This is a genomic window from Arthrospira sp. PCC 8006, assembly GCF_046480465.1.
Taxonomy (GTDB): domain Bacteria; phylum Cyanobacteriota; class Cyanobacteriia; order Cyanobacteriales; family Microcoleaceae; genus Limnospira; species Limnospira platensis.
In genome coordinates, this window is the sequence record NZ_PKGG01000017.1 from 1 (window position 1) to 44468 (window position 44468).

48 protein-coding genes and 1 pseudogene are annotated in these 44468 nt (G+C 43.8%); 24 read left to right on the forward strand and 25 right to left on the reverse strand.

Annotation, left to right across the window (positions count from 1 at the left end):
• The 7 genes and pseudogenes from B9T16_RS04770 to B9T16_RS04800 all read left to right on the forward strand — a co-directional run.
• A pseudogene (locus tag B9T16_RS04770) lies at positions 1–248 on the forward strand (CapA family protein); the annotation flags it as partial.
• A gap of 74 nt (positions 249–322) precedes the next feature.
• Entirely contained in the window at positions 323–745 is a 423-nt protein-coding gene (locus tag B9T16_RS04775) for a hypothetical protein (protein ID WP_006619613.1), read from the forward strand.
• Between the two features lie 23 nt (positions 746–768).
• A complete protein-coding gene (locus B9T16_RS04780; protein WP_006619612.1) occupies positions 769–963 on the forward strand; it encodes a hypothetical protein in 195 nt (64 codons plus the stop codon).
• A 5-nt stretch (positions 964–968) separates the two neighbouring features.
• The gene (locus tag B9T16_RS04785) at positions 969–1736 is read left to right on the forward strand and encodes an HAD family hydrolase (RefSeq protein ID WP_006619611.1); all 768 of its coding nucleotides are present in this window, start codon (positions 969–971) and stop codon (positions 1734–1736) included.
• A 53-nt stretch (positions 1737–1789) separates the two neighbouring features.
• On the forward strand, positions 1790–1978 hold the full coding sequence (locus B9T16_RS04790; RefSeq protein ID WP_006619610.1) for a hypothetical protein: 189 nt from the start codon (positions 1790–1792) through the stop codon (positions 1976–1978).
• A 106-nt stretch (positions 1979–2084) separates the two neighbouring features.
• Entirely contained in the window at positions 2085–3545 is a 1461-nt protein-coding gene (locus tag B9T16_RS04795; RefSeq protein WP_006619609.1) for a methyl-accepting chemotaxis protein, read from the forward strand.
• A gap of 19 nt (positions 3546–3564) precedes the next feature.
• Positions 3565–4932, forward strand: coding sequence for an ABC transporter substrate-binding protein (locus B9T16_RS04800; protein ID WP_006619608.1), 1368 nt, complete (start codon positions 3565–3567; stop codon positions 4930–4932).
• 115 nt (positions 4933–5047) lie between these two features.
• On the opposite strand, the gene B9T16_RS04805 is transcribed toward B9T16_RS04800, so the two are convergent.
• Genes B9T16_RS04805 through B9T16_RS04815 form a run of 3 tightly spaced genes read right to left on the reverse strand, consistent with a single transcriptional unit; the run spans position 5048 to position 8852 of the window.
• Complete coding sequence (locus tag B9T16_RS04805; protein WP_006619607.1) at positions 5048–6544, reverse strand: UDP-N-acetylmuramoyl-L-alanyl-D-glutamate--2,6-diaminopimelate ligase; 1497 nt, start codon at positions 6542–6544, stop codon at positions 5048–5050.
• A gap of 45 nt (positions 6545–6589) precedes the next feature.
• Positions 6590–6865 (reverse strand): glutaredoxin family protein, encoded by a 276-nt coding sequence (locus B9T16_RS04810; protein ID WP_006619606.1) that lies wholly within the window; start codon positions 6863–6865, stop codon positions 6590–6592.
• 34 nt (positions 6866–6899) lie between these two features.
• Positions 6900–8852, reverse strand: a complete 1953-nt coding sequence (locus tag B9T16_RS04815) for an ABC transporter ATP-binding protein (RefSeq protein ID WP_006619605.1) — start codon at positions 8850–8852, stop codon at positions 6900–6902.
• Between the two features lie 140 nt (positions 8853–8992).
• On the opposite strand from B9T16_RS04815, the gene efp reads away from it, so the two are divergent.
• The 4 genes from efp to B9T16_RS04835 all read left to right on the forward strand — a co-directional run bounded on the left by efp (position 8993) and on the right by B9T16_RS04835 (position 10921).
• Complete coding sequence (gene efp, locus B9T16_RS04820) at positions 8993–9550, forward strand: elongation factor P (protein WP_006619604.1); 558 nt, start codon at positions 8993–8995, stop codon at positions 9548–9550.
• A 92-nt stretch (positions 9551–9642) separates the two neighbouring features.
• A complete protein-coding gene (gene accB, locus B9T16_RS04825) occupies positions 9643–10176 on the forward strand; it encodes an acetyl-CoA carboxylase biotin carboxyl carrier protein (protein ID WP_006619603.1) in 534 nt (177 codons plus the stop codon).
• Positions 10177–10225: 49 nt separating this feature from the next.
• A complete protein-coding gene (locus B9T16_RS04830; RefSeq protein WP_006619602.1) occupies positions 10226–10633 on the forward strand; it encodes a hypothetical protein in 408 nt (135 codons plus the stop codon).
• A gap of 120 nt (positions 10634–10753) precedes the next feature.
• Positions 10754–10921, forward strand: coding sequence for a hypothetical protein (locus B9T16_RS04835; protein WP_410244215.1), 168 nt, complete (start codon positions 10754–10756; stop codon positions 10919–10921).
• Between the two features lie 616 nt (positions 10922–11537).
• On the opposite strand, the gene B9T16_RS04840 is transcribed toward B9T16_RS04835, so the two are convergent.
• The 3 genes from B9T16_RS04840 to B9T16_RS04850 form a co-directional block, all read right to left on the reverse strand.
• The gene (locus tag B9T16_RS04840) at positions 11538–12452 is read right to left on the reverse strand and encodes an aspartoacylase (RefSeq protein WP_006617184.1); all 915 of its coding nucleotides are present in this window, start codon (positions 12450–12452) and stop codon (positions 11538–11540) included.
• A gap of 88 nt (positions 12453–12540) precedes the next feature.
• A complete protein-coding gene (locus B9T16_RS04845) occupies positions 12541–13770 on the reverse strand; it encodes a DUF1501 domain-containing protein (protein WP_410244216.1) in 1230 nt (409 codons plus the stop codon).
• Positions 13771–13966: 196 nt separating this feature from the next.
• Positions 13967–15370, reverse strand: coding sequence for a sensor histidine kinase (locus tag B9T16_RS04850; RefSeq protein ID WP_410244217.1), 1404 nt, complete (start codon positions 15368–15370; stop codon positions 13967–13969).
• Positions 15371–15763: 393 nt separating this feature from the next.
• Between B9T16_RS04850 and B9T16_RS04855 the strand changes: the two genes are divergently transcribed.
• Positions 15764–17140, forward strand: a complete 1377-nt coding sequence (locus B9T16_RS04855; RefSeq protein ID WP_410244218.1) for a nicotinate phosphoribosyltransferase — start codon at positions 15764–15766, stop codon at positions 17138–17140.
• On the forward strand, positions 17140–18081 hold the full coding sequence (locus B9T16_RS04860) for an ADP-ribosylglycohydrolase family protein (protein ID WP_410244225.1): 942 nt from the start codon (positions 17140–17142) through the stop codon (positions 18079–18081). The genes B9T16_RS04855 and B9T16_RS04860 overlap by 1 nt, the downstream gene beginning before the upstream one ends.
• Before the next feature lie 46 nt (positions 18082–18127).
• Here the strand turns inward: B9T16_RS04860 and B9T16_RS04865 are convergent, their stop codons facing one another.
• The 3 genes from B9T16_RS04865 to B9T16_RS04875 all read right to left on the reverse strand — a co-directional run bounded on the left by B9T16_RS04865 (position 18128) and on the right by B9T16_RS04875 (position 21741).
• Entirely contained in the window at positions 18128–19321 is a 1194-nt protein-coding gene (locus B9T16_RS04865; protein WP_410244219.1) for a DNA-methyltransferase, read from the reverse strand.
• Positions 19322–19431: 110 nt separating this feature from the next.
• Positions 19432–20448, reverse strand: a complete 1017-nt coding sequence (locus B9T16_RS04870) for a succinate dehydrogenase/fumarate reductase iron-sulfur subunit (protein ID WP_014277158.1) — start codon at positions 20446–20448, stop codon at positions 19432–19434.
• Positions 20449–20514: 66 nt separating this feature from the next.
• Complete coding sequence (locus B9T16_RS04875) at positions 20515–21741, reverse strand: RNA-guided endonuclease InsQ/TnpB family protein (protein ID WP_014277159.1); 1227 nt, start codon at positions 21739–21741, stop codon at positions 20515–20517.
• 60 nt (positions 21742–21801) lie between these two features.
• Here B9T16_RS04875 and tnpA point away from each other — a divergent pair, with 60 nt between their 5' ends.
• Complete coding sequence (gene tnpA, locus B9T16_RS04880) at positions 21802–22188, forward strand: IS200/IS605 family transposase (protein WP_014277160.1); 387 nt, start codon at positions 21802–21804, stop codon at positions 22186–22188.
• A gap of 35 nt (positions 22189–22223) precedes the next feature.
• Here tnpA and B9T16_RS04885 read toward each other — a convergent pair whose 3' ends face one another.
• The gene (locus B9T16_RS04885) at positions 22224–22616 is read right to left on the reverse strand and encodes a 6-pyruvoyl trahydropterin synthase family protein (protein WP_006616308.1); all 393 of its coding nucleotides are present in this window, start codon (positions 22614–22616) and stop codon (positions 22224–22226) included.
• Between the two features lie 52 nt (positions 22617–22668).
• On the opposite strand from B9T16_RS04885, the gene cobU reads away from it, so the two are divergent.
• Complete coding sequence (gene cobU, locus B9T16_RS04890; RefSeq protein WP_152088520.1) at positions 22669–23235, forward strand: bifunctional adenosylcobinamide kinase/adenosylcobinamide-phosphate guanylyltransferase; 567 nt, start codon at positions 22669–22671, stop codon at positions 23233–23235.
• Positions 23236–23238: 3 nt separating this feature from the next.
• On the opposite strand, the gene B9T16_RS04895 is transcribed toward cobU, so the two are convergent.
• From B9T16_RS04895 to B9T16_RS04905, 3 genes are all read right to left on the reverse strand, one after another.
• Entirely contained in the window at positions 23239–25299 is a 2061-nt protein-coding gene (locus B9T16_RS04895; RefSeq protein ID WP_006616306.1) for an FHA domain-containing protein, read from the reverse strand.
• Between the two features lie 36 nt (positions 25300–25335).
• Positions 25336–26874 carry an FHA domain-containing protein gene (locus B9T16_RS04900; RefSeq protein ID WP_410244220.1) on the reverse strand — a complete coding sequence of 513 codons (1539 nt, stop codon included), beginning with the start codon at positions 26872–26874 and terminating at the stop codon, positions 25336–25338.
• Positions 26875–26962: 88 nt separating this feature from the next.
• Positions 26963–28423, reverse strand: a complete 1461-nt coding sequence (locus B9T16_RS04905) for an FHA domain-containing protein (protein WP_410244221.1) — start codon at positions 28421–28423, stop codon at positions 26963–26965.
• Positions 28424–28727: 304 nt separating this feature from the next.
• Here B9T16_RS04905 and B9T16_RS04910 point away from each other — a divergent pair, with 304 nt between their 5' ends.
• The 4 genes from B9T16_RS04910 to B9T16_RS04925 are packed head-to-tail and all read left to right on the forward strand — an operon-like array spanning position 28728 to position 32580.
• Entirely contained in the window at positions 28728–29627 is a 900-nt protein-coding gene (locus B9T16_RS04910) for a hypothetical protein (RefSeq protein ID WP_006616769.1), read from the forward strand.
• An 18-nt stretch (positions 29628–29645) separates the two neighbouring features.
• The gene (locus B9T16_RS04915; RefSeq protein WP_006616768.1) at positions 29646–30644 is read left to right on the forward strand and encodes a hypothetical protein; all 999 of its coding nucleotides are present in this window, start codon (positions 29646–29648) and stop codon (positions 30642–30644) included.
• 53 nt (positions 30645–30697) lie between these two features.
• The gene (locus B9T16_RS04920; RefSeq protein ID WP_006616767.1) at positions 30698–31624 is read left to right on the forward strand and encodes a hypothetical protein; all 927 of its coding nucleotides are present in this window, start codon (positions 30698–30700) and stop codon (positions 31622–31624) included.
• Between the two features lie 59 nt (positions 31625–31683).
• Entirely contained in the window at positions 31684–32580 is an 897-nt protein-coding gene (locus tag B9T16_RS04925) for a hypothetical protein (RefSeq protein WP_006616766.1), read from the forward strand.
• 39 nt (positions 32581–32619) lie between these two features.
• On the opposite strand, the gene B9T16_RS04930 is transcribed toward B9T16_RS04925, so the two are convergent.
• Both B9T16_RS04930 and tmk read right to left on the reverse strand, forming a co-directional pair.
• Positions 32620–33627 (reverse strand): DNA polymerase III subunit delta', encoded by a 1008-nt coding sequence (locus B9T16_RS04930; protein ID WP_035736820.1) that lies wholly within the window; start codon positions 33625–33627, stop codon positions 32620–32622.
• Positions 33614–34309, reverse strand: coding sequence for a dTMP kinase (tmk, locus tag B9T16_RS04935; RefSeq protein WP_006616764.1), 696 nt, complete (start codon positions 34307–34309; stop codon positions 33614–33616). Before tmk ends, B9T16_RS04930 begins: the two co-directional genes overlap by 14 nt.
• Before the next feature lie 372 nt (positions 34310–34681).
• Here tmk and B9T16_RS04940 point away from each other — a divergent pair, with 372 nt between their 5' ends.
• Positions 34682–35029, forward strand: coding sequence for a hypothetical protein (locus B9T16_RS04940; RefSeq protein WP_006617378.1), 348 nt, complete (start codon positions 34682–34684; stop codon positions 35027–35029).
• Between the two features lie 85 nt (positions 35030–35114).
• Here the strand turns inward: B9T16_RS04940 and psbA are convergent, their stop codons facing one another.
• Together psbA and ggt are read right to left on the reverse strand one after the other, a co-directional pair.
• Positions 35115–36194, reverse strand: a complete 1080-nt coding sequence (gene psbA / locus B9T16_RS04945; protein ID WP_006617377.1) for a photosystem II q(b) protein — start codon at positions 36192–36194, stop codon at positions 35115–35117.
• 174 nt (positions 36195–36368) lie between these two features.
• Complete coding sequence (ggt, locus tag B9T16_RS04950; RefSeq protein WP_006617376.1) at positions 36369–37925, reverse strand: gamma-glutamyltransferase; 1557 nt, start codon at positions 37923–37925, stop codon at positions 36369–36371.
• 171 nt (positions 37926–38096) lie between these two features.
• Here ggt and B9T16_RS04955 point away from each other — a divergent pair, with 171 nt between their 5' ends.
• Together B9T16_RS04955 and B9T16_RS04960 are read left to right on the forward strand one after the other, a co-directional pair.
• Positions 38097–38591 carry a DUF4168 domain-containing protein gene (locus B9T16_RS04955; protein ID WP_006617375.1) on the forward strand — a complete coding sequence of 165 codons (495 nt, stop codon included), beginning with the start codon at positions 38097–38099 and terminating at the stop codon, positions 38589–38591.
• Positions 38592–38667: 76 nt separating this feature from the next.
• Entirely contained in the window at positions 38668–39156 is a 489-nt protein-coding gene (locus B9T16_RS04960) for a DUF4168 domain-containing protein (protein WP_014277167.1), read from the forward strand.
• Here the strand turns inward: B9T16_RS04960 and B9T16_RS04965 are convergent, their stop codons facing one another.
• Complete coding sequence (locus tag B9T16_RS04965; RefSeq protein ID WP_410244222.1) at positions 39157–39963, reverse strand: hypothetical protein; 807 nt, start codon at positions 39961–39963, stop codon at positions 39157–39159.
• Between the two features lie 115 nt (positions 39964–40078).
• Here B9T16_RS04965 and B9T16_RS04970 point away from each other — a divergent pair, with 115 nt between their 5' ends.
• Positions 40079–40936 carry a transporter substrate-binding domain-containing protein gene (locus B9T16_RS04970; RefSeq protein ID WP_410244223.1) on the forward strand — a complete coding sequence of 286 codons (858 nt, stop codon included), beginning with the start codon at positions 40079–40081 and terminating at the stop codon, positions 40934–40936.
• 56 nt (positions 40937–40992) lie between these two features.
• Here B9T16_RS04970 and B9T16_RS04975 read toward each other — a convergent pair whose 3' ends face one another.
• From B9T16_RS04975 to queF, 4 genes are all read right to left on the reverse strand, one after another.
• Entirely contained in the window at positions 40993–41541 is a 549-nt protein-coding gene (locus B9T16_RS04975) for a tetratricopeptide repeat protein (protein ID WP_014277170.1), read from the reverse strand.
• A gap of 90 nt (positions 41542–41631) precedes the next feature.
• Positions 41632–41988 carry a 50S ribosomal protein L20 gene (gene rplT, locus B9T16_RS04980; protein ID WP_006617370.1) on the reverse strand — a complete coding sequence of 119 codons (357 nt, stop codon included), beginning with the start codon at positions 41986–41988 and terminating at the stop codon, positions 41632–41634.
• Between the two features lie 40 nt (positions 41989–42028).
• Entirely contained in the window at positions 42029–42226 is a 198-nt protein-coding gene (gene rpmI, locus B9T16_RS04985; RefSeq protein WP_006617369.1) for a 50S ribosomal protein L35, read from the reverse strand.
• 68 nt (positions 42227–42294) lie between these two features.
• Positions 42295–42729, reverse strand: a complete 435-nt coding sequence (queF, locus tag B9T16_RS04990; protein ID WP_006617368.1) for a preQ(1) synthase — start codon at positions 42727–42729, stop codon at positions 42295–42297.
• A 149-nt stretch (positions 42730–42878) separates the two neighbouring features.
• On the opposite strand from queF, the gene B9T16_RS04995 reads away from it, so the two are divergent.
• Complete coding sequence (locus B9T16_RS04995) at positions 42879–43463, forward strand: hypothetical protein (RefSeq protein WP_035736840.1); 585 nt, start codon at positions 42879–42881, stop codon at positions 43461–43463.
• A 93-nt stretch (positions 43464–43556) separates the two neighbouring features.
• Here the strand turns inward: B9T16_RS04995 and speD are convergent, their stop codons facing one another.
• From speD to B9T16_RS05010, 3 genes are all read right to left on the reverse strand, one after another.
• Complete coding sequence (gene speD / locus B9T16_RS05000) at positions 43557–43991, reverse strand: adenosylmethionine decarboxylase (RefSeq protein ID WP_006617366.1); 435 nt, start codon at positions 43989–43991, stop codon at positions 43557–43559.
• Between the two features lie 60 nt (positions 43992–44051).
• Positions 44052–44225: a hypothetical protein gene (locus tag B9T16_RS05005; protein WP_161783022.1), complete on the reverse strand. Its 174-nt coding sequence runs from the start codon at positions 44223–44225 to the stop codon at positions 44052–44054.
• A partial coding sequence (locus tag B9T16_RS05010; protein WP_410244224.1) for a pentapeptide repeat-containing protein occupies positions 44206–44468 on the reverse strand: 263 nt, incomplete at its 5' end. The genes B9T16_RS05010 and B9T16_RS05005, both read right to left, overlap by 20 nt.

Consider the following 44468-nt stretch of genomic DNA (forward strand, 5'->3'; position numbering starts at 1 on the left):
TGGGATATTCTCTGGTTTTGGAAACTCAACTTGATGTGATGGGTAATTTTGTGGAGGGTAGAATTATTCCGGTTCATCTTGATGGCCAAGGGATTCCGTCTCTGGATAATTCTTTGCGGACTGTGGGGTTAATGCGACGTTTAACTAAAAGTGATTTTCCTGATACTCCTTTGGAAATTGATGATCAGGGTAATATTTTCGTGTCTCAACCACAACGGGAAACTTTAGGGGCGATCGCTCCTGAATAAAAGCTAAATTGCTAAAAGTTACGTTTTATATTATACTACAGTCTGGCTGTTATTTGGGGAATTTGAATAAGGCTATGAACTCGGAAAATTTGGTGGTTGAGCCCATTTATATTGTGGTGATTGCGTCTACAATATTCTCGATTATCTTGGGTCTAATTTTTAAGGATATGTTAGAATATCAGGTGGCAGTTTGGCGACAGGCTGACCGGAAAAATAGGATTAACTATAAAACTCCTAATGCTAAGGTGGCTTATGTAGCTATGTCGGTTTGTGTGTTTGTGGCTGTATCTTCGAGTTTGCTGGTGTTTATTCCGATTTACTGGTTGGCTACTGTGGGGGGGGCTATTGTGGTTTTTCCTACGGCTTTATTGATTTGGCTACAATTGGGGTCAATGCTGAATCTGTGGGAAGATAAAGGGGATGAGGCGATTGATTTGGATAGATTTTTTGAAGGCGATCGCGAAAGAATTACGGGCTCGAAAACTGACCAATCATAGTTAACATAGATACTCGGTTAAAAATGGGCAGAAAAGCTAAACTAAAACATCTGCGAAAGCAACAACAGGCTAATCCGACGGCGGACACCCAAAACCGTCCAGAAGTAGAAGCTGATCCGACTCATTTTGTGGATGAACTGAAACAACAGGGGTATGATCTGAAAGGGAGCGATCGCTGTCCAGAAATTCCTCAAAAAATTGTCAAACCGCAACTTTAGCACCAATGAGTCATCTAAAAGCAATTATTTTTGATGTGGATGGGACCCTGGCTGAAACGGAAAGGGATGGTCACAGATTAGCCTTTAATCAAACATTTGCTGAAGCGGGTTTAGATTGGTATTGGTCTATTGAATTATATGGGGAATTATTGACGGTTTCGGGGGGTAAGGAGCGTATAGATTATTATATCAAACGCTACCATCCTGATGGTCAATTCCCCAATAATTTGGATGAGTGGATTGCAGATCTTCACGAAGCTAAAACTCGCCATTATCGGGAGTTATTAGCGACGGGAGATATTCCCCTGCGTCCTGGGGTGAAGCGATTAATCACGGAGGCGCTGGGGGAGGGGGTGAGATTGGCGATCGCTACTACGAGCGCTTTTCCTAATGCGATCGCACTTTTGGAAGAAACCTTAAACCCCCATTGGTTTGAAGTAATTGCGGCCGGAGATATTGTCCCCCACAAAAAACCCGCGCCAGATATCTACAATTATGTATTAGAAAAATTGGGGTTGACCGCTAACGATTGTGTGGCGATCGAAGATTCCCGACAGGGGTTACTGGCGGCGCGAGCCATGGGGTTAACGACGATTATTACTGTAAATAATTATACAAAAAACGAAGATTTTTTAGGTGCTTCCTTGGTAATCAATCATTTGGGGGAACCGGATCTTTCCTGTGAAGCGATCGCCGGTACAGCCTTAAATAGTGGTTATGTCAGCCTAGATTTATTAAGATATATCCACCAAATATCAACAGGTGTTATATAATGGCGACCAGTTTAATCGAAATCCCCCTGGTTGCTTTGTAATTAACAAGTTCTATGTCAGATTTTCCCATTGACCCCAATCTTTATTTGTTGCTGAGTGGCCACTGTTTGATTGGAGGGGTAGCAGCGGCGATCGCCTTTCAAAAAGGTCGTCGCCTCGGTGTTTGGTTAATTTTAGGACTAATAGGAGGGACGGCGGCTTTAGTCGCATCACTACTACTGAAACCAACTAAACCTAGTTAGGTAAAAATCTATTGAATTACGGTTAGCTGTAATTCAGAAACTGAAAGTAAGGCATCGGAAATCCTCCCCAAGCATTTCATCTATTTATTAATGGGGTAATTAAGTCATGCTGAAAGGCATTTGGAGTCTATTTTCTTTCCAACAAGGTAGCCTGCGCCAAAGAATTTTTAAAGGTTATCTGATTCCGTTAATCCTATTTTTAATAGTTGCTGGCTTGGTCTATTTTATCGGTGTTCAGCCGGTGCAACAACAAGTTAAAAATGTGGATCAAATTTATGGGGAAATTGAAGAGGTTAATAATCTAGCATTTAGTATTGTAGCAATGCAGCGGGCGGCTAGGGGGTATATTTTAGGTAGGGACTCCAGAGAATTGGAGGAGTACGAAGAATGGGATACCCTCTTTTATGAACAATCGGAAAATTTGCGTAGCAGAATTCAAGAAACGGAACAGCGCCAAACATTAGATCGGATCATTGCTATTGGTGATCAGGTTAATGAGTTCGATCGCCGCTTGATTTCCTACGTGCAATTAGGGAGACCAGAAAAAGTGACTGAGGTCTTACAAAAAGCGGAAGGTCAAGCCATTACAGACCAGTTAGAACAATTGGTGAGAGGTTTTGAAGCGACCAAGCGACAGCAACTGAATAACCAACAAAATCGGCAAATTAACCTGTTAAGGTGGCTGACAATTTTAATATTTGGCAGTACAGCCATTTGTGCGGTAGTTGTCCTGAGTATTGGCTTGGGAATTTCGGCTACTATTGACCGAGAAACGGCGCAAATTTCTAAATCTTCCTTAGAAATTACTAGCGCCTTAGAAGAACAGGAACGCAGCTTAGGAGTTCAGGCGACTTCAGTTAATCAAACTACTACGACCATTGATGAGTTAAATGCGGCAGTACAGAATTCTACAGAACAGGCGAAAATTGCCACTGATGAAGCTCATCGCGCTTTGGGTTTGTCGGAAAAAGGCAGTGACGCAGTTCAACAAACTTTAGATAGAATGGAACTGCTGCGTCAAACAGTGGAAGCGATCGCTAATCGTAGCCTCGAATTAAGTGAGAAATCCCTGCAAATTAACAATATTGCTCGGTCAGTTAGTAACCTGGCTTATCAAACCAATTTACTAGCCTTAAATGCTTCTGTGGAAGCGGTGCGCGCGGGACAACAGGGGTTGGGTTTTGGGGTGGTGGCGTTAGAAATCCGTAAATTAGCCGATCGCAGTAAACAGTCAGCGGCAGAAATTAATACTCTGGTTTTGGATATTCAAAATGCCATTAACACTACGGTAAAAGTCACAGAATCAGGCAAATTAAGCGTTAGTGAAAGTGTGAAATCTGCTCACAATATGTCGAGTTCTTTTGCGGGTGTATCTCAAGCATTTCATCAGGTGTATCTCAACAATCAAACCATTGCGAGAACCGCAGAACAGCAATTGCTGGCTCTACAGCAGGTCAGCGAAGCGATGAATAGTCTTAATCAGGTGGCTCGTCAAAATGCGGACAGTATTGCCTTGTTAAGAGCCAATACTCAACGACTTAATGAATCTCTAATTAATTTACGGTAAAATTTAGGGTAAATCCATCATGAAAACTACGAATAAATCCAGTAAATCAGTTGACAAAATCCCACAAATATGCTATAAATGTGGTCGATTTCATGATGGTAATTCGGACAGTGGGGATTTATCGGTAAATCTCAGCTACGCGGTAACTAAGGGGTTAAATCATCCCCGAATGTTGTCTAAACACTCGATAAGACGGCGACAGTTTTTGTTAGGATTAGCAGGTACATCAGCTTTAGGAATTCTGAGCAATTGTGCGGCATCTCCCGACCCCAACTCTCAAGGGAATTCGTCGGGTGTTATGCTGGAAAAAACTCAGCTAAGAATTGGTTTTTTGCCGATCGCCTGTGCTACGCCTATTCTGATTTGTGAATCTTTAAACCTCTATGAAAAATATGGTTTAGATGTAGAACTTGTGAAAATGAATAACTGGGAGCAAATCCGAGAAAGTGCGATCGCCGGAGAACTTGACGCTTATCATATGCTATCCCCGATGCCGATCGCCATTAGTTTAGGGCTAGAGTCTCGTCGATTTCCCATCAGACTTGCTAGTATTGAAAACATCAATGGTAGTGCGATTACAGTAGCCATCAAACATCGAGAAAAAGTCAAAACCGCCGAAGATTTGAAAGGATTTAGGATTGCTATTCCTTTCACTCACTCAATGCACAATCTTCTACTCAGGTATTATCTAGCTAATAGCAAAGTTCACCCAGATCGGGATGTCGAATTAGTGGTTACACCGCCGCCCAATATGGTGAACAGGTTAAGAAGTGGGGAAATTGATGCTATGGTGGCTCCTGAACCTTTTAACCAAATGGCAGTTAATCAAGGTCTGGGTTTTATTCATATTTTAACTAGGGACTTGTGGCCGGGTCATCCCTGCTGTTCTTTCACTACTTCTCAGGAATGGATCGAGCGTCATCCTAACACATTTCGGGCTATAAATAAAGCGATTATTGAGGGTTCCTATTATGCGAGCCAAAGCCAGAATCGTATAGATGTAGCGCGGCGACTAGCACAGTTACAATATCTGGATGCGCCAGAAGATACTCTGCGACAGGTGATGACCGGACAGTTTGTCAACCGCTTAGGTGAATCTCTCAATATTCCCGATCGCATTGATTTTGACCCTTACCCTTGGAAAAGTTTTTCCTACTGGATTACTTCACAATTTGAGCGTTGGGGATATGTTCCCATGGGAAGCCTTAATCATGAGGCGATCGCCGCCGATATTTTTCTAACCGGACTCGCACGCCAAATGGCAAAACAATTAGGTCAGCAACCCCCTACTATCACCCTCCGATTTGAATCATTAAAATTTGATACTTTCGACCCCAGTGAACCGGAAAATTATGCCAGACAACAGATTGAGAAGTTAGGTTTTTAATAGCAACAGTATTTTATGAAAGGTGATTGTGATTATGTCGTTGGGTAGGGTGCGTCAGAACCCCTGAATAATCATGAACAGATGAGGGGGAAAGACTGACGCACCAGAAGTCAAGTTAAGAATACTTATTTTTTAAGGCATCTCGCGCTTGTTCGCGGTCATCAAAATGGACTTTTTCCGTGCCCAGAATTTGATAATCTTCGTGACCTTTCCCAGCAATTAAGACACCATCGCCGGGTTGAGCCTCGTTAATAGCGGTGCGAATAGCTTTAGCCCGATCGCCAATTACTATAGGTTTAACATGATCAGGGATTCCGGCGAGAACATCCTGCAAAATGCGGTCAGGATCTTCGGTGCGGGGATTATCGGATGTGACTACCGCTAAATCGGATAAATCCGCCGCAATTTTACCCATTTTCGGGCGTTTAGTGCGATCGCGATCGCCCCCACAGCCAAACACGCAAATCATCCGACCCGGAATAAACGGACGGGAGGCTTTCAGTAGATTTTCCAAACTATCAGGAGTATGGGCATAATCAACAATCACGGTAATATTCTGCTCTGGGGAAATCTTCACCCTTTCCATGCGACCAGGAACGCCCCCAAAGGCTGGTAGAGAGTCCACCATAGCCGACAAATCCAAACCGAGAGCTAAACCCGCCCCCAAGGCTGCCAACAGGTTAGAGAGGTTATATTGACCGACTAAGGGTAGGGAAAAGGAAGCCGAGCCCATGGGGGTATGGAGAACTCCCTGAATACCTGTGGGTTGATAAACGAGGCTATCTGCCCATATATCGGTGCTAGGGTCACTGACGCTATAACTCCAAACGCGATCGCCCCCCAACCGTGCCATCAACTTTTTACCATAGTCATCATCAGCATTAATAATCGCCTTACCCTGGAGATAATCATCACTAAATAGCAAGGCTTTCGCCTCAAAGTAATCATCCATAGTGGGATGATAGTCTAGGTGGTCCTGAGTCAAATTAGTAAATACTGCCACCTGAAACGGACAGCCCAAAACCCGGCCCTGGTGTAAGGCATGGGAACTAACTTCCATCACCCCAAACTGGCAGCCTGCGCCTACTGCGTCAGCTAATTGGTGTTGAAGTTCCACCGCAAAGGGGGTAGTATGAACCGCCACTTCTTGAAACCCCGGCCAACGGGTGTAAAGGGTTCCCAGTAACGCTGTAGGTTTGTCAACGTTGGTTAGGAGAAATTCGATCAGGTGGGTGGTGGTGGTTTTGCCATTAGTTCCGGTCACCCCTACTAATTTAAGGGTTTGGGCGGGATGGTTATAAAATGCTGTGGCTATCTCAGCGCAGGCTTTGGTCATGTCGGCGGCGGGAATGACACAGGGAATGGTATCAGAGTCTGTCTCTGGTGGGGTGTTGCTGGCGGCGGACTGGGAAACTATGGCAGCTACGGCACCGGAGGCGATCGCACTTGGCCAAAAATCCCCCCCATCAACTCTTGTTCCCGGCATTCCTAAAAACAGATCCCCCGGCTTACAGGCGTGGGAGTTAGTCGCCAAGCCTGTGATTTCCATGTCTAAGGCGGGGTGATACTCTGGGGGTAATAAGTTGGGGTTGAGTAAATCTTTGAGTTTCACGGGTCAAACTCCTCACAATTTGATGATTGTTGTCAATCTAATGTTTTAGCAATATTTTTGTAGGATTTGTTCCAACTGGTAGGCGGAAATACGGGGAGATGGTCTGGGGATGGGTTCTTCGGTCAGGCTGCGATCGCCACATTTATACAGGACTGGGACTTCATATTGATAGATTTCATACCAGTCTGGTCGGGTGGTGATGTCCCGAATTTCCAGGTCAAACTGACAGGGACTATTGCTATCTGCTTGAATTTCTTCGAGTTTCTCCTGGAGGTTTTCGCACAAATGACAGCCAGGTTTACTATAAAGTATGAGTTTCATTGATGACTAAAGTTCTGGGTTCAACCTATTATAATTAACTGGCAATTCGTTGGATATCTCCCGTGGGAATTGAGGCGATTAGTCGGCGGGTATATTCCTGTTGAGGATAGCGATAAATCTCCTCGGAGTCGCCGATTTCCTCGATTTTGCCTTGGTTCATGACTATGATGCGATCGCTCATGAATTTAACCACACTCAAATCATGGGAGATAAAGATATATGTTAGCTCAAACTCCCTTTGTAGCTCCTTCAGCAGGTTTAAAACCTGGGCTTGTACAGAAACATCCAAAGCTGACACCGACTCGTCACAGATGATAAATTTCGGGTTTAAAGCCAGAGACCTAGCAATACAAATCCGTTGTCTTTGTCCTCCCGAAAATTCGTGGGGATAGCGTCTCATAAAGTCCGGGTTAAGTCCGACTCTTTCTAATAAATAAGCAGTGCGATCGCGTCTGTGTTTATAGTTACCTACTGAGTGAATTAACAGAGGTTCCATCACCGCATCCCCAATGGTTAAACGGGGGTCAAGGGAACTAAACGGGTCTTGGAACACAATTTGCATCTCCCGCCGCACCCACTTCATTTTTTGCTGAAATTCCTGGTGCTGGCGATAGTCTTTTAAACGATTCATCCAAGAACCCGAAGGCTGATAATTCGTAATATCTTCCCCCGCAAAAATCACCCGACCGCTATAGGGGAGAATCAGTTGTAAAATCGCCCTAGATAGCGTACTTTTACCGCAGCCAGACTCTCCCACTAATCCTAATGTTTCTCCCGGGAATACATCAAAAGATACATCATTAACTGCCATAAATAGCCTTTGAGTACCTCCTAAAACCCCAGGGATTTTGAATGCTACTCGCAAATTTTCCACCGATAACAACGGGGAATCATCCGGGTTTTCTGGAACCTTGGCGACCGTCTCTAGGGTATCATAGGGGATGTTTTCTTGATGGTCAATTACCCTAATTTCTGTGCCAGTTTCCGTAGTGAAAACTTCCATAAAATCCGCAATGGTTGGAAGTTTTGCCCCCCGTCGGGTTTGTAAGGTGGGACGACAAGCCAGCAATCCCTTTGTGTAGGGATGTTGGGGGTTAGTGAACAGTTGATTAATCTGGTTTAATTCGACGATTTTACCCTGATACATGACCGCTACTGTATCGGCAATTTCCGCGATAACTCCGAAATCGTGGGTAATGAAAATCATCGACATTCCTCGGCGATCGCGTAATTCTCGCAGCAGGTCTAAAATAGTCGCTTGTACTGTTACATCTAAAGCCGTCGTCGGTTCATCAGCAATCAATAATGTCGGATTGCAGGAAATAGCCATCGCAATCATGACCCGTTGCAGTTGACCCCCAGAGAGTTCGTGAGGATAGCGATCGAGAAATGCCCTTTTTTGGTCATTTACCCGAGTTTGCCATTCCCGCTGTGAGGGTGGGTTATTAATATCATCATTCGGGGGAGTTTCTAACTGTAGTTGCTCAAGGATTTGCTCATCACTAGGTAATAGCTTCACTTCCTGCAATAAACTCGCCGCCTTCCATAATCCTTCGCGGGGGGTAATATCCTGATGCTGGCGGATAGCTTCTATCAATTGAAAACCAATCGTATAAACCGGGTTAAGGGAACTCATCGGTTCCTGAAATATCATAGAGATTTCACCGCCGCGAAATTGCTGCTTTTGCGATTCTGGTAGTTGTAGTAAATCTATCGCTGCTGTGCTATAATCTTTGCTATTAGCTTCATCCGCCTTGGGGTTTCCTGGCCAAAACCAGATTTCTCCCCCCACTTGAGATGTAGCCGGGGACAGCAACCCCATAATTGCTAAAGACGTGACAGATTTTCCTGACCCGGACTCCCCGACAATTCCTAGGGTCTGTCCGGGTTTGACCTGAAAGGAGATCTGATCGACGGCGCTTGTGGTTCTCTGGTCAGATTTAAACTGAACCTGTAGGCTTTTGACATCAAGGACAAAATCTGGCATGGTAGTGGGGAGTTTTCAGGACTTGGGGAAAATTTTTCCGATTTTAGCAGAATTGTTAAGAACTCTCACCGAATCCCATCGATAAGTACCGATTAGGGTAAAATAAATCCCGATTGTTCAGCCCAGGTGAAGATGCTCCCATGATTTCGAGTAACGATTTTCGCACAGGTGTCAGTATTGAATTAGACGGAACTGTGTGGCGGGTGGTAGAATTCCTCCACGTTAAGCCAGGAAAGGGTTCCGCCTTTGTCCGTACCAAACTAAAAAACGCACAGACGGGTAACGTCATGGAACGGACATTCCGGGCTGGGGAGACGGTTCCCCAGGCTAACCTGGAGAAAAAGACCATGCAACACACCTATAAAGATGGTGATGATTATGTGTTCATGGACATGGACACCTTCGAGGAAGCCCACCTAACTCCTGATCAGATTGGTAATGGGGTTAAATACCTGATCGAAGGTATGGAGGTTAATGTACTCTACTGGAATGACCAAGTCCTAGAGGTGGAACTTCCCAACTCCGTCAGCCTAGAAGTGACGGAAACAGATCCGGGAGTTAAAGGCGATACCGCGACGGGTGGAACGAAACCAGCTACCCTACAAACAGGCGCAACTGTGATGGTTCCTCTGTTTATTTCTGTGGGTGAGCGCATTCGCATTGATACCCGCAACGATAGTTATCAGGGTCGCGATTAATATTTCCAGTGTTAACCCAATTGCTGGGTAAGATGATGTGGGCGATCGCCCGTAATTTTAAACCATATTGTTTTTAGGGAGATATACCAACTGTGCAACTAGATCTCAACCAGCTTCGAGAACTGCTGGCTGACATCGATAAAACTAATATTTCGGAACTGACGCTCAAAAGTAGTGATTTTGAGTTGATGGTACGCAAAGGTGGCAGTTCTATCGATCGCCCGCTATCTTCTGTTGATGTCGCCCTCAGTGGTGGGTTTCCTAGTGCGGAGTTGGTGTCGCCTCCAGGGACGGTTTCTGCTGGCGATCGCTTATCAGAATCAACGGCCAGCAGCACCCAGACTACTGCCGCTACAGGAAAGGTTCCTAGTCCGGTTGACGCTAAATGGGTAGAGGTAACATCGCCCATGGTGGGAACTTTTTACCGTTCTCCGGCTCCTGATGAGCCCCCATTTGTGGATAATGGCGATCGGATCACTAGCGGTCAAACTGTCTGTATTATCGAAGCCATGAAGCTGATGAATGAAATCGAGGCGGAGGTTTCTGGTCAAATTATGGAAATTTTGGTAACCAATGGCGCACCTGTTGAATACGGACAACCCCTGATGCGGATCGACCCCGATTAATTAGTCCGGCGCGATAACATATCACTATATCAATCGGGAGAAATCAACTATGACTGAAGAAAATTTACCCAAGGACTCGGCTATTGTGGAACAAAATCAAGACAGCAGCCTAGTTCCCCAAGATGACACTACCCCCAGTCCGCCCAGTCTCGATGAACTCCAAAAGGAAACCCAGGAACTAATGGATGCTATCCGACGGCTGGCTATCTCGGAAATGCAGGCGGCGGGGGATTTCTCCAGGGAGGCTTATATTCGCTCTGTGCGTAATGCTAGGACTACTCTGGAGCGCTTCCAAGGTGTCACCAAAGAACAGATGGAAATGTCGGTGAAAACCATTGAATCGGAAGCTGAGAAAAACTGGAAAGGAGTGCTTGAGGAGATGAATGAGTGGAGTAATCGCATCTGGAAAGCGGCTCAAGCAGCTTGGGATGTATTAACTGCTCCCCGTGACTCGTAGGGTGCGTCAGAAGGATAACCTATCGGGTGAACGGCAAATTTTATTCATCTGACGCACCACCCCTACAATTAATTATGGGCGGTGGGGCGGGTTTACCAAAACCCGGGTGGGGATGGATGATTGACCGCAGAACCCGCCCCTACAATTAATTATGGGCTAATTATCGGCGGTGGGGCGGGTTTATTAAAACCCGGGTGGGGATGGATGATTGACCGCAGAACCCGCCCCTACAATTATCAATTATCGGCGGTGGGGCGGGTTTACCAAAACCCGGGTGGGGATGAATGATTGACCGCAGAACCCGCCCCTACAATTAATTATCGGCGGTGGGGCGGGTTTACCAAAACCCGGGTGGGGATGGATGATTGACGGCGGTGGGGCGGGTTTATTCAAACCCGGGTGGGGATGGATGATTGACGGCAGAACCCGCCCCTACAATTAATTATCGGCGGTGGGGCGGGTTTACCAAAACCCGGGTGGGGATGGATGATTGACCGCAGAACCCGCCCCTACAATTAATTATCGGCGGTGGGGCGGGTTTACCAAAACCCGGGTGGGGATGGATGATTGACCGCAGAACCCGCCCCTACAATTATCAATTATCGGCGGTGGGGCGGGTTTATTAAAACCCGGGTGGGGATGGATGATTGACGGCGGTGGGGCGGGTTTATTAAAACCCGGGTGGGGATGGATGATTGGCGGCAGAMGCCCCTACWACWATCAATTATGGGCTAATTATCGGCGGTGGGGCGGGTTTATTAAAACCCGGGTGGGGATGGATGATTGACGGCAGAACCCGCCCCTACAATTAATTATGGGCTAATTATCGGCGGTGGGGCGGGTTTATTAAAACCCGGGTGGGGATGGATGATTGACGGCGGAGGCGCGCCCCTACAATTATCAATTATTCGTAGATTTCGATGGTTTGGGGTTCGGTGAAAATCATGGCGATCGCTTTTTCGTAGTAGGCTGCCTCATTGATAAAAATCGGCCAGACGGGGCTTTCTCCCTGATAATAAATCGTGGTTCCGTCAAACTGTAAAAACATCGGATCGCCTGGGTTTAGCTGTTGATAATCCCTCCCCTGTAGTTGTGGGTGAATCATGGCGGCGAGTTCCCCGGTGGCGGTGCGGGGATAGTCTATCTGTTTGATATACTGATATATGGTCAGAGTGCGATCGCTCTCCATAATTTCCCCGCGATTATACTTTTCTATGTAGTCTAAAAGAGCATAAATAACCTTTTCCGCTTTCAGGAATAATGCCGCATCTAACATCCCTGGCGCAATGGGTCCGACTTCGATGGAAAATCCGTAATTACACAAAGATTTCAGGGAGGGGTTTTCCGGTTGGGATTCAGATTCTATCCAACTGTAGATATTTATTTCGGGAAAAATGCCTTTTAAATAGGCGCTAATTTGGCGATTAAAAGCATTATTTTTCACCCAAATTAAGGTTAATCCCATGTGGGCGGTGCTACTGTGTAAATCAATGATGGTATCAATAGGAGATGGGCTTTGGGGTCCCCACTGGCTGGCTATCCATTGCGATCGCTGAATTTCATAAATATCAGAATTGGTGTTTTCTAAATCGTGCGGCCCAAAAGAGCGGTTTAAATCACGATCAACATAGCGGCGGTTAATTTCCCAGGCGCGGGGATTAGCTAATAGTGTGAAAGTCTCAAAATTAGAACGCCGCAATAATTCAGGCGATCGCTCAAATTTCTTAATCAAATAAATTCCCGTCCATTCATTGCCATGAGTGCCACCCACAATGGCAACTCGTTTAATTTGATCATGATTTTCTGCTGTTAATCCCATGAGATATTATGCCCAATTAATCAATTGATGATTGATAGTTAATAAGTTAGTTGACCGGGAACAACCCACACCGGACAACCTCCATCAATTAAACAATCTCAGAAAAGTTACCAGTGGGGCGGTATCCGGGAAATACCTGCTCCAGGTGAGAAGCGCTTAACCCAAACTGAGAAGTTAAAATCGGGCTAATCACATCTCGAAAATCCGTCGTCACAGCCAGATCCCGTCCCTCGTATAACTCCGAGTCAGACAAACCTGGCCAGCGCCCATAAACGCGACCACCACGCACGGAACCACCCAAAACCCATAAAACATTACCACGTCCGTGATCAGTGCCGCCATTGCCATTTTCGCGCACTGTGCGACCAAATTCTGACATCACCACAATAGTGGTATTGCTATAAACCGAACCAAGCCTATCCACTAGCGCCACCAAGCCCTCCCCTAACCTTTCCAGACGGTTGGCCATTAACCCCCGACTTGAACCCTGGTTAACATGGGTATCCCATCCCCCAACATCGAGAAATGCTAATCTAATCTGTGGGTCACGCACTACCAAAGTGGCTAATTGTTGAGCATTCCCAGCTAAACCAGCCGGTAGAGGCGCACCATTATTAGCGGCGACCATTTCCGCCTCTAATTCCCTAATCAGTTGATCGCGGGCGCTTCTACCTTCCTGATAAGCGACGCTGAGGGGGTCATTATTGGCATATAGTCGGTCAAAGGTGGCTCGCACCTGATCGCGATCTATGGGCATTTGGCGGGAGGCATTGCGACCTAGGGAGATATTGCTAACTGGCTGAGAACCTGATAGAATGGCAGATATCGACTGACCGACACTAACCGCATCTACGGGGTTTTGTCCTGGTAACAAGCCCAGTAGGCRGYTCATCCAACCGTCGGGGGTTCTTTTATTTCCTGGTGTTCCGACTTCCATATAGTGTTGAGCCTCAAAGTGAGACCGGGTGGGGTCAGGAGAACCGCAGGCGTGAACAAAAGCTAAACTTCCTTGGTTCCATAGCGGAAGCAGGGAGTTTAGGCTGGGGTGTAAGCCAAAGTTTTGGTCTAGCTGAATTGCGCCCCCTTCCTGTTGGGGTCGGGGAATGGCGATCGCTGGTCTAGCCTGATAATAGTCGCTGTCACCATAGGGGACAACTACGTTTAATCCGTCAATTCCTCCGCGCAAAAATAGCACGATTAACCTTTTGGGGTTAGGGGTGGTGGCGACACTTCTGGCGATCCAACCGTGGCTTCCTAATGTGGCGATCGTGGCGGCGCACAGTTGAGCGCCAAAAGTTAAAAGTTGTCGTCTTCGCATATTGACCGCTTCCTATCTATCGGCTGATTAATTTGCCATACTGCTATTTTAAGTTAAGTTTTCCCGGTTGTGGGAAAATCAACCACCAGTCCGGTTAATCAGGCTATTCGGGGAATTTGCCTAGTCTTTACCGCCGATGTATGTGGGTGGGAAGACCGGCTTAGTCTGATTATATCATACTCCTAGAAATTCTATCCTAAATCAAAGGCAAGACTATCTCAAATTCGGTGCCGACTCCAGTGGTGGAAAGGAGATGCAAACAACCACTATGTTTCTCGTAAATAATTTCATGACTAATTGCGAGTCCTAAACCTGTGCCTTTTTCGGCGGATTTGGTAGTGAAAAAGTTATCAAAAATGCGGTTTTGGATTTCCTTGGGGATACCGGGGCCATTGTCGGTAATCCGAATGACAATATATTGGGTCTGTGGGGTTGGGGCGGCTTCTGATGCTTGGGTATTTTGGGAATATTCTAGGTAATTGGGGGGGGGAATTATCAGCGATCGCAATTGGGAAGGACAACTATCAGCTACATGGGTAGAAATCCAGATTTTGGCAGCATTTGGGTGATGATTAGCTGTCTCTTCTAAAGCATCTATGGCATTAGCCAAAAGATTCATAAATACCTGACTGAGCAGCCCAGAATAACCCGAAAATTTAGGTAAATTCCCATAATTTTTAATGACCTCAATCCCGACTTTTAGGCGGTTTTTTAAGATGATTAGGGTACTATCTAAACATTCATGAATATCCATTTCCCGCCTCTGTCTATTATCCATGTGGGAAAAGGTGCGTAAACTGTTGACTAGGTGGTTCAACTGTTCCGCCGAAACTTGAATACTTTTGAGCATTTGCAAGCCATCAGTTTTGAGGAATTCCCAATCAATATCTTCTTTTAACTCTTCAATAGTTGATCGGGGAGTAATTAATTCCTGTTCGTAGGCGTTAATTAACTGCATTATATCTTCATAATACTGAGTTAAACAGTGAGTATTGCCGACAATGCAACCTACAGGATTACGGATTTCGTGAGCTACTCCCGCCACCATTTTACCTAGACTCGCTAACTTTTCAGTTTGCCTTAATTGCCCCTGGGTTTGTGCTTGTAATAATTCGGTGGCTAGTTGATGAATATAAGACTGAACAATTAAGAGCTGTTGGGTATCTAACAGGCGATAATCACTGTCGGAAATTTGCACAATAATGGGTTCATAAATTTGTTCAGGCGATCGCATAATAGCCAGGCGTGCTGCATCAACTATCAGAGTATTTCCGGGAAGGATTAATAAGTCCACCTGAGAAAATTTATAGAGGGCTCGAATAGACCTAGGTAAAAACAGTTCCCGACCATAAGGACGACTGAGATACTCCAAAAAACGCCGCCGGGAAATCATACCAATAAACTGGCAATCATGGTTTAAAATAACTCCGGGTAGGGTGGGGTTAGTTTCAAACATTTTAGCCAATACCATTCCCGCTTGATCTAGATCTACTTGAAAGTCATACAGAGACAATTCTTGTAGGGTAGACTCTAAGCGCAAATGTGTATGTGAAAATACCGATGCAGACGGAGGGGTGCAATCTTCAATACAAGCGTCCATGATTAATTTTTTCAACCTAACTCATTGTGTGATAGTTAGCGGTTAACCTTCTGTAGATGCTAGTTTATATTTATTACTCTATCATGGTTTAATGCTCTGACCAGGAATTTAGCCAAAATTAACCAAATCTTAATTAATGGTTAATCTTTGGGGGGGTTCTGGGATTTATTATATGCACCGTACATTTCCCTCACCGCACAGGGGGGGTTTATTAGGTTTATTAATCTTCTGGGTGTTATATCTAATTAACAGCGGAGGCGCGCCCCTACATGATATCTGTCGCCCTCACCTCACCCCAACCCCTGTCTCAAATAGGGCGAGGGTAGTTTAGATGTACATCGCCAATTCCTATATAATTAGAAAAGACAGTATATATATCAAGGTATCTAACCCATGGACTTTGCATCAGAAGACCGTGCTATGTCTTTAAGTCCTGATGAGTATAGCTTACTAACAGACCTGTATCAATTAACAATGACAGCCTGTTATGTGGGGGAAGGAATTGAGGATAAACCCGCCAGTTTTGAACTATTCACCAGAAAGTTACCGGATAACTTTGGTTACTTAATAGCTATGGGTTTAACCCAAGCATTAGACTATTTAGAAAACCTCAAATTTAACTCATCTCAAATTGAACAACTGAAATCTTTGGGGATTTTCAGTAATGTTAATCATCGCTTTTGGTCGGTGTTAGCAGAAGGAAAATTTAGCGGTAATGTGTGGGCTGTACCGGAAGGTACGGCGGTATTTGCGAATGAACCCATCTTGCGAATTGAAGCACCTTTATGGCAAGCTCAAATTATAGAAACCTACTTGTTAAATACTATAAATTATCAAACTTTAATTGCTACGAAAGCAGCGAGAATGCGCGATGCAGCGGGACCTGATGCCAAATTATTGGAATTTGGAACTCGGCGGGCTTTTAGTCCCCAAGCATCTTTGTGGGCGGCGCGAGCAGCTTTAGGGGCGGGTTTTGATGGTACTTCTAATGTGTTGGCGGCTTTGAAATTAGGCAGAAAACCAAGGGGGACAATGGCTCATGCTTTGGTAATGGCGATCGCTGCTATTGATGAAAATGAAGATGCGGCTTTTGAGGCTTTTCACCATTATTTCCCCGGCGCACCTTTGTTAATTGATACCTATGACACGCTGAAAGCAGCACAACGATTAGCTGAACAGGTCAAAGCTGGTAAAATTCAGGTGCAGGGGGTAAGATTAGACTCAGGAGATATGGTAGAATTATCTAAGCAAGTGCGATCGCTATTACCGGAGGTGGAAATTTTTGCTAGTGGGGATATTGACGAGGTAGAAATTGCTCGTTTAAAAGGGGCTGAGGCTCCTATTAATGGCTACGGAATTGGGACTAAACTGGTGAGTGGAACTCCGGTTAATGGGGTTTATAAGCTGGTAGAAATTGATGGTATTCCGGTGATGAAAGAGTCTAGTAGTAAGGTGACTTATCCGGGACGTAAGCAAATTTATCGACTCATGGAAGGGGGTAAAATGAAAGGCGATCGCCTCTGTTTAATTGATGAAAGCGAGAGTATTAATCCATCATCTATCGGCTTATTGCAGTTGGTCATGAAAGACGGAAAACTGGTCAATCAGCCAGAGCCTTTAGCCGCCATTGCTGAACGCACCGCCGCCTCTGTCGCCAGTCTTCCCCCAGAATGTCGTAGGTTTGATTATCCGATTTTACCAACCATTGAAATTTCCGAAAAGTTGGCAAATTTGAGCCAAAATGTTAGCAAGTCAACCGAGGTAAAATGATGCAATATTCTCCGTTTTTGTCTGGTTTAATGGGAGTCTGTGTAGGCGATGCTCTGGGAGTTCCGGTAGAATTTTATAGCCGCAGTGAGTGTCAAGACAACCCGATCACAACTATGGTCGGCTATGGTACTTACAATCAACCCCCAGGAACTTGGTCTGATGATAGTTCTCTGACTTTTTGTTTGGCTGAAAGTCTCTGTAATGGCTATAATTTGCATGAGATAGCTAAGGCTTTTTGTAAGTGGATTTATGAGGGTTACTGGACACCTTATGGTAATGCGTTTGATATAGGTGGGGCTACTCGCAGGGCGATTAGTAGATTGCGTGAAGGGGTGGAACCTATAGCAGCCGGAGGAACAGATATTCGTGATAATGGTAATGGGTCATTAATGCGAATTTTACCTTTAGCTTATTGTTATAAGTCCCTGGAATTTGCGGAATTAATTAAACGGGTTCACGACTGTTCTCGGCTTACCCATGGTCATCTGCGATCGCAAATTGCTTGTGGTATTTACATTAGTATTGCTGTGGGTTTATTACAGGGTCTGGATATCAAAACCGCCTATATTGAGGGACTGAAAGCGGTTGAAGCTATTTATACTAAACCACCCTTTAAGTCGGAATTATCGGAGTTTGAACGAGTGTGGACTGGTGAAATTGAAAGTTTACCAGAAAAGGCGATCGCCTCTGATGGTTATGTAGTTCATACCTTAGAAGCATCTCTGTGGTGTCTATTAAACAGTTCTTCCTATGCTGAAGCTGTCCTAACAGCAGTTAATTTAGGGTCTGATACCGATACGACTGGCGCGGTTACAGGAGGTCTAGCAGGGATTTATTATGGCTTTGAACAAATACCTTCCGAGTGGGTAAAGGCGATCGCGCGTCGAGAGGATATCATCGATTTAGCTAACCGTCTAGCTAAAGCCACAGAAAATAGTTGATTTGTGAGTAAAATAACCCTAGAAATTTGACCAATTTAATCGATGTTCAACCATCTAATTGGCTTAATAAATTGAGGATGGATAATGCCGGCGCATTAATAACCCGAACACCTGGGGGTAAACTGACCAAATCCGAAAAATAGCCTCCTTCATTTATAGCAATCAAAAACATAACTAAAGCATTCTTATTTTTTGAGGCGTTATAGAGATAGTTAGCCGCCTCAACTATAGTCTCATGATTACGTTGAACCCTAACCGGAATAGGACAACCATTAACATCAGACCTAAGAATTGCATCAATCCCTTTATTTCTGTGAACCACAGCAAAATCTAATCCCCATAGTAGTCCTAACACACTTTCATCAACATTTTTATAAGAATCGCGACCTTTAGTGAGTAGATTAGAATTAGTTTTAATCGGGTCACTCAAACGTTTTTTAGTTAATTCGACAGCATCAGTAGATATATCAATTCCCAAAGAATTTCGTCCGAGTAAACTAGCCGCCACCAAAGTGGTACCGCTACCACAGAAAGGATCTAAAATCAAATCACCTTCATTAGTAGCTATGTTAATAATTTGTTCCAGTAAAAGCAGCGGTTTTTGGGTAGGATAACCGACCCTTTCTTTAGCTTTAGGATTCAAATAGGGAATTTCCCAAACATCACTAAGAGGAACCCCTTTCTTACCGCCACTAGGGATAATATTACCATCTAGGTCTTTGTCATAAATAGACTTCCCATATTCATCTCGTTTTCGGCGCTGGAGAATTTGATCTACGTTAGTAGTTTCCGAATATTCGCGATAAATAAAATTAAATGTATAATCATCAGATTTAGTATAGTAAAAAATAGTTTGATGTGCTGGTAGCAAGGCTTTCTGAGAATTAGACCAGCGTTTATAGTGCCAAATAATTTCAGAGCGAAACATTTGGGGACTAAAAACATCATCCAACAAAAATCTAATCAGGTGTGAAGCATGGCGATCGCAATGAACAAAAATAGATCCAGATGGCGACAAAATTCGCCACATTTCTTGCAAACGTTGATAGATAAAATTCCCATATTCTTGATGAGAAGACCATAAATCTTGAAAAGAAAACTCTTGTCGGCCATCTCGAGTTGTTAATTTATGGGTTTTTTGCGAAAAAAAAGGCGGGTCAAGATAGATTAAATCAATGCTATCTTTCTCCCAAGTTCTGATGATATTAAGGCAATCACCTTGATAAACTAATGCACTCATAGCTAGTTACTCAATATTTTCTAGTAACAGTAAGGGCGGGTTATGCGAGACTGCTTAACCCACCCTAGTAGCTTAATCTGCTAACTTAATCTGCTAATTGTTCAGGGAAATTATGGCTTTTCCTTCTCCAAACTTTGGACAGACTCAATGAGCGATCGCACTGTTTTAGTTCCCTCAGAAGGCTCAAAACTAAACGGAAACTTACCCCGTAAAAGCATCCGAACCCCCAAAGGACCAATACTGAGAATACCCTGGACATCTCGTAAGTAGTTACCCACCACCATTAAGCCAAATTTACGCTCATCAACCCATCCGCCCTGCTTCACCAGTTCAACCATAACCTTACGGTGGCGCACAGGACGACTATCAGACGGCTGCTTACGTTCTAGTATTTCATGCTTAATCTTACCAATTTGATCCATAGGAGCCACCTCCATGGGACAAACCGTATTGCAGTTGTAGCAACGGGTACAGCCCCAAACTCCCTGAATATCCTGGTTATACTGTTCTAAACGTTCCTCAGTGCGTGCGTCACGAGAATCAGCAACCATTCTCTGAGCCTTAGCCAGGGCGTGAGGACCGACAAAAGTCGGGTTAACCTCCTTCGCATTGCATTCAGAATAACAAGCGCCACAGAGGATACAATTGCCATTCTGATTCAAACTTTCCCTTTCTTCAGGAGTCTGGAGAAACTCCCGCTCAGGAATTTTACGCGCCTGTGTGCTAACGTAGGGTTCCACCGCTTCCAGGTTATCCCAGAATTGGGTCATATCCACCACTAGGTCTTTGATTACAGGCATATTACCCATGGGCGCAATGGTTAATACAGGAATCTCATCGCCGCCTGTATAACTGGAATTAGCAGCAGCAATGTCTTGTAGGCGTTTGACTTCACTGGCCACATTTTCTTTACAAGCTAGGGCGGCGCGACCATTAATCCTCATTGAACAACTACCACAGATGGTATTTCGGCAGTTTTTGCGAAAAGCTAAAGTGCCGTCAAGTTCCCATTTGATCCGATTTAGACTATCTAAAATCGTAGTAGCTGGATCAACATCTAACTGATAACTTTGCACCTGCGGCGCGCTTGAAGCAGTTTGCCGGATAATATTAAATTGAACTTTCATGTGATAAAACCAAGGTCTTTGCCTATTTTGACATCCGCCCCGGCGTGCGCTAACGGGGCTTTCCATCTATTTCAACAAATCAAAGATTGACAATTGTTGAAATGCTGGACGGGTTGACGCTTCATTGAGATGTGCTTTCTTTACAGAAAGTCTGACCCTCTCTCCACATCCGTTTAAAGTCTCCAAATGCCCTCCGGCGACCTTAATATTAATCGCAGCGTTAACATCTCTATCATGAGATGTGCCACAATTTAAACAAGTCCACTCTCTCATATTTAATTCTTTTTTGCCACCGCGAAAACCGCAGCCAGAACAGGTTTGAGAAGTGGGAATCCATCTATCAATGACACGACAATCACGCCCGTACATAACAGATTTAACTTCTAGCATTGTTCTAAAACTGCGCCAACCCAAATCAGAAATAGCACGGGATAGTTTTCGGTTTTTCATCATCCCTGAAACCTTTAAATCTTCCAAGACTATCGTTTGGTTTTCACGAATAATCCGAGTTGACAATTTCTGAAGAAAATCGTTTCTGATATCAGAAATCTTGGCGTAAAGTTTAGCTAATTTCTTTCTAGCAACTTCCCTTCTTTGACTGCCTTTCTGTTTCCTTGATAAATTACGTTGTAATCTTCTTAAACGCTTTAGTTGTTTCTTTAAAGGCTTAGGAGATTTAACTTTCTCACCATTGCTTAATGTGGCAAAATCAGTGATTCCTAAATCAATTCCTACAGAATTTTGGTTTTCCGGTAAGGGTTGAGGATTAAACTCAACAACAAAACTGACAAAATACCTATCAGCACTGTCTTCGATTAAGGTAGCACTAGAAGGTTTTGTGGGTAACTCTCTACTCCAGACTACTTTAATATCACCAATTTTAGCGATGTAAATGTAATCGGAATTAAGGTAGATTTTAAAACCATTATCCATAAATCTAGCGGATTGCTTAGATTTACGCTTTTTAAACTTGGGAGGTTTAACTTTCTTGCCTTTTCTTTGTCCTTTACAGGATTTGAAAAAGTTAGAGTAAGCCTGCTCTAAATCTCTTAAAGACTGTTGTAAGGGAATAGAAGAAACTTCTCCCAACCAGATTTTCTCCTCGGTTTTTTTGAGTTCTGTAAGTCTTTGAGAAAGTTCCTTGATATTAGGCTTTTTGTTACCCGCACGGTATTGTTCTTGACAATATGCTAAGGCATCGTTAAATACTACCCGACAGCATCCGAACAATTGAGACATCAATCTCTTTTGTTGGTCTGTTGGGTAAATTCGATATCGATATCTTAGCTTCATACTGTCAAATTGTATTGGCGTGCATTAATTATAGCTAGGAGTCTGGTAGATGTCAAGCCTTTGACGAAAAGAGCGTCTGTTTCGGATTTAAAGATTCATTTGGTCTGTGTGACTAAGTATCGTAGCCAAATCTTGACAGTGGAGAGCCTGATGTTAATCCTGAAGTCTTTTCGAGAAGTGGCTGAAAAAATGAATTTTCAAGTCCTGGAATTTCATGGGGAGTCAGACCATATTCATACCTTAGTTGAATACCCTCCTCAACTCTCTATTTCTGTCATAGTTTTTGCTTTTAAAGGAGTTGACAGTCGTAGATATGGGCAAGCCAGATTCCCTAAACCCTACGGAAAAGAATCTTTATGGTCGCCTAGTTATTTTGTATCTTCAATCGGTGGCGCACCATTAGAGGTTCTGAAGTCTTACATTAAAAACCAAGAAAAGCCGTCGTAGAACGACGGGGTTTTAAACCCAAAATTTTCGATAAATCAGGTTTCGTCTTCATACTCAACCCAGGAATTGGCTGTTTCGGAAACCATGACTTTTAGCTGTACTCCCTCTGGGACTCGCTTTTTGGTTTCATCATAGATAAATTTGGCAATCATTTCGGCCGTGGTTTCGTAGTTTGGGGGTAATATTTCATTGAGAAGACCGTGATCAAGTCCGCCTTTGCTGACATCTTTCTTGGCCCATCGCAGGCTGCGGAAGTCGGCAACCATCACCGGGTGGGGACAAAATTCGGAGGAATGCAGTTGGTTTGATGTGGCTTCTACTCGCACTTTATAGGTGTGTCCATGGAGGCGACCACAGGGGCCGTTGTAATCTTTGATATAGTGGGCGCTATCGAATGTAAATTCGGTTGTTAGTTTCCATTTAGACATGGTTGGCTGACCTGTGGTTTTGGTAACTGTTGACAATTCGCAAAAAATTGGGATGACTGATACAGAAAGATTAATTTTAGTAACTGGTCCGGTGCGATCGGGTAAGAGTGAGTGGGCGGAAAATTGGGCGGAAAATTACGCTAGAAATTACCGCAAGTCGGTGATTTATATAGCTACATCTGGTTTTGATGATCACGATCCGGAATGGGGCGATCGCATTCAAAAACATCGCGATCGTCGCCCTTCCGATTGGACAACTTTAGAGGTTCCTATCGCATTATCAACTACTTTAGCATCTGTCGCCACGGCGGATAATTGTATTTTAGTAGATTCTCTCGGGACTTGGTTGGCTAATTTATTGGACTGGGAAGAATCACAATGGGAACAGGCGGTTACCGAGTTATTACAGGTTTTATTAACCGTCACTGGACCTGTGATTTTAGTCGCTGAAGAGGTCGGTTGGGGGTTGGTTCCCCCTTATCCCTTGGGCCGCCTTTTTCGCGATCGCCTAGGGGGTTTAGTCCGCTTGGTCGGGACTCATGCTGATTCCGTTTATTTAGTCACTGGGGGATATGCGTTAGACTTAACTCGCTTAGGTGTGAAAATCTCCCCCGACTAATAACTAAAGTCTCTTGAATTTTTGCACTTCCGCCAAATCTTTTTCTAAATTACGTTGGCTCGATTGATATTGGTCTTTTTGCATCCGCAACTCTAATTGATGTTTTTCGCGATTGAGTAAATAAGCATTATAGCACTCATTAACCGCCTCTAAATCATCTCTAATTCTTCTTTCTTCCTGTTCTAAAGCATAGCCCATATTTTGGACAATATTATTGCTGACATTTTTAATGAAAGATTGATAATAGCTATTCATATCTTTCTTGAGTTTTTCAGTATTATCTTGGATTTTCGCGGTTTTATCTTGATGATAAGATATCAGCGTAGTCACCATAAAAATAGGTAACAATATCGCCACTATCCTACCTTTGACATCCCCACCCGCTGGAATAAATAAACTACCCATCAGCATAATAGTTCCCACACCAGATATTACCTGACCTTTCAGATTTTTAAATAAATAACCGAACAAACTCGGTTGTTTATATCTACTCTCAAAAGTTGGTTCAATCACAGAAGCCTGTAATATGCTTCTAAAATCTATATCTTCTGGGGGGTGAAATAGGGATTCCGACCATGATAAATTAGGCACAAAGTTCAGGATATCATAGATACGTTTTAGCAGCCCATTTAAACCATCACCGCCATAAAAATTACCAATTCTTTGCCATTCTTCAGAAGACCATTTTATCAACTCTGTTTGACAAACATGAATGGCTTTTAAGTGCAGATAGTGACCCGTAGCATTAGGATTATCTCCTGCTTGTAGTCGGACATATAAATATGCGCTCCGCTGGACTCCGCTGGATTTTAAATCATCAGTAAACTGTTGGATTTTATAGAATAAACTACTTTTCCTAAACTCATCTAATAAATTATTTTTTGATTGATTTAAGTCATTTTTAAGCATTCGGAAAAACTTGTCTTTCTCATCTCCAGCTTTTTTTAAAGCCTTTTTCATATCATCTTTTAAATCATTAGTCTGTAAAAGACTAAGCTGTGCTTCCGTTTGTTGACAATTCTGTTTAATTGCCTCAATTTCTCCTTCTAAAACCTGTTCGATCGCCTCTAGTTTTTCCAGAATATTTTGGCTGAAACGTTTTAATAATAATTTTTCCCCCTGATTGGCTGCCAGTTTTTCTAAAAAATCATAATGTTTCTCTAGTTTCTGCTTAACTTCTTCTTCAATATCTCCGGGATTATTTGCTGCCAAATTGCCTGATAAATCGATTACCTCAACTCCAGGATATTCGGCATTTAAACTGTTATAAATATCCCCAAATTTTTGATAATCTAAAATTATAAATATATGCTCTATTTGGTTTTTAATTGCTTGCTGAATTGCCGATTTATGACTCTCTATGTGCTGTTCCTCATCAATGATTATATATAGTATATCCACATCAGTTAACGCCTTGGCGCTGGCTCCATTGTTCATTGATGGATTAACTGGCTGTGATGCTTGCAGATGTAAACAAATACAGCCTGTAATAGGTATTGCAGAACCCAAAAAAATCGATTCATTAGCACTTAATAAATGATGATTTTCTAGGGGTGCATTATTAATAAAACTGCCATTGGTACTGTTCAGATCGTTAATTTCCCAGCCGCGAATATTACCGTTAACAATGGGTTTAATTTCCGCGTGTTTGTTACTAATCAAATGATACTCATTGGCAATTTTTACCCGACAACTACGATGGCGACCCACTTGGATAATCTCATGTTCCGAAAGAGGATAACGCTGGATTTCTGACCCGCTTAATCCATCAACAATAATTAATTCTGGAGATAACTGGGGTTGGGTTTGGCTGATTACCTGAGTTTCCCATTCATAGGATTCTAACAAATTAGGGCGATCGCTTAATAGATTGTAAAAACCCTCGCCTATCTTCGGGGAACTACTAACAATTTTAACCCTCAGTTTTCCGCTGTTTAACTCCGACTCTAGCTGTTCCAGGGTTTTGGCAATTTCCAGATAAGCCGGGTCTCGGTCACTTCTCAACCCCAAAAATCTGTGAATTTCCTGTATTCTAGTCGCGATTTTATCAGTTTTTAAAGACATAATCGAATCCCCAAAACTTAACTTTAATATMGCCTATTACCACAGCAGAGGACCTTCTACCTGTTCAGGAATTGCTGATGGTGTTGGTGGAGGAGATGGAGGAACTTTATCTCCTGTGGTTGCGGGTGGCTGATTGGTTTGTTCTGGCTGTGGCTGATTGGTTTGTTCTGGCTGTGGCTGCGGCTGCGGCTGTGGCTGTGGCTGTGGCTGTGGCTGTGGCTGTGGCTGTGGCTGTGGCTGTGGCTGTGGCTGTGGCTGTGGCTGATTGGTTTGTCGTTGCGCTTCTTGTTTGGCGGCTTCTGCTTCTCGCTTGGCGGCTTCTGCTTCTCGCTTGGCGGCTTCCGCTAGTCTCCTCGCTTCTGCTGCTTCCGCATTCAGCCTTTCTTGGCGCTGTTGTTCCGCAATGCGTCTTTCTTCCTCCCGTTTCTGATCATTAGCGCGATCGATAATTGGTTGCACTTTTTGTTTCCAATATTCGCTATCTTGTCGCGGTGATTCCCCCAATAATGCTACCCTTTCGGTTTCGGCGATCGCCTCCCTCCAAGCCTCTCTATTCAACGACTGTCTCGCATTTTCTAGGTGATTCTCATTCCGATTCCACTCCTGTTCCCATTGGGAAAGTTCTTGCTTAACTCTCGCGGCGTTCGGACTCGTTTCGGGGATAGCTTCAGCAATTTTTACCGCCTGCTGATAATTACCTTGGCGATATTGTTCCTGCGCTAATTCCTCCATCCGTTGAGATGCTTGCTTAAAGAAATTTTGCGCTTCCGAGTAGGAAGAAGTATTTTCGGGAACCTGTAAAGCCATATCGATCGCACCCCGCCAAGAACCCGCTTCCGCTAAACTATTCGCCTGTTTCATTAACACCGCAGCATGACCATCCTCACAACTTTTTAACAGTCTTGTTAACTCGGATTTTAATACAGGTGTCATCCCGGTAGTTGTCGGTTCTATGGTTAATGCCGTTTTACAAGTCTCATAAGACTCCTGGGATGCTACCATATTACCCTGTTGATGATAACTTTCTCCCTGTTTTCGTGCTTGTTCCGCCTCCGCGATCGCATTTCTGATCGGTGCAGCAGCCTGCCATTTATACACCCAAAAGCCGCCCCATCCTAAGCCGATCATTAATACTATTCCACCCAACCAGGGTAATGCTTTCTTAACCGGAGAAACTGGCGGCGGTGGCGGCGGTTCCGGTGGTGGTGGCGGTAGTTCTAACCCTCCCGACACTGGCTGGGTTCCAGCGGCGATCGCTGTGACTTTAAAATCTATATTTCCTAACTGAATATGACTGCCATTATTTAGGGGTTCCTCACCCACAGGTAGCAATTTACCATCTACAATTGGCGGGTTACTTTCCCGCAGCGATCGTAGATAAAATTGGTGATTCTCTGGACTAAAAAAAATTTCGATATGTAAACCAGATACCGTCTGATCTACGCACACTAAATCACAGCGACTCCCATCTCTACCTATACGGAAAACTCCCGGATGTTTGCTGGGTTGGTTGGCTCGAATGCTGGTGCTATTCAACCTTCCCTCTTCTACCCACTCTAAGGTTAGTTCAGCCATAAATCTGCCCGCTATTATACTGGGACTCCCTACTCTATTTTAGTAGATATTCCCTGGATTGGGATAATTTTTTAACATTTTGTAAATCTTAGATACACCAAATTTTGATCTGATTGTCTTCACTACCACTGGCTAGATTTTGACCATCAGGACTAATGGCGATCGCTCCCACTTGCCAATTATAACCCGAAATTGTGCGGATTTCTGTCTCGGTTTCCCATTGCCACACTTTCACCGTCTTATCATCAATCCCAGCAATTAAACTTTTACCATCGGGACTAAACATCAGAGCATTAATCGCCGTTTTTGCACCCCCAATAGTCAAGATTTCCTCCCCTGTTGTTACCCGCCATAGTTTAATGGTTTTATCTCCACTTCCACTGGCGATAATTTCACTATTCGGACTGATTGCTAAAGCAGTTATAGCTAGTCTATGTCCTGATAAATTTAGGGTTTCTAAACCAGTTTCTCGGTTCCATAATTTCACGATTTTATCCCCACCACCACTGGCGATAATTTCACCATTCGGCGCAAAAGTAATAGCATTAACTGCCATTTTATGACCCGCCAATGATTGGATTTCTTCTCCTGTATTAATATCCCAAAGTTTGATGGTTTTATCTTGGCTACCACTGGCTATAATTTGACCGTCGGGACTAAAAGCAACTGCATTAACTCCTGATTTATGTCCCTCAAATGTGCGGATCTCTTCTCCATTACTGAGGTTCCAAAGTTTAATGGTTTTGTCAGCACTCGCACTCGCTAACATTTTACCATCTCCACTGAAAGAAACCGATCGCACTGAGTTAGAATGTCCCCCTAAAGTGCGGATATCCGCTTCTGGGTTCAGAGTCCACAAACTTCGACCAGGCGCTGATATTTCCCCTGCTTCTATCCCGAAAATCTTACTCTGACTCTTTTGCTCTTCCCCTTCTGACTCAGCTACAGGTTCGGGTTCCGACTCAATTATCGGTTCAGGTTCCGACTCAATTATCGGTTCAGGTTCCAACTCAATTATCGGTTCAGGTTCCAACTCAATTATCGGTTCAGGTTCCAACTCAATTATCGGTTCAGGTTCCAACTCAATTATGGGTTCAGGTTCCGACTCAATTATCGGTTCAGGTTCCGACTCAATTATCGGTTCCGCAATGGGTGGGAGAGAATTATCAGAAGTTGGCGGCTGAGGCTTGGTTTGATATTCAAAGACAAATTCGGGTCCATCCTCACTAAGTTTAATGCGATCGCCTGCTTCGAGGGGATGATTTACCGCCATACGCGCACCATTAATAAAAGTGCCATTGACACTATTAAGATCCTCAATTTCCCACAGTTCCACAGAACCTTCTAATACTGGCTTAATTTTAGCGTGATACCGCGATACCATTGTATATTGCAGAGAATCAACTACAATCTGAGCATCTTTACCACGACCCAAAACAACTTCTTTAGCCGTCGATAAATCATACTGAAACACAGGATGATCTGGTTGTTTATCACCGGGAATACACAATTTAATGACAGCACATTTGTTTAGGTTAGATTCAGACATATCGACTCATCCAATCAACTATTATAATAATTTGGAGGGGGTTATGCACCATATAGGGTGTCCACTCCCTGATTAAGTTAAGTTATCTGAATATATTATGATCGATTTTGCCTGCCTCGTCAATTCTAAAAAAAACCTAAATTTTTCGCCCAAAACTCGATAAATATGGTAATGAAACAAACCCGCCCTGATTTATATAAAAAATTGTAACGTAATTGTGGGCATCTCACTGTTAGTTAGCATATAATAAAAGCACGGCAATTTTCTCAACCCATCCCCATCATTAAATTGGCAGGACGTTAGTATGGCAGATATTGCAACCATTGAAGATTTAATCGAACAGAATGAGGCGAGAACCCAAGCCTTATCTGAGGAAGTAGATCGAGCCATGATCAGTGTAACTCAGGTTGAGCAGTTTCTGACAGCGATCGATAATAACTTAACCGTCGCTGGCGACACCGCGAAGGCTCAATTTGAAACGATGCTCGCTGCTCTCAACAGCACCGACGAAGCCATAGAGAGTGAACTAGAAACGGCGAAAGAAAACCTAACCAGTCTCCAGGAAAAAATTACCCAAGTTGATGAAAAAGTCGAATCTACTTTAACGGAGATTAAAGCTAAGTTAGATGAGTTAAAAAGCCACGCCGCCGAGATATTATCAGATTTAGAGTCGGAGGCGGAGTCAACCAATTCGGGGTTATTGGAACTTTCCCAACAGGTGCAAACATCAGAGGCGGAAACCCAGACCCAAAGTGAAACTGCTAAGTCTAATGTGGAGGGATTTCGCAATAAAATCGAACAATTGCAGGAGGGTTTTAATAGTCAGAAAAACAGCCTTTTTGAGCAATTCGAGGCTTTACAAGGTGAAATTCAGACAAAAATCGAACAAATTGCCTCGGATTTTGAGACATTGCGATCGGAAAGCAGTAACCAGACATCCGAGATGGAAAATGCCTTAGATACGGCTTCCGAAGATGCTATCAATACGATAACTAATAAATTTGTTGATGAGGCGAAAAGTCAGCTTTTAGGAAGTGCAGAATCTCTGAGTGAGGCTCTCAGTGCTTTGGGAGAAGCGGGGGAGAAATCCGAGGAAATGTTAGAGGGACAATTGGGGGATATTATCGATAACATTAATGATGTGGTGGACGCGGTGCGACCAGTTTTAGATGTGTTGTCAAGAGTTAGAGATTTATTAGGTTAATTTGAGGGAGTTAAGACGATGGCGATCGCTGAAGATTTTGGTCAATCATTAGAAGAATCGGCTGAGAATTTAACCAACTTGTTAAATGTCTTAGATCAAGCCTATGATCAACTTGATCAACTCTGTGAACAATTTGAAGGGGAGAGTGACGACCTGGAAGAAACCCCAGAAGTTGTGGAAACCTCATTTTCTAATTTGGTGGAAACCTTAGAAACTGAAGAGTCTAATGTTACCTCGGCTCAAGAGGAGTTAATTTCCGCCTTAGAAGAACTCCTACAAAGTATTTCTGATGCTGAAGGTAGCCTAGATGAAACCTCAGCTAATATCGAAGAAAATTACAGCACATTTGAATCGGAGTTAGATAATGATCTAGCTGAAATGGATGGGGGTATGGATGAAACCAAATCCACATTTGAGGAACTCAAAGACAGCTTCGAGCAACTAACAGAAGCGATAAATCAAGCCATGGAAACCACTATAGGGGTGTTTGAAACTTTGGGTGATGCGATATCAGATCTTGAGGAAAGAGTGACAACGACTCAGGAAGAAACAGAAGGAGATTTTGAGGGTTTAGTTACTGAAATATCCGATACTCATAGGGACTCGTTAGAATCATTATTGGGAGACTTTAGCCAAGTTTTGGCTCAGGATAAGTTATCGGAAATCACGGATAATTTTAGTAATTTTAAGGGGGTTTTGACTGATGTATATAACACCCTAGGTAGCCAAGCGGCTGAAGTAGCCGATAATCTTCAAGAAAGGGGAAGCGCAATTTTTGAGAATGTCAAAGATTATGCTGAGGACTCCCTCAAGGACAATTTAGAGGATTCCTTTAAAGATGCTATTGATGATGTGGTCTCAGATATGATTCAAGAGGTAGGAGAAAATATGGTGATGATGAAAGTGGGAGCGACGGTTACTTCATCACTGACTCCGATTTTGCCGCAAATTGTAGCGGCTAAGGTAGCCACCGGAACTATCAAACAAGTTTTGAGTTTGGGAGGCATTTTATCTTGAGTTTGACGGTTGAATGCTGCTTGTACTTATTCAGATATTAAGGGGAAGTGACAATGGAAGAAGTTTATAATTCTTTGGCTCAAATGTCTTCGGTAGCACCGGATAAATTAAATAGTTTAATTGGGGGAGCTACAGAAATTAAAGATGCGGTGCGTGTCCTAGAGTCTAATGTTGAAGAAAAACAGGGTTTGATTGAGGCTTTGATGGAGCAAATAGCTGATGCTTTAAATGAATTTCAGCAGGAGGTTGGGGAACAACAAACGGAAGTAGAAAGTGAGGTGGAGGAAACTAATAATATTGCGGAAACTTGGCAAGAAATAATCGGTGAGGCTCAACAACAATTAAGCTCGGAAATGCAGACGGCTCAGGAAAAATTAATTGCTCTGAAAGAGGAGTTAGAGTCGGGTAATGATGAGATTAATAATGCGGGAGAAGAAGCACAAAATAGCCTGACTGAATTACAGGAAAAGTTGCAGGAGGGTCAACAGCGACTTCTGGATGCTCAAGAAAACCTGAGTGATGCTGTTCAAGTTTTGCGAGATAAAATTGAGGCGGCAAAAAATAGCGCTCAGGAACAGGTAGAAGAGTTAAATGATCAGGTGAATGAGGCTGAGGATGAGGTGAGCGATCGCCTGGAAGAAATGGGTAATAGTTTTACGGAAATTCAGGGACAATTTGAAACTAAAATCGGTGAAATTACCAGTGATATTATTGAGTCAAAAATTGATGAATTACTGGATGAGTTACAGGAGAAAATCGAAACGGAGTTAAAAGATTTGACTGATTCTGCGGTGTCTGAGGTGAGAGGAACCCTTGACAACATGATGGATAAACTCAGGGGTGCTAAAGATGATGCGGCTAGTCATAGACAGGTAATTAGTCCCCTGATTGAACAGTTAGAGGACTTTATTCAACCTATGGAACTTTTAGTAGACTCGGTGCGAAGTTTAGCGAGTAAAGTTGGGGTTTCTTTTGGTTAAGTAACCCTAGATAGATGGAAATTACCCAAATTTGAGATTATGGAAATCAGGAGTTAGAAATGACTTTAGAACAAGCAGCGAATGAAGTGGTTTTAAAAATGACTCAATTTTTAGAAAAAATTGACTTGGAAGAAGACCATATTGATAATTCTCGCCAACAGTTAGAAGCCATAACGGAAGAAGTGGAAACTGACTGGTCAAGCCTACAAGAACGCGCTGAGGAACTGTTGGAAAAAATAGCGACGGGGAGGGAAGAGTTGGCGGCGGAACGGGAAGCGGTTACTAATCAACTTGGGGAATTACAGTCAAAAATTGAAGCCGGACAGGAAGAAATCAATCAAGAATTAGAAGAGACTCAAACGGCTTTATCGGATTTTTATAACCGAGTTGAAGCTGTTACGCCAGAGTTGGTTGAGGTGATTAACCAGGTGGGAGAATCGTTTATTTCCCTCAAGGAAAAGGCGGGGGAACTGAGTACAGAACAGGAACAAAACTTATCGGAAACTCAAGAGTTTATAGCTGAAGAGGTGAAAAGCGATATCGAAACTCACCAGTCAGAAATTGAGGAACGGAGTGGCGATTTTGAAACTTTTATCGGGACAACTATTCCTGAACTGAAAGATGTGTTGAGCGAATTTACGCAACAGGTTAATGAAATTGTTGAGGGGGTAACAGACAAGGTACAAAACTTACAGGAAGTGGCGGAAAAAACGGCTGAAGATACAATTGAGGAAATTACGGAATCTCAACAGGGTAGAATTGAGGAGTTGTTGGATGCTGCTAACCGTTTAAAGGATATGATGGAACAAATTAGTAATATCATCGACCAAACCAGTGATACGGTGGTGACGACTAAAGATACTATGGTTGATGCAGCAGATACTACTAGCACCGGTTTAAATGCGGCGCTCGGTATTTTTGATGACCTCAAAAGTATTTTAGGAGGGATTTTGTAATTATTGATAACTGCTGCTGATGACTGGGTGAAATGATGGTTAAATATTGGCGATCGCCATTAGGGTACACTCCCAGACTAACCGAGGTTGAACGTAAGCCAGCAGATGTTTTTTAGCTTGTTCTAACTGGTGAAGTAATCCGGGAATTGGCGGTAAGCTATTGTTACCATTAACCCCATGATTATGGTATTGTTCCCAATAGGAATGTTGCAGATAATCCACTAACCATAACTGAGCCTGAGTATCAAGAGAACGGCTAATTTCTGCTGCTAATTCGAGAGATTCTCGTAAACTTTGGGGAGGTTTTTTGACTTTGGCTAATAGTTCGGGTGAAATAGTTTGTAATTGTTCCCAACAGGCGATCGCTTGTCCGGGACTCCCTTGGGCCATTGCTATGATGTCAGGATGACGGCAAATTTCACCATAGCCGGTTTGATTTAATATCTGAATTATATCAGTATTTGATAGCCGAAAAAAGGGGATTTTTGCACAGCGAGAGACCAAGGTTGATAGCAAAGAATCTACGCTGGGAGCAATTAAAATTAACACGGATTTACCCGGTTCTTCTAGGGTTTTTAATAAACCATTAGCCGCTCCCTCAGCCATAGTTTCCGCCGCCTCTAAAACCACGACAGACCGCAGAGACTCCAAAGCCGGACGGCTGACAAACTGACTAATTTCTCGCACCTGTTCCAGGCGAATTTGTGGCGGTGCGCGACGTTTGAGACCAGCGGCGGCGGCTTCGGCTGCTGAGAGCAATTTTCCTTGGTGCAAATAGGTGGGTTCTACCCAAAGTAAATCAGGATGATTTCTCATCTCAACTCGATGTTTAATAGATTGTTTATGTGCGTCCTCCTCGGATGAATTTACGAGATTTTTGCGAGTCGGCTGTAATAATAATTCGATAAAAAATCGAGCTGCTAAACTACGACCTACTCCGGGTATTCCGACGAATAAATAAGCCGGAGCGATCCGATTTTGGGCAATTACTCGGCTGAGAAGTTCGACAGCTTGAGCCTGTCCAATTAAATCGCTAAAGGCATCCATCATTATTTGAGATTAACCCCCATTCTAGGAGTTTTTGATTGAGTATATTTTGGATTTGTTGAGTCACACGATCGCGATCGCCATTTCCATCAATAGGGACAATGCGCTGGGGATACATTTTGGCTAGAGTCGCAAATCCCTCAGCAACGCGATAGTGAAATTCTAGATCAGCCTGTTCAATGCGATCGGCTTTTTTTCTAGCCTTAATCCGGGTGAGTCCTGCTTCTACAGGAACATTTAACCACAGAGTCAAATCCGGGACAAGACCCCCAGTCGCGATCTGGTTAATTTGGTGAATTTGCTGTAAATCGAGTCCCCGACCATATCCCTGATAAGCTAGGGTAGAGTCGGTAAAGCGATCGCATAAAATCATCGTCCCCTGGTCTAACAGAGGTTTAATCAGAGTTTCGATATGTTGTGCGCGGTCTGCGGCATATAATAATAACTCACTGCGATCGCTCAGAGGTTCGTTGATCTCATGGTGAAGCAGTAAATCCCGCAAATGCTGACCTAATTGGGTTCCTCCGGGTTCCCGCGTCACCTGAACCCCCGGTTGGTGGAGTTTCCCCCCGGGGGAATGGTTTAAGGACAGGCGATCGGCTAACCACGGCTGAATTTGCTGTATTTGCGTAGTTTTGCCGCATCCTTCTATACCTTCAAATACAATTAGTTTTCCTGCCATTTCTGTATTTACAACCTCCCTAGATCTGATTCAGTCATCGCATATTATGGCAGTTTCGTTAATCAAAATCCGAAAATTTTAGCAAATCTGGTGGGGAGTTTTTACTAAGCCACACCCGAAGCGCTATAATAATCCCGGCTTAATGACTCATCTCTAGGGTTGTGTACCAGAAATGCCAGTATCTCTATCAGGGAACCATAAAAACAGTTAGTCAATATAGCACTACAGCTTGTTCACCAGTCGATTGCCCTCACCCTAAATCTGGATCCCAGAGAGGGAGAGGGACTTTGAGAGGTGATCAGATGATTTCTGAACAGGCTGTAACCTGCTTATTGGTATTAATTAAACTTGGAAATTATCGGGAGTTTTTCGATGGCTCGTTATACGGCTTTTTTTGTGATTGCTATCAATATTGAAGATGCCAGAGAAATATTAATAGATATTATGGAATCTTGCAACCTTGATCTGATTTATCAAACCCCCAGTTCACTTATTGCTAGGGAGGTGATCGGTCAAGTTTCCATATCTCAATTAGTCACCTTAGAGGTAGTATTTGATACAGCCACCTCCACAGACACAGAAATAAAAATGACTGTGGTTTTAAAAAATGAAGAATTACCCCTACAACCCGATAATCACTGTCGCCAAATGTTTGAATTGGTCAGCGAAATGATGATCAACCATCGCCAGTGGGTATTACTAGAAAGCATGACACTCTAGTCATTTTCATTTCAGTTAATTTTCACAAAAAAAAGCGCCCCCCAATTCGGGAGACGCTTTTTTTTACATACAAATTAGCTACAAATTAGCCGATGTTAGGAGCAACTAAATTGACAGGTTTAGACTCAGTAGAAGCCAAATCTAACGGGAAGTTGTGAACGTTACGTTCGTGCATAGCTTCAATGCCTAAATTAGCGCGATTAATCACATCAGCCCAAGTATTTAGGACTTTACCCTGGGAATCTAAAACCGAGTGGTTAAAATTAAACCCATTCAGGTTGAAAGCAAAACAAGCTACTGCTAAAGATGCAAACCAGATGCCAACAACAGGCCATGCACCTAAGAAAAAGTGTAAAGCGCGACTGTTGTTAAAAGAAGCATACTGGAAAATCAAACGACCAAAGTAACCGTGAGCAGCTACAATGTTATAAGTTTCTTCTTCTTGTCCAAAGCGATAACCCCGGTTTTGGCTTTCAATTTCAGTGGTTTCACGTACTAAAGAAGATGTCACCAGAGAACCGTGCATAGCTGAGAAAAGAGCGCCACCAAAGACACCAGCTACTCCCAGCATATGGAAGGGGTGCATTAAAACATTATGCTCTGCTTGCAGCACTAACATAAAGTTAAATGTGCCAGAAATCCCCAGCGGTAAACCATCAGAAAAAGAACCTTGACCGATAGAATAAACTAACAGTACCGCCGTCGCAGCAGCTACAGGAGCGCTATAAGCAACAGCAATCCAAGGACGCATTCCTAACCGATAAGACAGTTCCCACTCACGACCCATATAGCAAAAAATGCCGATTAGGAAGTGGAAAACAATCAACTGGTAGGGGCCGCCGTTATAAAGCCATTCATCAATATTTGCCGCTTCCCAGATGGGATAAAAGTGCAACCCAATCGCATTAGAACTGGGTACAACAGCCGCCGTGATGATGTTATTGCCGTACAACAGAGAACCGGAAACGGGTTCGCGGATGCCGTCAATATCCACAGGAGGTGCAGCTACAAAAGCTAACACAAAACAGATGGTGGCAGTTAGCAAGGTAGGGATCATCACAATACCAAACCAACCTACATAAAGGCGGTTATTGGTAGATGTTACCCAACCGCAAAACTGTTCCCAAATATTGAGATTTTCCCGTTGCTGTAAGGTAGTGGTCATATCAAATATGATTGCGTTATTGAGTTTTCGAGGTACATATCCGGTAGTTGTTTTTCTACCGTGTCTGTAATATCTCACACTTAACTCATATATGTCAATAGCTTTATGACTATTTAGTTATATGTTTAATCAGATAAAACTGATGATAGCTATAAGTTTTGCTTATTAATTTCCCTAAATCCCTAAACTCACGCCACTGCGTCGGATATCCCCAGTTCCTAAAATAGTCCCATCAGCATTAGTGGCGACTCCATTAACCCCACCAAAAAACATATTCCGTTCCCCCCATTGGACAATTTCGCTATGGTCCGCAAGTTGCAGATGATTAATCTCGGTTTGATTAAAACCGGGTTCGATATCAAAACGATAATTCTCCCAATGGACACGGGGACGATTAACGGCGGCGGCTAAGGACATCCCAAAATCGAGATAATTGGAGATTACTTGTAAAATGGCGGTGCGAATACGATTAGACCCGCCAGACCCGATCACCATCTCTAAACGATCGCCATCTAAAATCAAAGTAGGAGCCATCATCGAGGATAGTCGCACATTTTCCCGCCACTGGTGGAAGCCGTGGGGGTTCAAATCTTCCTCACCTAACATATTATTAATCATAATCCCCGTCCCCGGAATCATATAACCCGACCCCTCCCCGTTAGAAGTAGTAACACTAGCCGCATTCCCCTCACTATCCACAACACTAATATGAGTGGTACTCCCCCACTTATTCACGGTCTCCTGTAATTCTTGCAGATAGGGTTGTAGATGTTCTGGGGACAGGAACTCAGCAGCCATATTCTGTTCATGAAGGCGATCGTCAAACCCCTGTTTTCTCACAGTATTAGTTAATCTCATTACATCCGCTAAAATATGGAGATGCCGACAACTCCCAAACTCCAGATTAGCAACTTCAATTCCCGAAAGCAGTTCCAACCCCAAGCCAATGAGCGTTCCCCCGGAACTGGGAGGCGGATTAGTCAAAATCTGTTTTCCCCGATAACCAATTCTTAACGGTTGGCGTTCAATCACCCGATACCGTCTCAAATCCTCCTCACTTAAATAGCCACCCCCCTGATGACAATCAGCCACCAATTGCCGAGCAATTTCCCCCTGATAAAACTCCTCAAATCCCTGTTTAACCAGATATTCCAGAGTATTCGCTAGATTTTTCATAACTATTCGTTCACCAGCTTGGAGAATCGAGCCTTGGGGAGCATAAATTTCCCGACCTTCGGGGGAACTCAATAAAATTGAGGAGAGAATCTGGTTAAAAGTATAGGCTTGGAAAGTATTAATTTCTAAACCATTTCTAGCCAAATTAATCGCGGGTTCAGCCACTACCTTTAAAGGCAGTTTTCCTAGGGTCTGGTGAACCTTAAACACCCCAGCCGCCACACCCGGAACGGCCATAGAACCCAAACCAATATGAAATTCCTGAACACTGCCACCAAAATTGACATCAACCGGGTAAAAATATACTTGACTTTTTGATTGTTTAATGCTTGGTGTTTGTGTAAAGAAATCAAATAAAATATTCTGATTGGTGTGGGTGTGAGCCAACAGGAAACCTCCCCCACCTAGGGAAGTTAACCCGGGTTCAGCCACACAAGCAGCCAGCATGGACGCGACGGCTGCATCAAAAGCATTACCCCCCAGGGGGAACATTGCTAACCCAGCCAGTGCGGTTTCTTGATGGCCGGCTGCGACGACACCATTTAGTTTCTGCATATTTGAGGAACTTCTGAGCTACAAAATAATTCAAAATAATTATGCTGTGTTATAGCCTGATCCTGTTCTTATTCTTAAATAATGGGGCAGGGGTTGGCTATGTCTAAATACAACTTCCCCCATTTGAGTGAGGGGTGATTAATGCTTGTTGCTGCTTGGAGACGCGGATATATGAATTCTTGGCTCGCTTCTGTCTATAATCCCATGAGCCGGAAAGGGTTACAAACACTTTTGGTCGGTGTTTTCGCTGTGTTTGGAGTCCTTAGCGGAGTAGTCCCCGACTTGTTGTCCCCTACAGGTCGGTCAGGAACTTTCGCTAACGCACAGCAAGGCCCTAATATTACTGATGATGAAATTCGCAATTATGCCCGTGCCGTTCTACTAATTGAACCTAGACGCAAACAGGCCTATGATGAGATTAGGGGAATTGCAGGGGGTACGGTTCCAGAGGTCATCTGTAGCGATCGCCGTGGGATTAATAGCTTGAATCGAGATCTAAGGGCGATCGCTGTTAATTATTGCAATCTGGCCAAGGATTTTATTGAACAGCACAATCTTACCATTAATCGATTTAACGAGATTACTCGATTACAACAAGATAACCCACAACTGCAACGGCAAATTCAGGCTGAGTTACTTCGTCAACAGCGTAGTAACGGCAACTAATCCTATATGACTCCCCTAGATATTTTAGGGGAATTTGTGTTATTTATTTATTACTTTAACGGAGTAACAAACTACTATGAAACTACCACATCAAGGGCATTTACATCGGTTATTCATTCAGTCCACTGCCATCACTATTTTATCTGGTGTCGGACTGCTGACGGGATGGGTTCCTAGTTTAACTGCTCCATCCCTAACCGCCAGTTTTAGCACGACCGCTAGAGCGGGAAATCCTACCTTTAGCAATCAGGAGATTACCAACTACGCTCAAGCAGCGATCGCACTGGAATCGAGACGGCATCAGGCGGTTGAGGAAATTAAAAGAATTGTCGGACAAGTGCCGCGCATTGTCTGTGATGAGCCGACTAGCATTAATATGCTACCTGGAAATGCTCCCCAAATTGCGGTTAGCTACTGTGACCAAGCCAAACGCATTATTGAAAGCAAAGGATTAACTGTTAGTCGCTTTAATGAAATCACCCGCCATCAACAATCTGATAGCCGATTTAGAGAGCGCATTCAAGCAGAAATTCTCCGAATTATGCAATCTCCTGATGCACGGTAGTTAGCAATTGGGGATTCTGCGACTGTGTTGTATTATCCCCGTCAACAACTGATTGGCGATCGCATAAATTCCCTTCCATTTATCTCGGCGGATTTTGCGTAAATAAAACCAAGTCCCTTGATAAAAATCTACCAAACGCCGGCCGCGATACTCTTTTTGAATGCCACCCGGATCGAGTCGGATACCCTCAAGGTTATAGTTATTTCGGTTTAAAGGGTTGAGTTTAGTCAACCCTTCTTTATAGGCAAATTCTCGATATCTTAAACCTTGGCGATTACATAACCTGGATTTCTCATCATCAATCCACTCACTCACCACCCAATTTTGACTCGCAAATAAAAACTCAGCCATATCTTTTGTTACCCCACAATATTTTAAACGAATCCCCACCGGAATTTCACCCCAGGGACCATGAACCCATATAAAATCTGGGTCAAAAAATGCTTTAAATGCTATGGGTTCCTCGCCATTGATGGTGATTTTTGCGACTCTACCCACCATCCCACAACCGATAATTTTCGCAGTTATATTTATCGGATTTTCCGAGTATTTATCAAGACAATTTAGGTAAAAATTAACAGTAAAATTAGGGGTGGTAATCAGCCGGACATAAATTGCCAAGCCATCCAGAAACGCCCTAATTTCGGATACCCCCAATCCTCTATCCGGGTCTAAATAAGAGGCGATCGGTTCCCCAAAGTATAACTTATTGGTACCTGTTTTTAGACAAAACTCCTGGCAGAGCTGATAAAATATATAGGGTGAAATTAATTCAGTTTGTGCCCGAACTATGATCGACTCTAACATCCCCTGATGACAGTTCAAAATGCCCACTCTCCCCTTTAATAATTCCTGGTTAAATACAGGGTAAGCTATATTTCTGAGTGAACTTCTGTTAACAAATGTCCACTACATTGATTTTATGAAAAATATCATTCGGGTTTTCCTGACCCTAACTCTGTGTAGCCTATTTCCCCTAAATGCGATCGCCGGAACCGTCCTCGAAGACATCAGAAGAACAGGCATTCTCAAAGCCGGAGTTAGACAAGATGCCGCCCCTTTGGGTTATCTGTCTCCAGACACCGGAGAATGGGAAGGGTACTGTATCCAACTCATGGAACTTCTAGCGAGTCGCCTCACCCAACAACTACAACTTAATCAACCCGTCCAAGTTCAACTGGTACAGTCCACCCTGGACAATCGGGAATCTATCGTCGCTGATGGAACCGTCCACCTAGAATGTGGCCCCAACACTGTCACCCGCACCCCCCCACCAGGCATGGTCTATTCCGATCGCTTTATCGCCACAGGAAATCACCTATTAGTTGCCGCAGATAATCAAACCTTAATCAACCCAGATGGTGCCATGGAAAACATCATTATTGGTGTACTTCCTAACACCCTTACCCAGGGATTTATCAGCAGTCGTTATTCCCTAGCTCAAATCGTACAATATCATGGCACATCAGGCCGCGCCGATGCCGTGCGTGATGTTCTTAATCGGGAAATCAACGCCTTTGCTAGTGATGGTTTATTGCTAGTTGGGGAAGTGTTGCGTCAACCAGATATTAACCCTCAAGACTATGCCATAATTCCCCAAGAACCCCTCACCTGTGAGTTCTACGGCATGATCGTACCGGAAGGAGACATCGCTTGGTTAAATACCATCAACTCATTGATTTTAGTTGAGGAAACCCTGGAAATTCTCCAAAGTCTCTATGGTCGCGACTCCGCCTATGTCGCCACCACACAAGCGGCTTTACAAAAGTGTACCCGTTAGCATAGAAATTAGCTTTCATTAACCCCCCTCCTCACTCAGGGGAGGGTCGGGAAATGTTATTGAGCAGTTTCTGAGGTGGGAATACCTAATCGTTTCCGTAAAGACTCAGCGCGACGTTGAGCAATTTGATTATTGGGTTCTAAACTCAGAGACTTTTCGTAGGCTTCTAAAGCCTGAGAAGTCAGCTTTTTGCGTTCGTAAGCATAACCTAGATTATTGCAAGCTGTCGCATATTCAGGAGTCAGCTTTAATGCTTCCTTATAATTACGAATGGCGATATCATATTCTTCCTTAGCAAAGTGAGCATAACCCAAGGCATTATAAATCATGGCTATGTTCTCAGGTGGCTCCTGTTCCTCTACTGCTTTGAGAGCTTTTTGTAAAACAGCGATCGCCTGAGAATACAAGTTTTTATCATTATAAATACAGCCTAATTTATAATATTCCTGAGCTGTTCCTTGACCCTGAGAGAGCTGCTGTTGCAATTGTGACATCTTACTCTCAACTTCGCGAGTTCGGAAAATCTGACGCACAATAAAAAAGCCAGAACCAGACAAAAAAACCAGCAGTAATACCAGATAAACAACTGCGAGATTACTATCCATTTTTAATTTTAAATTACCAATTTCATCTGACCTTGAAGAAGGATAGAATTGTCTCCATCCTTCGTTCAAAGTGTACCAATTGAAAATCCCCTAGGATTGAGCTTGAGCAGCTTTAGCGACCACTTTTTCAAACGTATCTGGGTCAAGCACTGCCATTTCCGCCAGCATCTTGCGATTGATTTCAATGTCGGCTTTTTTCAAATTCCCCATGAGTTGGCTATAACTGATGCCGTGGACTCTAGCAGCAGCATTAATCCGGGTAATCCACAGACGGCGGAAGTCGCGCTTGCGTTTTTTTCTATCCCGGTAAGCGTTACGCAGCGCCTGCATAACCCGCTGATTAGCAATTCGGAAATTTTTAGATTGAGAGCCGCGAAATCCTTTCGCAAGTTTGAGAATTTTTTTGCGACGTTTACGGGCAACATTACCACGTTTAACTCGTGTCATTGTTGTTTTTCCTTAAAATTGAGTTGATCGAACTATAGCGTTACAAATACGGCATCATCAGACGCACGTTTTCAGCATCGCGTTCATCGACAATAGCCGTTTTTGACAAACGGCGCTTGCGAGTTGCACTTTTGTGTTGTAGCAGGTGACTCTTAAAAGCCTTGCGGCGTGCGAGTTTCCCGCTTCCCGTTACCTTAAAGCGCCTAGCTGCTGATTTACGAGTTTTGAGTTTGGGCATGAAATGGCTGGAATTCGACACAAGCTATGATTATAGCATTTGCTGGGATTGATGAGTAGATAAATCGATTAATTAGTTTGCTGGTGTTTATGGTGATGCACCTCAACCACGGTGTGAACATTACCTCTGGGGTTAAAGTCGCCTTTGATGTGAACTGACAGGGGGTCACAGGCGGCAACAAAGTCATCAAGGATCTGGTTAACTGATTCCTCATGGGATATGTAGCGATCGCGATAACTGTTAATATAGAGCTTGATGGACTTTAACTCTACCACGGACTGATCCGGCACATAGGTTAAATCAATGGTGGCAAAATCTGGATATCCCGAAAACGGACACTTACAAGTAAACTCTGGTAAGACTATGTGAATTTGATAGCTGCGTCCGGGTCGGGGATTGGGGAAGGTAATTAACTGCCCCTCGCTAATCTCTCTCTCTCCATATCTGGGTTCTGTATTAGTAACCGATTCAGTCTCAGAAGGTTTTACCTGGGAGTTACTCATAATTTATATCAACAATAAACAACCAATTGCGATCGCCCGTAGATTTCCTTGACTAAATGCCCCGTGATTGGTCTAATAGCAATATCATCAAGGCGATCGTCGTTCAACTAATCCCGTTGATCATACCCCAAAGTTTATCCATAACAGCCATGTCAAATCCTATACCAAATTCTACAGCCTCTAACCCCACCCCACCCGAAGGCGGAAATAGTAGTAGTTATTCACCCTCAGTCCCCATATCCCTATATCGAGAGGTAACAGCCGAATTACAAGGTTCTCAAAACCTAATCAATTCCCTGAGAACCCAAAACCAACAACTTCTCGAAGAAAATCAAAATTTGCGCCAAGAACTTAATAATGTAGTCCAGGCTGCTAATCAATTCTATTTAGCCGTTGAATCGGTGCAAGGGAAAAGCCAGCCATTATCAGCAGTTCCCCCTGTCAATCCTAGCTTTAATGTTAATCCCGTCTCGCCGCCACCGAACTTTTATGAACAGCCCAGAACCGAGATTCCACAACCAGATGTAGTCTTTCCCCCAAATAGCGACGCGCCGGACACTCCACCGCCCCAATTTACTGAGGAACCAGAAGGCCGACTGCGACCGTCATCAGGACCTGATAGAGGTGAATTAAGTGGGATCTGGCTAATTGTTTCCATCGCCCTAATTGTAGTAGCCGCCTTTGGTATGGGCTATTGGGTAGTTCGTCCCCTGTTGCAGCAACAAGGGCGCTAATCGTTGATGAACCCGACAATCAGACCCAAATCAGACCAAAATTCCACGATCGCAGATGACTAAAGATCGTGGAATTTTCTAGGGGGCGATCGCCTAACGACCTGCAAAACTGTTTTCTGCCAAAGCCGTCAAATTAGTCGCCGGTGAGGTTTCACTAACTGAAGAAGTATCGACACTGACTGAAGGTTCAAAACCGCGCTCAAACTCACGTCTATTGACCTGACCGGCTTGCAATGCAGTTTCCAAATGTTCAGCAGCTTTGCGAGGATTACCACGGCCACAGAAAAACAGATCAGCCGCAAAATAGCCATACTCAGGCCAGGTGTGAATAGCAATATGCGATTCAGCCAAGGTGGCTGTTGCCGTCACCCCGTGGGGGCTAAATTGATGCACACAAAAGTCAATCAACGTCGCCTCTCCTGCGGTAACTGCATCGAGTATAGCAGTGCGGATACGTTCGGGGTCATTCAAAAGATCTGCAGGACAGTGCCAAGCGTCAATGACCAGATGGGTTCCCAATTGTTTCATTCTGCGCGGTTTTACCTCCACCCTTAAATGGTCTCAAACTTTTTCAGTCTATCACATCAGTTAAATTGCGATCGCACCATTACAAAATAGAGGTAAATTATCCTGTGGTTCGTTGTTAATCCCTGTTACTGGGGGAGAAGGCGATCGCCTAGGGTCGCGCCTGGGCAGTTCCCCGAAGCCGCCCCGGACCGCCCCCTGAGAGAGTGCGATCGAGCTATTGGTGGGTAGCGCCATTAGGCAGAATAGTTCCTTCCATAGTAGTATCATCCAAATTAGCCACACTCAAACTCGCCCCAATCAGATTCGCCTGATTCAGGTTAGCCCCCGCCAAATTCGCCCCCCGTAGTGAAGTCAGTAGCAGTCCAGCACCACAAAGATTAGCATCAGTGAGGTTAGCCAAACGCAGATCAGCTTCTAACAAGTTAGCCCCCGCCAAATTCGCCCCCGTTAAATTCGCCCCCCGTAAATCAGCTTTAC

Excerpts from the sequence above, each read along its gene's own strand:
- B9T16_RS04965 (WP_410244222.1), bottom strand. The coding sequence starts at position 39,963 with ATGTTAGAGTCGATCATAGTTCGGGCACAAACTGAATTAATTTCACCC.
- B9T16_RS04790 (WP_006619610.1), top strand. The coding sequence starts at position 1,790 with ATGTCAGATTTTCCCATTGACCCCAATCTTTATTTGTTGCTGAGTGGC.
- B9T16_RS04960 (WP_014277167.1), top strand. The coding sequence starts at position 38,668 with ATGAAACTACCACATCAAGGGCATTTACATCGGTTATTCATTCAGTCC.
- B9T16_RS04855 (WP_410244218.1), top strand. The coding sequence starts at position 15,764 with ATGGACTTTGCATCAGAAGACCGTGCTATGTCTTTAAGTCCTGATGAG.
- B9T16_RS04830 (WP_006619602.1), top strand. The coding sequence starts at position 10,226 with ATGACTGAAGAAAATTTACCCAAGGACTCGGCTATTGTGGAACAAAAT.
- B9T16_RS04895 (WP_006616306.1), bottom strand. The coding sequence starts at position 25,299 with ATGTCTTTAAAAACTGATAAAATCGCGACTAGAATACAGGAAATTCAC.
- ggt (WP_006617376.1), bottom strand. The coding sequence starts at position 37,925 with ATGCAGAAACTAAATGGTGTCGTCGCAGCCGGCCATCAAGAAACCGCA.
- B9T16_RS04930 (WP_035736820.1), bottom strand. The coding sequence starts at position 33,627 with ATGGATGCCTTTAGCGATTTAATTGGACAGGCTCAAGCTGTCGAACTT.
- B9T16_RS04860 (WP_410244225.1), top strand. The coding sequence starts at position 17,140 with ATGCAATATTCTCCGTTTTTGTCTGGTTTAATGGGAGTCTGTGTAGGC.
- B9T16_RS04795 (WP_006619609.1), top strand. The coding sequence starts at position 2,085 with ATGCTGAAAGGCATTTGGAGTCTATTTTCTTTCCAACAAGGTAGCCTG.
- B9T16_RS04905 (WP_410244221.1), bottom strand. The coding sequence starts at position 28,423 with ATGTCTGAATCTAACCTAAACAAATGTGCTGTCATTAAATTGTGTATT.
- B9T16_RS04775 (WP_006619613.1), top strand. The coding sequence starts at position 323 with ATGAACTCGGAAAATTTGGTGGTTGAGCCCATTTATATTGTGGTGATT.
- tmk (WP_006616764.1), bottom strand. The coding sequence starts at position 34,309 with ATGGCAGGAAAACTAATTGTATTTGAAGGTATAGAAGGATGCGGCAAA.
- B9T16_RS04995 (WP_035736840.1), top strand. The coding sequence starts at position 42,879 with ATGTCAAATCCTATACCAAATTCTACAGCCTCTAACCCCACCCCACCC.
- B9T16_RS04785 (WP_006619611.1), top strand. The coding sequence starts at position 969 with ATGAGTCATCTAAAAGCAATTATTTTTGATGTGGATGGGACCCTGGCT.
- efp (WP_006619604.1), top strand. The coding sequence starts at position 8,993 with ATGATTTCGAGTAACGATTTTCGCACAGGTGTCAGTATTGAATTAGAC.
- B9T16_RS04915 (WP_006616768.1), top strand. The coding sequence starts at position 29,646 with ATGGCGATCGCTGAAGATTTTGGTCAATCATTAGAAGAATCGGCTGAG.
- B9T16_RS04955 (WP_006617375.1), top strand. The coding sequence starts at position 38,097 with ATGAATTCTTGGCTCGCTTCTGTCTATAATCCCATGAGCCGGAAAGGG.
- B9T16_RS04850 (WP_410244217.1), bottom strand. The coding sequence starts at position 15,370 with ATGGACGCTTGTATTGAAGATTGCACCCCTCCGTCTGCATCGGTATTT.
- queF (WP_006617368.1), bottom strand. The coding sequence starts at position 42,729 with ATGAGTAACTCCCAGGTAAAACCTTCTGAGACTGAATCGGTTACTAAT.
- B9T16_RS04810 (WP_006619606.1), bottom strand. The coding sequence starts at position 6,865 with ATGAAACTCATACTTTATAGTAAACCTGGCTGTCATTTGTGCGAAAAC.
- B9T16_RS04900 (WP_410244220.1), bottom strand. The coding sequence starts at position 26,874 with ATGGCTGAACTAACCTTAGAGTGGGTAGAAGAGGGAAGGTTGAATAGC.
- B9T16_RS04970 (WP_410244223.1), top strand. The coding sequence starts at position 40,079 with ATGAAAAATATCATTCGGGTTTTCCTGACCCTAACTCTGTGTAGCCTA.
- B9T16_RS04975 (WP_014277170.1), bottom strand. The coding sequence starts at position 41,541 with ATGGATAGTAATCTCGCAGTTGTTTATCTGGTATTACTGCTGGTTTTT.
- B9T16_RS04870 (WP_014277158.1), bottom strand. The coding sequence starts at position 20,448 with ATGAAAGTTCAATTTAATATTATCCGGCAAACTGCTTCAAGCGCGCCG.
- B9T16_RS04815 (WP_006619605.1), bottom strand. The coding sequence starts at position 8,852 with ATGCCAGATTTTGTCCTTGATGTCAAAAGCCTACAGGTTCAGTTTAAA.
- B9T16_RS04925 (WP_006616766.1), top strand. The coding sequence starts at position 31,684 with ATGACTTTAGAACAAGCAGCGAATGAAGTGGTTTTAAAAATGACTCAA.
- B9T16_RS04780 (WP_006619612.1), top strand. The coding sequence starts at position 769 with ATGGGCAGAAAAGCTAAACTAAAACATCTGCGAAAGCAACAACAGGCT.
- rplT (WP_006617370.1), bottom strand. The coding sequence starts at position 41,988 with ATGACACGAGTTAAACGTGGTAATGTTGCCCGTAAACGTCGCAAAAAA.
- speD (WP_006617366.1), bottom strand. The coding sequence starts at position 43,991 with ATGAAACAATTGGGAACCCATCTGGTCATTGACGCTTGGCACTGTCCT.
- B9T16_RS04910 (WP_006616769.1), top strand. The coding sequence starts at position 28,728 with ATGGCAGATATTGCAACCATTGAAGATTTAATCGAACAGAATGAGGCG.
- psbA (WP_006617377.1), bottom strand. The coding sequence starts at position 36,194 with ATGACCACTACCTTACAGCAACGGGAAAATCTCAATATTTGGGAACAG.
- B9T16_RS04865 (WP_410244219.1), bottom strand. The coding sequence starts at position 19,321 with ATGAGTGCATTAGTTTATCAAGGTGATTGCCTTAATATCATCAGAACT.
- B9T16_RS04840 (WP_006617184.1), bottom strand. The coding sequence starts at position 12,452 with ATGGGATTAACAGCAGAAAATCATGATCAAATTAAACGAGTTGCCATT.
- rpmI (WP_006617369.1), bottom strand. The coding sequence starts at position 42,226 with ATGCCCAAACTCAAAACTCGTAAATCAGCAGCTAGGCGCTTTAAGGTA.
- B9T16_RS04940 (WP_006617378.1), top strand. The coding sequence starts at position 34,682 with ATGGCTCGTTATACGGCTTTTTTTGTGATTGCTATCAATATTGAAGAT.
- B9T16_RS04885 (WP_006616308.1), bottom strand. The coding sequence starts at position 22,616 with ATGTCTAAATGGAAACTAACAACCGAATTTACATTCGATAGCGCCCAC.
- B9T16_RS04920 (WP_006616767.1), top strand. The coding sequence starts at position 30,698 with ATGGAAGAAGTTTATAATTCTTTGGCTCAAATGTCTTCGGTAGCACCG.
- cobU (WP_152088520.1), top strand. The coding sequence starts at position 22,669 with ATGACTGATACAGAAAGATTAATTTTAGTAACTGGTCCGGTGCGATCG.
- B9T16_RS04800 (WP_006619608.1), top strand. The coding sequence starts at position 3,565 with ATGAAAACTACGAATAAATCCAGTAAATCAGTTGACAAAATCCCACAA.
- B9T16_RS05005 (WP_161783022.1), bottom strand. The coding sequence starts at position 44,225 with ATGGCGCTACCCACCAATAGCTCGATCGCACTCTCTCAGGGGGCGGTC.
- B9T16_RS04875 (WP_014277159.1), bottom strand. The coding sequence starts at position 21,741 with ATGAAGCTAAGATATCGATATCGAATTTACCCAACAGACCAACAAAAG.